The sequence below is a fragment of the Oceanicola sp. D3 genome (assembly GCF_006351965.1).
Classification (GTDB): Bacteria; Pseudomonadota; Alphaproteobacteria; order Rhodobacterales; family Rhodobacteraceae; genus Vannielia.
The window spans coordinates 553,422-610,071 of the sequence record NZ_CP040932.1 but is presented as its reverse complement, the minus strand read 5'-3'; the positions used below and the strand labels follow the sequence as shown (position 1 = coordinate 610,071).

Sequence of the window (56,650 nt, the reverse complement as noted above, 5' to 3'; positions counted from 1 at the left end):
ATGTCGAAAGGCGGATCCTGCCGGAGCCAGATCACATCCATTTCTGACAGGTCGATTTCCTGCGGCTCGCCAAGGGTAAAATGGTCCCCCTGCACCCGGCGCACCTCCAGTGGCCAGCCTTGGCCCACAACCCGGCCCTCTTTCCAACTCAGCTTGTCGGGGGTGTAAAAGAAAAGCTCCCACCCCCTCGTCTGTGCCTCTTCGGCAAGGCGAAAGCTACTGTCGGCGTTGATATCAACGCCACCGATCGGGTCCATCTGAAAGGCGACCTTCATGGCGCGTCCCCCTTTTTCTCAGCTCCCCTCTCATGGCGGAGCAGGCAGGGAGTTGCAACGGCTCAGGTGCAGAGCGCGCCTTCAAGAATGCGCACCTCGCCATGCCCGTTGACGAGGGCAAGATCAAAACGCATGGGCGTGGAGAGCGCGGTGGGATACCGGCCGACATACTCGGAAGCCGCAGCCATTATGCGAGCTACCTGGCGCGGCGTTATGGCTTCAGCGGCCTGATCGAACGTGCGGCTTTGCTTTACCTCTACGAACACCACGGTATCGGGCTCTTCGACAACAAGATCAATCTCGCCGCCTTCACCGCGCCATCGCTTCTCAGCAACCACGCTTCCGCCATCAGAATAAACGCGGGCAACGCTCTCTTCGGCCATAGCGCCGGCATGATAGTTGCGGCGACCGCGCTGGCGGCGGGCGGGGTTTGGCGCAAGGTCAAAGGGCATCAGCCATCTCCATCGTCGCGCGCCAACTCAAGGGCGCGCTGATACATCTCTCTCTTTGGCCGCCCGTAAGCGGCTGCCACCTCGGCGGCGGCCTCCTTGACCCTAAGTCGCCCGAGCGCAGCGCTCAGCGCGGCATCAATGTCCTCGGGCGCGGCCTCCAAGCGCTCAGCGCGCCCGAGGACAAGAACGATCTCGCCCCGCGGCGGGTCATCGGCAACCGAGTCACAGAGCTCGGCCAATGTGCCCCGGCGGACCTCCTCGAACTTTTTGGTGAGTTCGCGAGCGAGCGCGGCGGGGCGGGTTTCTCCGGCAGTGTCACGCAAAAGGGTTAGCAAAGTGTTTATGCGCTTGGGCGATTCGAAGAGGATGACTGTGGACTGTAACGCGGCGATCTCTTCGACAAATCGTTTGCGAGCGCCGCCGGTGGAAGGCGGGAAGCCTGCGAAGGTAAATCTGTCGGAGGGCAGCCCGGAGAGGGTAAGCGCCGCGATTGCGGCGGAGGGGCCGGGTGCGGTGGTTGTCGCAATCCCCTGCTCCGCTGCCGCACGCCCCAGCGCAAAGCCGGGATCGGCGACCAAGGGCGACCCGGCCTCGCTGACATAGGCAACAGAGGCGCCTTCGGCGGCGAGTTTCAGCACGCCATCACGGGCAGCCGGCGAGGAATGATCATGGTAGGCAATCACCCGACGGCCCTCCAAGGGGACGCCGTGAAGCTCTAAAAGCTTGCGCGCGGTGCGGGTATCTTCGGCTGCGATTACATCTGCCGAGGCCAGCACATCGAGCGCTCTGAGCGTGATATCCCGGGCCGATCCGATCGGGGTGGCGACAAAATAAAGCCCGGCAGCCAGCGGCGTCTTGCGCCAAGGGCTTCCTCGCGGAGGCTCAGACATTTACTTGGCTCCTGCAGATGTTAGAATTGTCCGGACCCGGCCGTTGACACCGAGGCCCCGAGGCCCTGAAGGAGTATCCCATGTTTGCCGCGCTGACGACACCCCGCCGTATGGCGGCCAAGCTGTTTGCCGCAGGGGCCATCGCCCTGCTCGCCGCCTGTGACCCTTCCGCTCTTGGCGGGGTCGGCGGCAATTCCGGCCCCAAGATCGATGCCAGCCGCGCCGTTCCGGTGGCCCTGCTCGTGCCCGGTGGCTCCGGACGCAGCGGCGATGATGTATTGGCCAAGGCGCTGGAGAACGCCGCCAGGTTGGCAATGGCCGATCTTGAGGGCGTTCAGATCGACCTGCGCGTTTACAACACTGCCGGGAGCGCCGCCAACGCCGCACGGCAGGCGCAGGCCGCTGTGGATGCTGGTGCTAAGATCATCCTCGGCCCGGTGTACTCCGAAGCCGCAAACGCGGCCGGCGTTGCTGTGGCCGACGAAGGCGTGAACGTGCTGGCCTTCTCAAACAACCCAGACATCGCTGGCGGCAACGTCTTTGTGCTCGGACCGACCTTCGAGAACACCGCCAACCGGCTGGTGAGCTATGCGCGCCGCCAGGGCAAAGGAAGCATCTTCACCGTCCACGCCCGCTCGGTTGCCGAGGAGATTGGCCGGGATGCCATCGCCAATGCGATTCGCGCGAACGGGGCCAGCAACGCCGGCTCGGTGTCTTTCGAGCTCAGTCAGCAGGGCCTCGTGAGTGCAGTGCCGACAATCGTTTCGCAGGCGAAGGCCTCGGGCGCACAGTCGGTGTTCTTTACGTCAACCAACGACGGGGCCATGCCTTTCCTCGCGCAGCTGCTGCCCGAAGCGGGCCTCTCGCCATCCGCCACGCAATACATCGGGCTTGGACGCCTCGACATCCCCGCTGAGGCGCTCACCCAGCCGGGCCTCCAAGGCGCATGGTTCGCGCTGCCCGACAACAATCTCTACAGCAGCTTCCAGCGCCGCTACGGTGCCCGCTACGGTGGCAGCCCGCACCCGATTGCGGGCCTCGCCTTCGACGGGATCGCCGCCATCGGCGCCCTTGTCGAGCGCCGTGGCTCCGACGCGCTTACCCGCAGCGCCCTGACCCAAGGGTCCGGCTTCGTCGGCACCGGTGGGATCTTCCGTCTGCGCGGTGACGGCACCAACCAGCGTGGCCTCGCCATCGCACAAATCCGCAATAATCAGGTCGTTGTCATTGACCCAGCCCCCAGAAGCTTTGGTGGCGCCGGTTTCTGACCAGCTCCCCACCGACACCACCCTGCCAGGTCCGATTACCCCCTCCGGCGCGATGCTATGTGCGCCGGAGGAGATCGTGGACCCTATTGCGCTCGCGCAAGCCCTTGAGGCCGACTGCGCCGAAGCGGGCAGCGATGCCATGGCGCTGCGCGGCCTGATCACGTCCCGGCTTAACGCGGCGGCAAAAGCGGGCCGGTCCATCATTGGTGCCGCCTTTGAGGAACACCCGCTGCGCGCCCGCGAGATGGTGCATGCCTATGCCTATCTGACCGATGGCCTCGTGGTGACGGCCTTTTGGGCCGCCCGGCGCTTCTTGCACCCGTTGCACAACCCCACCACCGCCGAACAGCTCGCGCTCTGCGCCGTTGGCGGCTACGGGCGCGCCGAGATGAGCCCGCAGTCGGACGTCGACCTGCTGTTCCTCACGCCCTACAAGATCACCCCCTGGGCGGAGAGCGTGATTGAAACCACGCTCTACATTCTGTGGGATTTGCACCTCAAGGTGGGCCACGCCAGCCGAACGGTGAAGGATTGCCTGCGCCTCGGAAAACAAGATTACACCATCCGCACCGCGCTGATCGAACTGCGCTTTCTCGCCGGAGACAAGGGACTTGAGGAAGAGCTGCACGACAAGCTGCAGCAAAACCTCTTTGCGGGCACCGGCAAGGAATTTATCGAAGCCAAGCTGGAAGAGCGCAGTGAGCGCCACAAGAAGCAGGGGGGCCAGCGCTACATGCTGGAGCCCAACGTCAAGGAGGGCAAAGGCGGCCTCCGTGACCTGCAGAGCCTGTTCTGGATTGCCAAGTACATTCACCACGTCGACAAGATCGAAGAACTGGTGCCGCTTGGAGTGTTCACCGCCGAGGAGTACTGGGCCTTCGAACAGGCCGAAAATTTTCTCTGGGCTGTCCGCGCCCACCTTCACCTGATCGCGGGCCGACCGGCCGACCAATTGACCTTTGATATGCAAATCGAAGTGGCCGAACGGATGGGCTACACCGACAGCCCGGGGCGTCGGGGCGTGGAGCTCTTCATGCAGGATTACTTTCGCCACGCCACGATGGTGGGCGAGCTAACCCGCATTTTCCTTACCGCGCTGGAGGCCGATCACGCCAAGCGGCTGCCAAATCTGGTGGGAATGCTGCGCCGCCGCAAGGTGAAAGCCGGCTACGAAGTTCGGCAAAACCGGCTGGATGTGAAAGATGAAGAGACGTTTCTCGCCAACAAGCTAAACCTGCTGCGCATCTTCGAAGAAGCGCTGCGCACCGGCCTGCTCATTCACCCCGACGCCATGCGCCTTGTGACCGCAAATCTCGACCTGATCGACGACGATATGCGCAACGACAAGGAAGCAGCCCGCATTTTCCTTGATCTGCTGGTGAAGCACGGCAACCCCGAGCGCGCGTTGCGCCGCATGAACGAGCTCGGCGTGCTCTCGGCCTTCATCCCCGAGTTCGCCCCTATTGTGGCGATGATGCAGTTTAACATCTACCACAGCTACACGGTGGACGAGCACACCATTCAATGCATCTCCCAGCTTGCCCAGATTGAGCGCGAGGAACTTCTGGAAGACCTTCCAGTGGCCTCCCGCATCCTCAAGAAAGGCGTGAACCGCAAGGTTCTCTACCTTGCGTTGTTGCTTCACGATATTGGCAAGGGCCGCAAAGAAGACCATTCCGTGCTGGGCGCCAAGATCGCCCGCGCCGTGCTGCCGCGCTTTCACCTCAAGCCGCGTGAGGCGGAGGATGTGGAGTGGCTGGTGCGCTATCACCTGCTGATGTCGGACATGGCGCAAAAACGCGACCTCTCGGACCCGCGCACCATCCGCAGCTTTGCCCGTGCCGTCAAAACCAAGAAACGGCTCGACCTTTTGACCGTGCTCACTGTCTGCGACATTCGCGGCGTCGGTCCGAGCACTTGGAACAACTGGAAGGCACAGCTGCTGCGTAACCTCTACCGGCAAACCGCTGACGGGCTTGAGAACGGGCTGGAAGACCTCAACCGCGACAAGCAGTCCGCCGAGGCGCGCCGCCAACTGCGCGAAGCGCTCGCAGGGTGGGACAAAGCCGCCGTTCGCACGGAGCTTGCCCGCCACTACGACCCTTACCTGCAGGGCCTTTCGACGGCCACACAGGTTATCATGGCCGAGTTGCTTCAGGGCATCGGCACGGATGAAATTCGGATCGACCTGACGCCGGACGACGACCGCGATGCAACGCGCGCCGCCTTCGCCCTCTCCGATCACCCGGGCATCTTCGCCCGCGTTGCCGGGGCGCTGGCCCTGGTGGGGGCCAACGTGGTGGATGCGCGGACCTATACCACCAAGGACGGCTATGCGACCTGCGTGTTCTGGATACAGGACGCTGATGGCAACCCCTACTCGATGAACAAACTCGACCGTCTCCGCGCAATGATTTCTCGCACGCTGAAGGGCGAGGTGCTGGCCCGCGCGGAGCTGACCAAGAAGGATAAGTTCAAGAAGCGCGAACGGAGCTTCCGCTTTCCCACCACGGTCAGCTTCGACAACGAGGGCTCGGAGATTTACACCATCATCGAGGTCGACACGCGTGACAGGCCCGGCCTGCTTTATGACCTTGCTCGCACGCTGTCAGAGCGCAACCTGCAGATCGCATCAGCGGTGATCGCCACCTATGGCGCACAGGCGGTGGACAGCTTTTATGTGAAAGACATGTTCGGGCTGAAAATCCACTCCGAGAGCAAGCAGAAGTCGATTGAAGCCAAGCTGACGGAAGCGGTGCAGGCGGGAACGGACAGGGCGAACGGGTAGGCGCGCACCTGAAGAAAGTCGGCCGGTTCAAGCCTCCCCACCGGCAGGATACGAAAGACCGCCGCCTAAACAAGACGCCGTGCGCGCGCCCCCACAACTGCATTTCCTCCATTCTCGCCTGCCTGTATGGTCGCCACAAAACAAGCGAGCAGCGCCATGCAACCCATCCGCCTGATAAAAGGCTTTCTGACCGTCGGCCTCTGGACGCTGATGAGCCGCGTCATGGGGTTTGCCCGTGACATCCTGATCGCGGCGCGGCTGGGCGACGGGCCGGTGGCGGAGGCTTTCGTGGTCGCCTTCACCCTGCCCAACATGTTCCGTCGCTTCTTCGCCGAAGGGGCCTTTAACCTCGCCTTCATTCCGCTGTTCTCCAAGAAGCTGGAGAACGACGATGACGCGCTCGGCTTTGCCCGCGATGCGTTCGCCGGGCTTGCGGGCGTTCTCATTCTCTTCACCCTGCTCGCTCAACTTGTCATGCCTTGGCTGGTGCTGGCGATGGCAAGCGGCTTTGCAGAGGACGGGCGCTTTGACCTTGCCACCACCTTCGGGCGGATCTGTTTTCCTTACATCCTGTTCATCTCCCTAGCTGCACTGCTTTCCGGTGTGCTCAATGCCACAGGTCGCTTTGCCGCTGCCGCAGCCGCTCCAGTGCTGCTGAACTTGATCCTTGTTGGCACGATGCTGCTGGCCACGGCACAGGGCTGGGACTTTGGCCTCGCGCTTTCATGGGCGGTGCCCGTGGCGGGGGTGGTGCAGATGGCGTTGGTTTGGGTTGCGGCCTCACGCGCAGGCTTTCGGCTGGTGCCTCGGATGCCGCGGATGACGCCAGAACTGAAGCGGCTCGCGGTCATTGCCGCCCCTGCGGCGTTAGCGGGCGGCGTGCTGCAGGTGAACCTGCTGGTCAGCCGACAGGTGGCGAGCTTCTATGACGGGGCAATCCAGTATCTCAACCTCGCGGACCGGCTCTATCAACTGCCGCTGGGTGTGGTGGCCATAGCCATTGGCGTTGTGCTTCTGCCGGAACTCTCTCGTCGCCTCGCGGCTGGCGATGAACAGGCCGGGCAGGATGGTTTCAACCGGGCCACCGAGTTTGCGCTTGTTCTCACCGTGCCCGCCGCCGTCGCGCTGGTGCTGGTGGCCGGCCCTATCTGCTCGGTGCTGTACCAACGTGGAGCGTTCGATGCAGACGCAGCCTCCGCTACCGCGCTGGCCACAGCGGCCTATGGGCTGGGCCTGCCGGCCTTCGTGCTGCAAAAGGTGCTGCAACCGCTCTACTACGCCCGCCACGACACGCGCCGCCCGATGAACTATGCGCTCGTTGCCATGGTCGTGAACGCCGTGGCCGCCGTTGGCCTTGCACTGGCCTTCGGTTTCGTCGGCGCAGCTCTCGGCACCACCGTGGCGGGATGGGTCATGGTGCTGCTGCTCTGGCAGGGCTCCCGCAAGATGGGCAGCGCGGCGCAACTGGACGCGCGCCTGCTGGCTCGCCTGCCCCGCATTGCCATTTCGGCGGCGCTGATGGGCGCTGTGCTGCTCTCTGCCGAATGGGCCTTGGGCGAGGCGCTTTATACCGCCGGCGTGCGCTATTGGGCCCTTCTCGCGCTGGTCGCCAGCGGCATCGTGAGCTACTTCGCCATCGCTCATGTCACCGGAGCGCTACGGCTGGCCGAACTGAAATCTGCTATGCGGCGGAAGCGCGGGTAAAGGCACCGTCAGGCTAACGCCACTTCGACGTTTTTCTGCCCCAACCTTCCACAGCATCTTGGGCGCACCGCTTCAATCAAGCACGCGGATTGAAGCGCGTGCCGTGCGCCCGGTTGCGTCGATAACCGTCAACTGGAGGTAACCGTGGGCTTCCCAATCAAACTGCGCCTCTCGGCTGCGCAAGCCGGTGGCGAGGGGGGCACCGTTTGCCAGAAGGGTGAACGGCGGGTTTCCGTCGCGGAGCTTCACCACCAAGGCACCGCCAGTTTCCAGCTCGGCACCATCGGGCGGATAGGCAAGCTTGGGCGCGTCGGGCTGTGTGGAGGAAAGGGCCGCAGAGCGCGAGGCAAAGTGGCGGAGCGGCTGGGGCAATTCGGGGTTGGTCACCATCAACACCGACGGGGGCGGCGGCGCGAAGGCCTCACGCCTGTCCTTCAGCCGATCGAAGGCGGAAAACAGCAATGGCCCGGCTATGTCTGCGCCGAATGCGCCGGGAACGGAGGTGCCATCGGGGCGACCGATCCAAACTCCAACCACATGGCGCGCGTCATAGCCCACCGCCCAAGCATCTCGGTGGCCGTAGCTCGTGCCGGTCTTCCAGGCCATTGGCCCGTGCGAGGCGCGTGGCGGTGGGGCGAGCCCTGCGAGGATATGTGTCACCTGCCAAGCGGCCTCAGGCGAGAGCACCTGTCGGGTCACGGGCCGCGCAGGGCTCCGCATTGCCGAAAGCTCAATGCTCTCCCCGCCGCGGGCGATGCCGGCATAGAGCTGGGTAAGGTCGGTGAGCGTTACGCCCACCCCGCCTAGCGCCACCGCTAGGCCGGGGCGGCCGCGCGGAAGCTTGGGCTCCATCCCGGCACGGCGCATATGAACGAGCAAGCGCTCGGGTGTCAGCGCTTCGGTGAGTTGCACCACGGGGATGTTGAGCGATTGGCGCAGCGCTTCCGACAGGCGGATGGTGCCCCTGTAGCGATTGTCGAAGTTTTGCGGCGCGTAGCTGCCGAAGGCCATTGGTCGGTCTTCGATGAGCGTTTCGGGGTGGGCCAGCCCTTGGTCGAAGGCGAGGCCGTACACCAGAGGCTTCAGCGTGGAGCCGGGCGAGCGCAGGGCACGGGTCATGTCGATCCAGCCTGCGCGCGTGTCGTCAAGGTAGCCTGCGGAGCCAACGGTGGCGAGGATTTCACCGGTCTGGTGGTCGGCGACAACGATTGCGACAGAGACGCTCTTGTCAATTTCGCGGGCGGCCTGTCTGGCCAGTGGCTCAAGCGCCGATTGCAGCCGCTTGTCGATCGTCGTCGCGTGGCGCGTGCCGATCGGGTTTTCAGACAGCAAGTAATCAGAAAGGTGGGGCGCAAGCGCGGGAAAGTCGCGGCGGCGCGCAGGCACAGGGTCGCGCCGGGCCGCTCGGGCTTCTGCCTCGGTGATCAGGGCCTTGCCTACCATCCTGTCAAGCACCCGGCCCCTCGCGGCGGTTGCCGCATCATTCTGCCGGTCGGGGCGGCGGCGTTCGGGTGATTGCGGCAAGGCCACCAGAAGCGCGGCCTCCGCCGGGGTCAGGCGGCGAGGCTCTTTGCCGAAATAGGCAAGCGAAGCTGCGCGCACACCTTCGAGGTTGCCTCCGAAGGGCGCTCGGTTGAGGTAGAGTTCAAGAATCGCCTCCTTCCCCAATCGCCGCTCCATGGCCAGTGCCACGCGCACCTGCCGAACCTTGCCCTCCCATTGCCCGGTTGGGCCATCTTCGAGAATGCGAGCCACTTGCATCGACAACGTAGAGCCGCCGGAGATGACACGCCCATTCCAAACCGCCTGCCCTACAGCGCGGAGCGTCGCGCGCCAATCCACTCCGGGGTGACTGCGGAAACGCTTGTCTTCATAGGCCAACAGCATGTCTACATAGCGCGCATCGACTTCGGCCAACGTAGTGTGAAGCCGCCAGCGACCATCCGAAACGGTATAGGCCCGCAGCAGGCTGCCATCGCGGGCCAACACCTCGGGCGAGGTTTCGGCCACTAAGGGCGGCAACACCGTTGCAGAGACCCAATCGTCGAGTTTGTCGCGCCCCAGTGCGAAGGCGAAGAGGGCGATGGCGGTGATAACCGCAATGCGGGCGATGAGCCGCTCACGCAACATCGACGGATCCCTCCCAGAGGCCGGGGTAGTGGGTCACAAAGCCCGTCGGATGCACCTGAAGCTCGGCTTCAAACCCCGGGGAGGCATAGGTGAACCGCCCCGCGCCCTTTTGCGTGTAGCGCTGGGCAAGGCGTTCCAGCGTGGCCTCCTCGCCCTCCCGAAACCAGGCAGCCGCCACCTCTTCCGTGCCTTCAAATGCCAGCCTGCGGAGCGGCAGAAGATTGGTGGCCGGGGTAAAGGCAAGGTCAATGTCCGTACAATCATCAAGCGTCGCCGGGCCATCGCCAAGGTGCCAGCCCAACGGACCGCGCACCACGCGCCAAGCCACCTCTTGCCCGCCGATCACGCCTGTTACATCCGCTGAGCGGGTTTCCCACGCAGCGTTACAGCGCACGACGTAATCCAACGCGGTGCGCTGACCGCCTTGGTCATAACGAGCGTGGCCGCAAAGCATCCACCCGCCGGGCTCCTCGATCAGCCTACAGCTGTCATCGCCCAGCCGGTCGAGGCGGCGCCAATAGGCGGTGGCATGGGGTTTGCCATGTTTCACGGATACCCCGCCTGCCAGTGCATCACTCCACCACCGTCACCCGGCCAGCATCAGTGCGGGCACGGAAGGCGGGGCGGTACATATCCTCAACCGATGCCGCCGGGTGGTGATAGTGGCCCGGCGAGATCGCGCGGACGATATAGGCCAGCTTGAAGGGCTTGTCGCTGCGCCAGTCCACCGCCGAGAGGAATCGCTCCTGCCGAAACTCGGAGTGCCGCGCCGAAACCGTCTTGAGCCAGCTCAGCTCGCGGATATCACCGGAGCGGATCAGAGAGGGGTTGTCGATCTCAAAACCGGCAGGCAGGGCATCATCCACCATCAGGCGCGCGTCGCGCCGCCCGAAGGGTGTGACGGTGAGCACCACCACCATGCGCTCGCCCGAGGGCACGGCGCCGAGGTCCACCCCCATGCCGTCCATGGTGTAATACTCGCGCTCGATTGCGTAACCGTTGCCGCCTGCGGGCTCAGGCTCTGTCGGCACGCCAAAGGTGGTGAGGGTGAGCGTGGTGGTCTGCCCGCTGTCGTTGCGGATGTCCACCGGCTGGCTTGCCGTTTCGTCGGCCAGCACCTCCACCAGTGGGCCGTTCACCGGCTGTCCGTTACGGGTGAAACCATCGCGCGGTGCAGCGGAAATTAGCGCCTTCGCGGCCATCAACGTCCAAACCTTCTCTTGCGTTGAGCGATAGCCGGTTTGGCCCGTCACCCGAACTGAAAGCGCTTCGCGGTTGATGACCTGCGTGCCCGCTTCTGCCGCAAGCGCCAGCACCGCAGCCGCATCGCGCAGCTTGGTGCCGTAGTCGTCACGCCAATAGCTTGCAGGTTCTGTGCCGGTATCGGCCACCATCTGCGCAGCGGCACGGGTGAACATTGAATCCGCGCGCGTCGGGTCTCCATAGAGCGAAAGCGCAGTGGCCAATTGGGCCGCCCCGAGTGGCGTGGTGAAGGCTTCGGCCTTCACATCGGCATAGTAGCGCAGATCCCCCATCGAGGCCGCGCCCTCGCGGGCCAGCACCATCAGCGCATAGGCAATGCTCTCGCCGCCCTCGTCGAAGTCTGGTGCGTAGTTGACCTTGTTGCGCAGGTTGTCGAGCGCATTGCGGAAGGCGATTGCGGGCACATCGTAGCCCTGCGCCCGTGCGCGACTGAGGAAATCGGTGACGTAGGCGTCGAGCCAGAAGTCGCCATCGCCCGCGTACCACAGGCCGAAGCTTCCCGAGGCCGCCTGCCGCGCGAGGATACGGGTGATCGCCCCTTCCACCCGCTGGCGGGTGTCGCCGCGTTCTTCCAAGCCCATCGCGCGAGACACCTCGTCGAAATAAAGCAGCGGCATGGCGCGCGAGGTTGTTTGCTCGGTGCAGCCGTAGGGGTAACGGTCGAGCGAAGCCAGCAGGCCGGGCACGTCGAACCGGCCAAGCGGCCCGAGGGCCAGAGTGGCCTTGCCGGTGCCGGTTTGAAGCCCGGTAAAGACATCGCGCGAGAAGGTGAAACTCTGGCCCGAGGCAAGCTCGAAGCGCGATGTCCGCGAGATTTCGGGGTCGTTCACCTGGATTGGCAGGTTCAGCGGCTTGCTGAGCACCTTGCCTGAGGGCGTGGTGAGCGCGATGTCGATCGTCGCCAGCCCCGGGTTGCCCGCCACCACGGTGAGCGGAAGGCGGATGGTCTGCCCCTCCGCGAGTTCCATCGTGGAGGTCGCGCCGGTGGGCAAGGTCACACCACTGCCGGTGATGGAAAGGCCGATTTGGCCTGTTTCGCCGGAAGCGTGGGTGATTTCGAGCAGCATCCGCCCCTCGTCGCCCGGCGCCATGAAACGCGGCAGGGAGGCTTGCAGCACCACCGGATCACGCACAAGCACATCGGCAGAGGCTTCGCCAACGCCGGTCTTTGACCATGCGACGGCCATCAGCTTAACGGTGCCGTTGAAGGAGGGCATATCGAAGGAGGTGCGGGCGTAGCCATCTGGGCCGACTTCGAGCGGGCCGGAGAAATAGGCAACCAGTTCCTCGGTCGGAGGCGGAGATTGCATGCGAGCGTTGGCCGCCGCGTCACCGCCGGAGCGGATCTCGCCCATGGCGCCATTCATCCCGTCGATAAGCCGCCCGTAGATGTCGCGCATCCCCATACCGAGGCGGCGCTGACCGAAGTAATGGCCGGACGGGTCCGGCGGGGTGAAACCTGTGAGGTTGAGGATGCCCTGATCCACGGCGGCGATGGTGACGTGGGCGGTGTCGCCCGGGGCCACGCCCTCAACCTTCAGCGCCACCTCAAGCGGGCTGCGGGGTTGGGATTCGGCGGGCACGTCGAAGGCCACGGAAAGCGCCTTGTCACCCGGATCGACCGAGGCGTGAGACAAGCCCAGCGCCCGAGCGGGGCCGCGCTTGTCGGCCACATCCATCGGGCGGATCACGGTGGCGGTTACATAGGCACCCGCGCCCCAGTCGTCAGTGACGGGGAGTTGCACCAGTGTATCGGTCTCGGCATCCACCTCAACCGTCTTCATGTCGATCAAGCGGTTGGAGACAACCGTGACCAGCGCCTTGCCTGAGTAGCGCGGCACGATCCGTAGTGTGGCCGTGTCGCCGGGCTTGTAGCTTTCGGCGTCGAGCGACACCTCCAGCGTATCCGGGGTGGAGGACACATCCACCGGCGCATACCAGCCGGCATAAAACTCATAGGAGGCAGAGATAAATTCGCCATCCAGCCGCTCGACGACCAGTTCGTAGGTGCCCCAGTCAACCGAGCCAGACACCTCCAGCGGTGCCTCGCCCAACCTTCCCTCGCCCACGGCGATACGTGTGCGGCGGGTGATCGGCTCCCAGTTCCATGCTCCATAAGAGGAGTACCACTGGTAGCGGCGCGAGATGCGGTTTAGCGTCCATTTCACCTGCATCTCGGTTGGCTCAAGGTCGGCCCCCAACGCGATGACAGAGAAAGCGGCCTCGCTGCCTTCAGGCACCACGCCTTCGCTGGCGGGCTTGATACCGATCATCGGTTTGCCGGGGCCCGTGACGATTGCCTCGCGGCGCTCCACGGGACGGCCAGAACCTTCCGCCACGCGAACGGTGAGGCGCGCTTCGATGGGGCCGTCGAAGCCATCCATGTCATCGGGCATGGTCAATGCCAGCGTCGCCTTGCCATCCTCGCCCGTGGTGGTGCCGTTCAGATAGCTGGTTTGCGGGCCGGTGCCATTGTTCTCGGTACCGAAGTACACATTTGGGAAACCCGCAATCTGACGACGTGGCGCAATGCGCAGCTCGCCCTCGACGGGCAGGTTGGCACCGGGCGCGCCAAAGAGATAGCGCACGTCCACATCCGCCACGGCTTCGCCTTCGGTCAGCCCTTCGATGGGCAGCTCCAGCGAGAAGTCGATACGTTCCGGCAGGAAATCCTCAACCAAGACAGTTTGCGTCGCGATCGGCGGCGCTTTCGGGTCGCTGTGAAGGGCGATTTTCCATGCGCCGCGCGGGGCGACGCCCGAGGTCGGCATAGAGAACACATGGCCGCCATTCACACCCCCGGGAGAGAAGTGGCGGGCGTATTCCACGCCATCGGGGCGGGTGAGGATAGCCGTCAGCGGCAACCCGTCGATGGCGGTGGCCGTGGCATCGCGCAGGAGCGCGGTGGCATAGATGGTTTCCCCCGCGCGGTAAGCCCCTCGATCCGTTGTTAGGAAGGCATCGACCGCCCCCGCCGGCTCGCGGCCTTCAACGCCCCGGTCGGACAGGTCAAAAGAAGGATCGGTCAGCGACAGGAAGCCCATGTCGTCCTCGCCGTTCTTCACCAGCACCATCGCAGGCGCTGCGCCGCCGCGGCCCAGCGTGAGGCCCGGCTCAAACATGGCATACCCCTGTGCGTCAGTCGTGGCCGTTCCCAATTCGCGGTTGGAGCGCGACAGAAGGGTGACGGTGAGGCCAGCGAGCGGGTCTGCCGAGGTGAGCGAACGGGTGAAGATGTGCAGCCCGTCCGCACCAGACATGGAGGCAAGGCCGATGTCGGAGATCACGAACCACTGAGTGGCCGCCGGGTTGTCGTAGGGATCGGAGCCACGGATGGCGGCCTTCAGGGCGTAGACGCCGGGGGGCAGATCGGCGATGGCCTCGGCCATGGGCAGGCGCGTTGTGACATCCTCGTTCAAGCGGCGTTCCATATGGCCGGTGCCCGTCCACACGGTCTCGGCAATGTTGCCGTCGAAGTAGTCTTCTTCCCACTCGTTCAACGGGCGGCCAAAGTAACTTTCCTGGATCACGCGCAGGAGGTTCCGGTCGGAGACACGGTTGAGAGTAAGGTCTACCTCTTCAGCGTTAACCGTGACGATGGGAATGCCTGCATCTGCGGTCTTTGGCAGAACATACGCCCGACCGGGGAAGCGCACCTGCGGATCGCGGTCGCGGACGTAAAAGGAAAGCTCAACATCCTTGGCCATCCGCTCGCCCGAAGCCGAGGGGAGGCCAGCGCGAAGCACCACGCGATAGCGCTCACCATGGGTCAGCCCTTCGATGCAAAGTTGATTGCCAGAAGGCTCAGCGGTGAAGGAGGTGCCGTGGAGCTGCACATAGGGCGCATAATCGGTGCCGCTTTCAGCCAATCGCTCGGAAAAGGTTGCGCAGACGCGAGGCACTTCGGGGTTCGGGTCCACCTGATGCTCAGTGACACGGAAGCCATATTTGCCAAGTGCATTGTCCAATGCGGCCTGTGTACCCGGGCTGGGCAACACCGACTGTGCGAGCCGCAGGGTCGGGATCATATCGCGGCCACGGCGCGCGCGCTCCAATGCGGAGGCGAGGATGGTGAGCGCGGCGGATTGATCTACCGGAGTGTCTGCACGCAGGTAGCCGTTAATGGCTGCATCCAGAGCCCGGCGCTCATACTGGCGCTTGCGAGAACTGGTATTGTTCTCGGCTTTTGCGTCGAGCGCGTAGCCTGCGTAGTCAATCCACTGGTCGTCACGGTCGGCCAACACGATGGCCGGGCCCATCCACACCATGGCCTCGCGCAGATTGCCGCTGCGGGCAGCCTCCAGCGCCCCCGTCTCAAGCCTGTCGATGGTCCACCCGGCAGGCGAATGGAGGCTGGCCATACCAGCGGCGAAACTGCGGGCGCTCGGGATATCGCCAGACCGGAGAAAATCCAGCTCATCTGCCCGGGTGCGGGCCAGCGCCACGCGGCCGTCTGGCTCGGTGATGACCGTGGCCGATTGGGCGCCCTCATAGGGCTCGCGCCGCTCTACCGCCCGCTTTGGAAAACAGGAATTCGAGCGGGCGTTGAAGGTAAAGGCCGTGCAGGCGGCATCGGCCATGCAGGCGGTGCGGCAGGCGTCATAGGTGGTGTCGAAGAGTGCGCGCAGATCGGCCCCATAGAAGTCTACGTCCTTCTCGGGCACCAGCCTGCGCTCGGGGATCGGCGCGGGAGATGTTGGCCCCTGCTGCGCGGCGGCGGGCAAAGCGGTGGTGGCAATAGCGAGAAGGCAGAGGAAGGGCGCAAGTATGCGACGCATGGGAAATGACCTCGGATCTGAAATGCGGATAATCCAACGTGATGGTGACATGCGCCCCGCGTTCGAGTCCAGTGGCGGCGCGCGGATGTGAACGGTCTTTCTGACGTTAAGACAGTTTAAACTGTATCCGGGCAGAACCTTTGTGAGGCGTGTCTTAACCATGATTCCCAAGGCCGCCTGAGCGATGGGGAGCGTGTGATGTCATTGACAGACAAGCTAGCGAGAGAAAGGCGCGGCCGCCTTGCCGCCGAGCGGATGCTTGAGTTGAAGAGCCGGGAGCTGATGGCAGCAAACCGGAAGCTCTCGGATCACGCTCTCAAACTTTCCGATACCATCATCGCACAGCGCGAAGTTGTGGCCACCACCCGGGCACAGGCCCACGCGCTGAAGGAAGAAGCCGAAACCATGAAGGGCGTGGCGCAGGAAACCCGCGCCAACCTCGTGAAGGCCGAAAAGGCGGTGACGATTGCTGAGCGGCGGCTGTGGGATTCTGTCGAAACGATCACTGACAACTTCGCCGTATTTGACGCGGAAGACAGGCTGGTCGCCGCAAATGCCGCCTGGCTGAACCTGTTTGACGGCCTTGAAGATGCGCGCCCGGGCCTGACCTACATGGATATGTTGCGCCTGATGATGGAGGAGGGGCTGGTGGACCCGGGCGAAAAGCCGCCCGGCGACTGGATCATCGAGATGCTTGATCGCTGGGACACACCCGAGATTCCCGACATTACAATTCGCACATGGGACGGGCGGCACATGCGCCTGCATGACCGCCGCAGCGCCAATGGCGACATGGTCTGCCTTGGTATCGACGTCACGGGCGAAATGCGGCGCCAGAAGGAACTGCGAGAGGCCCGCGACGCTGCAGAAGCCGCGACCCGGGCAAAGTCTGCCTTCTTGGCAAAGATGAGCCACGAGTTGCGCACCCCGATGAACGGTGTTGTCGGCATGGCTGATCTTCTTCTGGATACGGATGTGGATGAAGAGCAGGCGCTGTTCATCCGCACCATCCGCAACTCAGGCGAGGCGCTGTTGGAAATTATCAACGATGTGCTGGATTTCTCCCGCGCCGAGGCCGAGAAGATGGAACTGTTCCCCGAGTCGTTCGACCTTGAAGGGATGCTATGCGAGGTGATCACCCTGTCGCTTCCCGTCGCAAGAGACCGGGGGCTGGATCTGCTGCTCGACTACGCACCTGACGCGCCGGTGATAGTTACGGCAGACCCAAAACGGCTGCGGCAGGTCGTGGTGAACCTGCTGGGCAATGCAATCAAGTTTACTGAAAAAGGCTATGTGCGCATTGGCGTGCGGGCGGCACCTCCAAGGCAGGACGGCCAGCACTGGGGCTTGCAGATTGCGGTGGAAGACACCGGCATTGGTATTCCCGAAGACATGCGCAGCCACATCTTTGGCCAATTCAATCAAGTCCAGGACGAGAAGAACCGCCGTTTTGAGGGCACCGGGCTTGGGCTGGCCATTACCCGTCAGCTGGTAGAGCTGATGGGCGGGCAGATTGGCCTCGTCACCGAAACGGGCCGCGGCACAACATTTACTGTCGATCTCTCGCTCGAAGCCGAAGCGCCAGCTTTCGGGTTAACGCCGTGGCCGGCAGACGCAGGCCCACGCATCGTGGTCGCCACCGCCTCCCGGGCCGGCGTTCGCATGGCTAAGAACAGATCGGCCATGACCGGGATGGAGATCGAGGTGGCACGATCGCCCGATGTGTTGCGCAGCATTCTGGCAGAGGGTGCCGAACCAGATATGGTTGCAATCGACAGTGACTTTTGTGACAGCGACCCGGCCGCCCTTGTGCGGGAAATGCGCGGGATGTGCCCTCGCAGCCAGTTTCTTTGCGTGGTCCGGCAGGGTCAACAAGGCGTGCGGACAGCGCTTGCGGGCAGCGGTGTCGATCACGTGCTGCACTATCCCTATCGCAATGCCGAAATCGCCGAAATCTATGCCGCCCTAAGCGAACCACCGCTCCGTTTCGCGCCTGAGGCGCCGCCGGAAGAAGAGAACGCCAATGCGCCGTGCAGCAGTGATCCAACGCCCCCCCGTGCGCCTGCGAAGGTGATGCGAATTCTGGCCGCGGAAGACAATAAGACCAACCGGTTCGTCTTCTCCAAAATGCTGAAGAGTCTTTCGGTAGATCTGATCTTCGCGGAAAATGGGCGGCAAGCGGTAGAGCTTTATAAATCAGAGCGTCCCGACCTTGTTTTCATGGATATCTCGATGCCCGAGATGGACGGGAAGGCCGCCACCCGGGCGATCCGAGACTTGGAAGATGCGCAGGGCTGGCATCGTGTTCCAGTTGTAGCAATGACGGCCCACGCCCTTGCAGGGGATAGCGACGATATCTTGGCCGCGGGCCTTGATCACTATCTCACAAAACCTCTGAAGAAGCAGCTGATCCACGAGCAAATTGCCATCCATGCGCCCGCTGGCGTTGAGCCGTTTGACCCTCCACTGACCGCTAGCGAAGCGGTTGAGGGTGCCATGGCCGGCTAAAGTCCAGGAGGTGAAACGCTGCGACAGGTTGGGGTCAGGCCGTCGTATCGGGTCGCGAGAAGGTGGGGGCACCCGGCTCGGACAGGTCGGGGCGGAAGCGATAGCCGCCGGTATCAAACCCCTCAAGCGCAGAGGGATCCATCAGACGATGACGAATGACAAAACGAGCCATGGCACCGCGCGCCTGCTTGGCAAAGAAGCTCACTTGTTTGGGGCCGCCCGGCTTTTCTTCAAGAAACCGCGGGGTGACAACGCGAAGCCCGTTTAGTGCCGAGGCGTCCACCGCGCCGAAGTATTCCTGACTGGCGCAGTTGACCAACGTATCGGTGCCAAGCGCGCTGGCCTGAGCCGACAGCTGCTGCGCGAGGCGATCACCCCAATAGTCATAGAGGTTGGCCGACCGGCCGACTTTCAGCTTGGATCCCATTTCCAGCCGGTAGGGTTGAATCCCGTCAAGTGGGCGCAGCAGGCCATAGAGGCCGGAGAGTATGCGCAGGTGCTCCTGCGCCCAATCCATCTCATCAGGATCTAGCGATGCGGCCTCAAGCCCGGTGTAGGTGTCGCCCGCAAAAGCCAGCGCTGCAGGCCGGGTCGCTTCCGCCTCGGGTTCCGGCGCATAGGCCCGGAACCGCTCTTGGGTCAACTTGGCGAGATCGGGCGAGAGACCCATCAATTTTTGCAGATCAGCACGCGACAGTTTCGCCCCGGCCCGAGCCAGCTTTGCGGCATCGTCAGGGAAGGCCAGAGAGGACTGGGCTAGATCGCGCGGCTGCCAGTCGAGCCGCTTGGCGGGGGATATGACAAAAAGCATGAGAGGGCTTTTAGCGGCTGGTGCGAAGGAGGGAAACAGGCGGTAACACTGCGGACCCGTTGTGATCCGCCCAGCACCTGCGATGCAGTCGAAGAGCAGCTACTCTGAAGCCATCACAGCCAGAAACGCCCGGCCAAATCGCTCGACGTGACGCTCGGTCATGCCCTGCACCCGCGCGATTTGTTCAATCCCGGCAGGCTGCGCCTTGACGATGCGCCGAAGCAGCGCCGTATCACAGGACAGTGGCTTCTCGGTGCCATCCTCGCCCCGATACAATTGCTGAGCCGCCGCTTGGAGTCGATCAAACGCATCACCCTGCCCACGCGCCGCCAGCTCGCGCCGGGCCGGGTGCATCTGCGGCGCATCCTGCCCCGTCAGCACAGCAAGGAAGTCGGCGCCGTAGCGCTCCAGCTTCTTGGCCCCGATGCCGCTCACCTGCGCCATCTGGTCAAGCGTTTCAGGCCGCTTCTCGACCATTTCAATCAGCGTCCGATCAGGAAACACCACATAGGCGGGCACGCGCTGCGCCTCGGCCAATGCTCGGCGCTTGGCCTTAAGGGCGGAGAGCAGCGGCGCGTCCTCCTCGCTCACCAGCGCCTTCACCGCCGGGCGGCGCGACGTGTCGGCCCGAGTCAGCGAGTCGCGACGCAGTGTGATTGTGGCCTCGCCCCGCAAGATTGGTCGTGCCGATTCTGTCATCCGCAGCGCACCGTGGCGCTCGGGGTCCGGGCGCATCAGGTCGAGCCCCATCATCTGCCGAAACACCGCCTGCCAGACCTTGCGATTGTGCTTGGTGCCGACGCCAAAGGTGGGGAGGTCCGCGTGGCCGCGTTGACGAACCTTGTCGGTTTCGATGCCCAGCAGAATGTCGATCAGGTGCCCAGCGCCAAACCATTCGCCGGTACGCAGGGCGGCAGAGAGCGCCATGCGGACGGCTTCGGTGCCATCAAACACCTCCGGCGGCTTTTCGCAAAGGTCGCAATTCCCGCAATCGCCGCTCTCTTCGCCGAAGTATCCTAGCAGCAGCTTGCGGCGGCATCCCTGCGCCTCTGCCAGCCCCAGAAGCGCGTTGAGCCTGCCATGGTCCGCCACGCGGCGCTCCGGGGGAGCGAGGGATTCATCCACCTGAGACCGGCGCAGGCGGATATCATCGGGGCCATATAGTGTGAGCGTATCGGCGGGCAGGCCATCGCGCCCGGCGCGACCAATTTCCTGATAATAGCTTTCGATCGACTTGGGCAGGTCCGCGTGGAGCACCCAGCGGATATCCGGCTTATCTACCCCCATGCCAAAAGCGACCGTGGCCACCACAATCAGCCCATCCTCGGCCTGAAAGCGGCGCTCGACCTCGCGGCGCGGCTCAGCCTCCATCCCGGCATGATAGGCCACGGCCGTGTGACCCTCCGCGGCCAGGGCGGCGGCGATGCTCTCGGTGCGCGCACGCGTGCCACAATAAATTATGCCTGCCTGACCGCGCCGAGCGGCGGCGAAGGCGAGCATCTGGTTGCGCGGCTTGTCCTTGGCTTCGAAGGCGAGGCGGATGTTGGGCCGATCGAAGCCACGCAGGAAGGCGCGGGGGGCTTTGCCTCCGAAGAGCCGGGTGACGATCTCTTCCTGCGTTTCAGCATCCGCCGTGGCGGTGAAGGCGGCGAGCGGCACGCCCATGCGAGCGCAAAGCGGGCCAATTTCGAGGTAGTCAGGGCGAAAATCGTGGCCCCACTGGCTGACGCAGTGAGCCTCGTCGACGGCGATCAGCTGCACGCCCGCCCGGCGCAGCAAGCGTTCGGTGCCCGAAGAGCGCAGCCGTTCTGGCGCCATGTAAAGTATCTTGAGGCTGCCCGCGTCGATGGCGGCAAACACCGCATCTGTCTCTTCTTCGGTGTTGGCCGAGCAAAGCGCACCGGCCTCCACCCCGAGGCCACGCAACGCCGCCACCTGATCGCGCATCAGGGCGATCAGCGGTGACACAACCAGCGTCGCCCCCTCGCGGCACAGCGCGGGAAGCTGGTAGCAGAGCGATTTGCCACCGCCGGTGGGCATAATCGCGAGGGTTGGCTCCCCAGCGAGCACCGCGCTGACGATCTCCTCCTGCCCAGGCCGAAACTCGGGGAACCCGAAGACAGAGTGCAGAAGATCTGAAGGGGAGGCAGAGGGCATGGCGTCCCATACCCTTGTCACCGCACGGGACTCAAGCGGCCAGTCAGACCAACTGCTGAAACACGCCCGGCAGGATGATGTTGCGAAGCGCGATTACGATGATGAAGGCAATCAGCGGCGCAAGGTCTAGTGCGCCTGTGTCGGGCAGCACCCGGCGGATTGGGCGGTATACTGGCTCAAGCAGCCGGTTGAGACCATCCCAGAGCTGATACACCAACGGCTGACGCAGGTTGAGGATCTGGAAGGAAATCAGCCAGCTCATGATGACGTGGGCCAACATGATGAAAAAGACGACCCCGAGGATCAGGTCGAGCACTTGATAGAGCATCAGCATGGGCGGGTTCCTCTTTATGGGCCGCGACAGAGGTATTCATGGGCGCGCAAGGTTGCAACCGGGTTAAACGTGCCGTGACGTCGCGGTTGACGCTGGCGTTCGGCAGCGCAGTTTGCGCGGCATGTATCCATTTGTCCGTATGGCCAAGGAGCTTTGGCTCGCAGGCCGCCAGCCCGCCCTGCCCCTGACCGGCACCCACATCAGCCACCATCGCTGCTGGCCGTGGGATCTGGATTTCTGGATGGAGTTGAACAACGGGCGCACCCTTACGCTTTATGACCTTGGCCGCATCCCTTTGGCGCGGCGCACCGGGCTGGTGACTGTGCTGCGCAAAAAGCGCTGGGGCCTGACCATCGCCGGGTCGGTGGTGCGCTACCGCAAACGGATCACCGCGTTTCAACGGTTTGCCACCCACAGCCGGATGATCGGGTGGGACCATCGCTTTGTTTATATCGAGCAGAGTATGTGGCGCGGCGACACGTGCTGCGGCCAAGCGGTATTTCGCGGTGCGGTCACCGGGCCAAAGGGCATCGTGCCGCCGCAGGAAATACTGGCGGAATTGGACGTGGCAGCAGTGCCTGAAATGGCTCTCCCCGATTGGGTAAAGGCCTGGATCGCGGCAGAAGATGCCCGGCCATGGCCACCGGAGCGCACTGCGTGACGCATAGGATAGTGGGCAAGTTGCCCACCCCATGCTCAGTCTGCCTTGCCCGCCGCCTCCCTTGCCACCGCATCGGCGGGCTGTGACGGGTCTTCATCTTCCAGCATCCGCACTTCGCGCTGGGGGAAGGGGATGGAAATGTTGTGTTCCTTAAAGCCATCCCAGAGCGCCAGATAGACATTGCCCCGGATGTTGGTCAGTCCGCCTGTCGGGTCTTCGATCCAGAAGCGTAGGATGTAGTCCACCGAACTGTCCCCGAAGCCGACGATATGGCACACGGGCGGGCGCCAGCTGAGCACGCGGTCCACCGATTTCGCGGCCTCGATGGCAATGCGGCGGACCTCGTGCGGATCATCGTGATATGCGGTGCCAAAAAAGATATCGAGCCTTACAAAATCGTTGGAATGCGACCAGTTCACCACCTGTTGGGTGATCAGGTCTTCATTCGGGATCAGATATTCCTTGCCATTGCGCGTGGTAATCGAAACGTAGCGCGCGCCCAGCGAATTGATCCAACCGAAGGTTTCACCCACGGTAATCACGTCACCCGGCTTGATTGACTTGTCGAGCAAGATGATGACGCCCGACACGAGGTTGGAGACCACCTTTTGCAGGCCGAAACCAAGGCCGATACCAATGGCGCCCGAAAGCACGGCAAAGCCGGTGAGGTCGAAGCCTACGGCCTTGAGACCGAGGAAAAAGGCAGCCCCAAAAAGAACGATTTGCAAGACCTTGATGATCAGTTCCTGCATCGAGGGCGAGATGTCTTTGTTCGTGCGGATCTTGCCCTGCGCGGCCTTCAGGATGATGCGGGCGAAGAAGAACAGCAGCCCGGTGATGATGAGCGCCTGCAACAGGCCAAGGATGGACAGGCGGAACTCGCCCACCTCGAAGGCGACGCTGTCGAGCACCGTTTCAGTGCTCGACCAGAGGCCTAGGAAATAGAGCGTCACCCAGATCCAAGCGCCCCAACGCACCAGCCTTTGCAAGAAGGTGTTGCGGATGAAACGTGTCGTAAGGCTGATGAGCAGCCAAGCGGTGGCGATTGTGGCAGCGATGCTGACGATGTAGCTGCGCGATGGCCATGTGACCTGCTGCATCACTGCCACCGTGCCCCAAGTCGCAAGGACGAAGAAGATCAACGTCAACCGGTTGTGAATGATCAGAAGCAGCCGCAGCTGCCACTTGGGCCGGCCTTCCAGCGAGCGCATCCAGGCTTTCATGCGGGGCGAGAGCCAGACCCGCAGGAGGAAGGCCAAGACGACGAGAGCAACGATGATGCCGAGTTGGTAGAGCCGCCACGGCTGGAGCATCGTCGTCAACAGCGCCTCGGCCCGCCCCAGCAGGCCGGTCACTTCGCTGTGCAGTTGCCCCAGTTGCAGCGACTGTTGTTCGGGATCCATTGTGCTCCGCCCTTCGTTGCCATGGTTGCATGGCGTCCGTCGATCGGGCAAGTGCCCGCGATCCCCGGGCTTTTCACTTCAGCGTGGCTTGGGCGGTGCAGTGGTGCAGGGCCCGATGGCGGTGCCGGTGCCTGCTGCTTTTGCGAGGTCAGCCACCGTCAGCCCGCGGATCAGCGGCAAGAAGCTCGCGCCGCCGTCGAGGCTAACGTCGGCAGAGATGGGGGCCTCCGGATCTGGGCCAGACCTTGCCCCGGTGCTCCTGCTGCATCCGGTGAGGCTGAGCGACAATGCGCCAGAGGACTGGTCAGGCGCCTCTCGCTTCCAACGAGCTGCCCGGTCCTGGGCCTCGCGCATGGTTGCGATATCCGGTTCGGACAGGCGCCACAGGGTGCCGCTCGGCTCCAACTCAAAGGTTTCGGCCAAACGTTCGCCGGTGTCTTTGCGAATGGCGGAGATGGACAACACCGCCCCGCCCGGCTGGATCGCAAGCCCCTCCGGCAGGCGCAGCCGCGCCGCAATGGCCGCAGGGTCGGCGGTGAGCGGATCGAGCCGTGAGAGGCGCGCGGCGGTGACGGGGTTAAGGGTGGTGCAAGCCGCGAGGGACGCGGCGAGGCAGATCACAGTGAGAAGGCGCTTCATCTGGATTCTCCTTGATTCGAGATATTTTTAATGTATTACGATAAACATTAGATGTGAAAAGGGGTATTTTCAGGTGAGCAACACTCTCTCTGTTAGCCGTTGGGCCGCTGTGCTCCGCGTTCTGACATTCATCGCGATGGGCATCCTGATAGCCGCGCTCGTCTTCGCCATTGTATGGGCTGCATTGCCTGCCGAGCTGCGCCGCGCAGCGGGGATTGAGCCGGGAGTGGAGCTTTCGCCGCTGCACAGGGCGAGCGTGGCAGCGCTCGGCGCCCTACCTTCCCTCGCCCTGCTCTACGTCCTGCGTGAGATGGCGCGGCTGTTCGGGCGCTACGCGCAGGGTGAAACGCTAACCCACCACTGTGCTGCTCATATCCTGCGGATCGGCACCGGCCTGCTGGTGGCAGTGGCGTTAGAGCTTCTGGCCCGCCCACTTCAAACCACGCTGGCCAGCCTCGCCAACCCACCGGGCGAACGGGTGCTGGCCATCTCGCTGGAGGGCGCCGATCTTGGGCAGGTGCTTGCCGGCGGGCTGATGGTGGTGATCGGCTGGGCCATGCGCGAGGCTGCCGTGGTGGCGGAAGAGAACAGGGGCTTCATCTGATGGAAATCGTAGTGCGGCTCGACGTGATGTTGGCCCTGCGCAAAATGAAGAGCCGGGAACTGGCCGAGCGGGTTGGCATCACCGAGCAAAACATCAGCCTGCTGAAATCGGGCAAGGTAAAAGGCATCCGCTTCGAAACGCTCGCGCGCATCTGTGAGGTGCTCGACTGCCAGCCGGGCGACTTGCTGGAGGCGGTCGCAACACCGTGAGTCCTCTTGCCGCAGGGCGCGGGCAGGTGTATCTCCCGGCCCATGACGCAGGTTTTCGATATGGACGACCGGGCCCGCCTGCCGTGGCGGTTCTTTGGCGCGACCCTGACGATTCTCGCCTCGCTATGAGGCGTGGCGCCCTCTGTGCGCCCTCCACAGTCGAACCCCCACGCACATCAAGGGAGAGGACCAATGTCCCCCAAGACACTCTATGACAAGATATGGGATGCCCATCTGGCCCATGAGGCCGAGGATGGCACCTGCCTGCTCTACATCGACCGGCACCTGGTGCACGAGGTCACCAGCCCGCAGGCCTTTGAAGGGCTTCGCATGGCTGGCCGCAAGGTGCACGCGCCCGACAAGACCATCGCCGTGCCCGATCACAACGTGCCAACCACCGAAGGCCGCGATGACCCCGCGCAGATGACCGAGGACAGCCGCATTCAGGTGGATGCGCTCGACAAGAACGCCAAGGAGTTTGGCGTACACTACTACCCCGTCAGCGACGTGCGGCAGGGTATCGTGCATATCGTCGGCCCCGAGCAGGGCTGGACCCTTCCGGGGATGACGGTGGTTTGTGGTGACAGCCACACGGCGACCCACGGCGCCTTCGGGGCGCTGGCCCACGGGATCGGCACCTCCGAGGTGGAGCATGTTCTGGCCACGCAGACGCTGATCCAGAAGAAATCCAAGAACATGAAGGTGGAGATCACCGGCAAGCTGCGCCCCGGCGTGACCGCCAAGGACATCACCCTGTCGGTGATCGGCGAGACCGGCACCGCCGGCGGCACCGGCTACGTGATCGAATACTGCGGCGAGGCGATCCGCGACCTTTCGATGGAAGGCCGCATGACGGTTTGCAACATGGCGATCGAGGGCGGCGCGCGCGCCGGCTTGATCGCGCCCGACGAGACCACCTACGAATACGTCAAAGGCCGCCCGCATGCGCCGAAGGGTGCCCAATGGGCGGCCGCGCTGGACTGGTGGAAGACCCTCTATTCCGATGATGACGCGGCATGGGACAAGGTGATCACCATCAAGGGCGAAGACATCGCCCCGGTCGTCACATGGGGTACCTCGCCCGAAGACGTTCTGCCAATCACAGAGGTCGTGCCAGACCCGTCCAGCTTTTCTGGCGGCAAGGTCGAGGCAGCAAAGCGCTCGATCGAATACATGGGCCTCACGCCCGGCCAGAAGCTGAGCGATATCGAGATCGACACCGTTTTCATCGGCTCCTGCACCAACGGGCGGATCGAAGACCTGCGGGCAGCAGCTGCCATCCTCAAGGGCAAGAAGATCAAGGACGGGATGCGTGCCATGATCGTGCCCGGCTCGGGCCTTGTGCGCGCACAGGCCGAGGAAGAGGGGCTGGCGGAAATCTTCAAGGAGGCCGGGTTTGAGTGGCGCCTTGCGGGCTGCTCGATGTGCCTCGCGATGAACCCCGACCAACTGGCCGAGGGCGAGCGCTGTGCTTCCACCTCGAACCGTAACTTCGAGGGGCGGCAGGGCTACAAGGGCCGCACCCATCTGGTGAGCCCGGCCATGGCGGCCGCGGCGGCGGTCACCGGAAAGCTGACTGACGTGCGGGAGATGATGTAATGGAAAAATTCGACAAGCTCACCGGCATCGCGGCGCCCATGCCGCTGGTGAATATCGACACCGACATGATCATCCCCAAGGTCTTCCTGAAGACGATCAAGCGGTCGGGCCTCGGGGTAAACCTCTTCGACGAGATGCGCTATGACCGACAGGGCAACGAGATCGAAGATTTCGTGCTGAACAAGCCGGCCTACCGCGACGCCAAGATCATCGTGGCGGGCGACAACTTCGGCTGTGGCTCGTCGCGCGAGCACGCCCCCTGGGCGCTGGCCGACTTTGGCATTCGCTGCGTGATCTCCACCAGCTTTGCCGACATCTTCTATAACAACTGCTTCAAGAACGGGATCTTGCCCATCGTTCTGCCACAGGAAGACGTCGACAAGCTGATGGACGACGCCGAGCGCGGGGCCAATGCGGTAGTGACGGTTGACCTTGAGAAGCAGGAGATCACCGGACCGGATGGCGGCACGGTGACCTTCGAATTGGATGCCTTCAAGAAGCATTGCCTGCTGAACGGGCTGGATGACATCGGCCTGACGCTTGAGAAGGCAGCAAGCATCGAAAGCTTCGAAGAGAAGGCCGCACAGGCGCGGCCCTGGGTCTGACGAGCCGGCACAGATACGAGAAAGGGGGCCTTTTGGGCCCCCTTTCTTTTTGTCTTGCGGCTCGGGTCAGGCGACCAGTGCAACCGGGGTCTTCTCGCCACCGAAGTGCTTGGCATTGAGCTTGAGCACGAGGGCGATGGTGGCGACCTGCAGGATCAACGCCGGTACGGTGGCCGCCCAATAGACGGCCGAGAACTTTTCGATCACGCCCGAGCCGACGAGGCCCTTGTTCACGAAGAATTGGAGCATCACCGAGAGCGCGACGCCGGGACAAACCAGCGCGTAGCTAACGGGCGAGCGCTCGGGGCCAGAAACGAAGCGGCCGAAATAGCCGTGCCCTTTGAGCACGACCCAGCCAAAGAGCGCGGTGATGAGTTGCAGCGCCAGCAGGGGCAGCAGCAGAAGGAAGCTGGAAGCCGGGCCGCTGTGCACATCGAAGTGGACGTGCAGACCATGGGCCTGCCGCAACCAGGCAATGGCGATGACCGTCAGCAGCGGGATGGCGACCCAGAGAGTGGGCGCGGCCTCGGCGTTGGTGCCATGCTCCATCATCGCGCGCATGCCGAGCAGGAACGTGACCGCAGCGATGACGATGGCTAAGAGGATAAAGAAGCTCGACAGCATCAGCGAAATCGCAACCGTGGCCTTGACCGCGCTCATCGCAGCGGGGGCGGCGAGCCCGACGCCGATCATGGCGAAGGCGAAGCCCGGAAGCTTCTGTGCAAAGCTGTTGTTGGCGGCGCAATCGAAGCCGCCCTTGGTCAGCCTTTCGGAAAGGAAGGCGCCGTAGAGCTTGAGCCCGTAGATGCCGATGGCCAAGAAGGCCAGCATGGCGAGCGGGAAGAGATATTCAACCACCGACCAGAGACCAGGCACAAATACCAGGCCGAGGATGAAGCTGCCGTTCACTGCCATGGCCAGCGCCAGAGGCACCGCCATGAGTTGGGTTCCCGCGTTGGAGTGCAGCAACTTGGAATAGGCCTCTGTGCGGCGGAATTGGGCGAGGGTGCGCAGGTTCCAGATCAGCAGTTTGAACATTTGGAACGCGAAGATGGCGATTCCCACCCACGCGGTGACGATCATCGCCTGCTCAATCGGAGTGCCTGTGGCGAAGGCCGCCATGATATCTTCGAACACCGGCACCGACTGGCCGGGGTGCGGCACCCAAAACATGAGGTAGAGGAAGAAGGTTACGGTTAGGCCGCCAGCGCCGAGAGCGGCAAGGAAATAGAGGGGCACATAGCCCGTGCGGGACTGGGTTTGCATGTCGGGTCTCCTTAAACGAGTTTCCCGATTTATACATTCATATTCATGAATGTGATTTGATCCATGTCAACCCGCCTTGCACCGCGGGGCAAGGGTCATCGGCTCGACCATGGCGATGGGCTATCCTGGAGGCGCAACCAATTCTGGCAAACAGAGGCATTCCAACAGGGCGCTTGCGTTGGATTATGCAGCATCCACAACATCTTGCGATCTCGCCTCGGGTGGCCACCTTTCTGCCCGCAATTTGATGCAAAGCCGCACCAGTTGGCCCGCGAAACCGCCCCATTGGTTTCGTTAACCTTAACCGAAGCTTGTAGCGCGGAATGAAAGACGGCAAAAATTGGGCAAGTTTGAGGCATACCGTCACAATCGGCGGAACTCCGCGGAAACGGGCCATCGGCAATGTATCGAGGCTGGCCGTCGGGAAGGGATTGAGCAGTGATCACACGGATCACAGGCGCCTTGGTGCGCGCAGGACTGGTCGCGTTGCTGATTGCAACGCCCTCTCTGCTTGTGCCCCGCGTCGGGCCTGATGCGGCGCAGGTCACAGCCCTTCTAGCGCTGTTTGCTGCTGGCCTTACAATCTTTGAATACGCGTCAAACTACCCCAGCCTCGTGGAGTTCCGCGATGCACCACCGTTCAACCGGCTGCGTTTTGGCTCCCTGTTCATCACCGTGTTCCTGCTGACCATGCTTTGTCGTGGTCAGGTGGACGAAAACGGGCTGACGATTTTCACTGAAGCGGTGGGGCGGCTGATCGGTGGCATCATCGATTTCCCCTACAGCCCGGTGCAACTGGTGATCTTAAGCTTGCCGCCGTCAGTAAGCCCAGAACATGTGGAGTTGGTCCGCTCCGCCGCGGGCATCGCATACCTGACCTCCCTGATCTCTCTGGCGATCTTCGTCATCTACATCCGCGCCGGTGGCTGGCCCACCCGCTCGGGTGCCTTCAATGTCTGGGTAAATCTCCCAACCTTCGACCCGACAACGGGCGGTGACGTGGTGGATCGTCTCAACCGCGACGCACGGCTCAACATTGGCCTCGGTTTTCTGCTACCCTTCATCGCACCAGCGGTGGCCAAGATGGCGGCAGTGGTGTTCAGCCCGCTTGCCATGGAAGCTCCGCAAACCCTGATCTGGACGATGGCGGCATGGGCTTTCCTTCCTTCCTCGCTCTTCATGCGTGGTATCGCCATGGGGCGCATCGCTTCGATGATCGAGCAAAAGCGCCGCCGCACCAGCGAAGCAAAACAGGCCGCTTCCGGCGTTTCCGACACACTGGCCGCCGCCTGACAGTCGCCGCAGTCGCGGCTCTCCTGACTTGTCCCGCCGGGGCGGAAACGCTCCGGATCGCCACTTTCTCCCCTGAGCTGACACGCAAAGGGCCGGGCTTGCTCCTGCGTGATATCCTGCGCGGCGATGATCAGGTTGACGCGGTGGTGGAGGTGATCCGCGCTGCAAGCGCTGATGTGCTGCTACTGACCGGCATGGACATGGACAGGGAGGGTGCCACACTTGCGGCGCTCACCGACCGCTTGTCAGAGTCAGGCATCGCTTACCCTCACAGCTTCACGACCATGGGCAACACCGGCCTGCGCACTGGCGTCGATCTTGATGGCGATGGCAGGCTGGAAGAACCCGAAGATGCACAGGGCTTCGGCCGCTTTCCGGGTGAGGGCAGCATGGCAGTGCTCAGCCGCTACCCGCTAGCACCGGTGCAAGAGCTGACCGATCTCCTTTGGCGCGATCTGCCGGGCGGCGATCCTTGGTTTGCCTCTGATGAGGCCGCAGCGGTGCAGCGGCTTTCCAGCGTCGCACATTGGGACGTGCGGGTGGAGGCGCCCGGCGGCCCGCTTCACCTACTCGCCTTCTCCGCCACGCCCCCGGTGTTCGACGGGGAGGAAGACCGAAATGGCCGCCGGGCGGAGGATGAGTTGAGGGTTTGGCAGGTGTATCTCGATGGAGGTTTGAGCGGCCCACCTGACGGGCCTGCAGTGATCGCTGGGCGGATCAACGTGGATCCGGTGGATGGCGAGGGCCGTCGCACGGTGCTGCGCGCAATGCGCAGCGGGCCATTGCAAGACCCGGCCCCCGAAGGGCCCGGCGGAATGGCCGAGGCAGACGCCCGCCACAATGGCCCCCCGGGGCAGGATACCGTCGATTGGGATGGCCCCGGCAACCTCCGGGTGGACTATGTGCTTCCGCAAGCCGGGTTGGAGGTGGCGGGGGCGGGCGTGCTCTGGCCAGTGGAGGGGCAGCCGCTAAACGGGCTGAGCCTTGCCACAGCGCGAGCGGCCTCGCGCCACCGGCTCGTCTGGGTCGATCTGGTGCTCGACCGCTGACGCAAGAGCTTCAACAAGCGGCGTGGGCTCGAACTCTGGCAGAACCTCGGCCAACGGTGCCGGGTCGAGCCGGTGCGGCTGCTTCCAGAGATAGGACATTTCCACCAAGTGGCGCGCCATCGGCCAAATCGGTGCAAGCGAGCGCAGCGGCCACCATTGCATCCGACGCAACGAAAGGCGACGTCCCGTTGCTCGCTCCAGCGCTGCATGCAGTTCGGCGCCCGTGAGCGTGTAGCCCGCAAAGGGCACGTCAGCGAACCTTGGCAACCTGTCACGCTTCTCCAGCAGCGCCACGGCGGCACGCGCCAAATCGGGCAAATAGGCCCAGGCGTGCGCGCGGTCGGTTGGCCCCGGGTATGTGAAGCGGGCTCTTGCGAGTTGCGACACCATGATCTTGTCAAACCAGTTGCCCGACGGCTCGGTGTCGAGAAAGTCCCCTGCCCGCAGGAGAATGGTGCGCACATCCGACGCGGCATATTCGGCCTCCATCTGCGAGCGCAGCCATCCGAGCGTGTTGGTCGCCTCATGGGGTGTGGAGGGTGAAAGGAGGGACGGCGCCGCATACCCATAGGGATAAACGTTGCCCGGGATCAGAACGGTGGCTCGCGTGGCTTGGGCGACCTCGATGATCTGAGCGGTCTGCGCCGGAAGATCCCGAGACCAATGCTGGTAGGGCGGGTTCCAACCATTCACAATGACATCCGCGCCCCATGCCGCTTCCCACAGGTCATCACGTGCCCGGTCGAACAAGCGCACGCGCCACCCGGCCTCGCAAAAGGCCATATGCACGTTGCGCCCAAAGCGGCCATTGGCACCAAGTATGAGGGCAGTCTGGGACATCTGCTTTCTCCGTGTCAGCGGTTGACGCGAGGACATTCTGCTATTCACAGGCAAATGTGAATTGTATAAACATGAAGGTCATGTATTCATATTTGAATGGCAAGCTCCCTTTCCTCCCTTGATTGGTCCCGCGTTCAGGCTTTTCTCGCAGTGGTCGAAACGGGCTCACTCTCGGGGGCAGCGCGGCAGCTCGGCACCAGCCAACCCACGCTGGGGCGGCAGGTCAAAGCGCTGGAAGACGAGTTGGCCACCCGGCTCTTCAAGCGCGCAGCCAAGGGGCTGTCCCTCACCGAGGCGGGCGAGGCACTGGTGGAGCCCGCGCGTGCCATGCAGGAAGCAGCAATGCGGCTTCAACTCACTGCCGCCGGGCGTGAGGAAGAGCTGGCGGGCACCGTCAGGATCACCGCGCCGGTTGCCGTCACCCATTGGATGTTGCCCCCGATCGTCGCCCGCATCCGCGCCGCCGAACCCGAGATCCAAATCGAGCTGGTGCCGAATGACGCCAGCGATAACCTGCTCTTCCGCGAGGCCGACATCGCTGTGCGCATGTATCGCCCGACCCAGCTTGATCTCGTATCCCGACAGCTCGGGGAAATGAAAATGGGGCTCTATGCCGCCGAGAGCTATCTCGCGGGCCGGGAATTGCCCACCAGCCTCGAAGGCCTGTTGCAAATGGACCTCGTCGGCAACGACCGGGAGGAGCGCATTATCCTCGGCCTTCGGCAACAGGGCATCGCCGCCGACAGGCACAGCTTCGCGACCCGGGTCGATGACCAGACGGTCTATTGGGCGCTTGTCTGCGCAGGCTGCGGGCTGGGCTTTGGCCCTTGCATTGTGGGCGATGCCGAACCGGGCGTGGTTGCGCTGCTGCGCGGCCCGCCGGTGCCGCCCCTGCCGATGTGGCTGGCCGCCCATGAGGAGGTGCGCCGCGTGCCGCGCGTGGCCCGGGTGTGGGACATGCTGGCCGAGGCGCTACCGCCGCTGCTTGACCCTTTGACCGGGAGCGCGTAGGCCCTCGCGCGACCGTATTCTGCGAGGAGACCGCGATGAGCACCCCTTCCCTTCTGATCTTGCCCGGTGACGGCATTGGCCCCGAAGTCATGGCCGAGGTCCGCAAGGTGATCGATTGGTATGGCGCCAAGCGTGATCTCAAGTTCGACGTGTCAGAAGATCTCGTAGGCGGCTGCGCCTATGACAAGCACGGCACCCCGCTGCACGATGACACCATGGCAAAGGCCCAGGAGGTAGACGCAGTGCTGCTCGGTGCCGTGGGCGGCCCGAAGTACGACACCCTCGACTTCTCGGTGAAGCCCGAGCGCGGGTTGCTGCGGCTGCGCAAGGAGATGGACCTGTTCTCCAACCTCCGCCCGGCCCAGTGCTTCGACGCCCTTGCCGATTTCTCCTCGCTGAAGAAGGACGTGGTGGCCGGCCTCGACATCATGATCATCCGTGAGCTCACCTCCGGCGTCTACTTCGGTGAGCCGCGCGGCATCATCAAGGAAGGCAACGAGCGCGTGGGCATCAACACCCAGCGCTACACCGAGAGCGAAATCGCCCGCGTAGCGCGCTCGGCCTTCGAACTGGCCCGCAAGCGGGGCAACAAGGTCTGCTCGATGGAGAAGGCCAATGTGATGGAAAGCGGCATCCTCTGGCGCGACGTGGTGCAGGAGATCCATGACGCTGAGTATCCGGACGTGGAACTGAGCCACATGTACGCCGACGCGGGCGCGATGCAGTTGACCCGCTGGCCCAAGCAGTTTGACGTGATCGTCACCGATAACCTCTTTGGCGACCTCCTGTCGGACCTCGCGGCCATGCTTACCGGATCGCTGGGCATGCTGCCCTCCGCCTCGCTCGGCCTGCCGATGGCCAACGGCCGCCCGAAGGCGCTCTACGAGCCGGTCCACGGCTCCGCGCCTGACATCGCGGGCACCGGCAAGGCCAACCCGATCGCCTGTATCCTCAGCTTTGCCATGGCGCTGCGTTATTCGTTCGACGAAGGCGAAGAGGCGACCCGGCTGGAAGAGGCAGTGAACGCGGTGCTGGCCAAGGGCCTGCGCACGGCGGACCTGCTGGGCGAAGAGGGCAAACAGCCCGTGAGCACCGCCGAGATGGGCGATGCGATTGTCGCCGCTTTGGATGAGTCGCTCTAAGGCTGGCGTCGGAGTGGGGGCGCTGCCCCCACACCCCCGGGAGTACTTTCAGCAAGAAAATGCAGGCTGGGCGCGGAAAATTTTAGTCAAATCTTTCGGGATCAAACCGGAAAGGCGCTTTCGAATTCGGAGGCGCCTTTTTTGCTGAAGGTCAGAAGGCGGGAGCCTTCTGTGCGGGTCGCCCAGCCATGGTTGGTGGCGTAGGTGAGGATGACCGCGCCAAGGCTACCGGCCACATGCGTACGCCGCTCTGACCAGTAGAGACAAGCGCGGCAAAGCCGGCATTCTTCAAGCTGGCATCTAAACCATATGGGAGGTCGCGATGATTGCCGTCCTATTCGAGGTAGAACCGGCCGAAGGTCGCAAGGCAGAGTATCTGGAACGTGCGGCTGCGCTACGCGACAGCCTGGAGGGGCACCCGGGGTTCATTTCAGTCGAGCGCTTTGAGAGCCTGACCACGCCAGGCAAGATGCTCTCGCTCAGCTTCTTCGAGAATGAAGCGGCGGTGGAGGCATGGCGCAATCGTGCCGGGCACCGAAAGCAACAAGCTGCAGGGCGCGGCGGCGTCTTTGCCGATTACCGCCTTCGAGTGGCTGCGGTGCTGCGTGACTATGGCATGACAGACCGCGACGAGGCCCCGGCAGACAGTCGCGCCGCCCACGATTGACGCCGCGCTGCAGCTTGGTAGTTTCCTGCAACTGTTAGCGCCAACGCTACCCCCCTGACGACCGGCCCGGACCATGCCCGACACGACCACCAACAACACCAAGGGGGCGCTTCTCGCTCTGCTCGGCTACGCGATCTTCTCAACGCACGACGTGGTGGTGAAATACCTCGGCGAAAGCTACAGCCCCTTCCAGATCGTCTTCTTCTCAACGCTCATTGGCTTTCCGCTGGCGATCTTCATGCTGATGCGAGACGCGACCGACGGCAACCTGCGCCCGCGCCACCCGTGGTGGGTGGCCCTGCGGACTGCCGCCACGGTGGTGACAGGGATCACGGTGTTCTATGCCTTCTCGGTCCTGCCGATGGCGCAAACCTACGCAATCCTCTTCGCCTCGCCGCTCCTGATCACCATCCTCGCAATCCCGGTGTTGGGCGAGAGAGTGCGCTTGCGGCGCTGGGCAGCGGTCGTCGTCGGCCTCGCGGGCGTGCTTGTGGTGTTGCGGCCCGGCAGTACGGAGCTTGGGCTGGGGCACCTCGCGGCGATCGTGGGGGCGACCTTTCACGCGCTAGGCTCGATCGTGGTGCGCAAGATCGGTCGGGACGAGCGTAACGTGGTGATCATGCTCTATCCGATGATGGCAAATTTCATCGTCATGGCACTGGCTATGCCCTTTTTCTACGAGCCCATGCCGGCGCTGGACCTCGGCGCGCTCGGCGTAATTGCGGCCTTTGCCTTTGTTGCAACGGGCATCATGATCGTCGCCTACAAGGTGGGCGAGGCGGTGATCGTCGCACCGATGCATTACAGCCAGATCATCTGGGCGGTCATCTTCGGGTACTTCCTGTTTGACGAAACGATCGACCTTTGGACCTCGGTCGGCGCCGCCATCATCATCGCCTCGGGCCTCTATATCGTGCTGCGCGAAGGCCGCTCGACCGCATCGGAAAACACCCCCGTGCTACGCACCCGCATCCGCCCCGACACGGGCACCACCCTTCGGGTTGGTCCACTGCTGCGGCGGACCCGAAAGGCGGCAGAATTTTCCGCTTCGCTGCGCTGATCGGGCCTTGCCAAACAACGCCGTCTTGCTGTAACCCGCAGCCTCACGGTCGGAGTGTAGCTCAGCCTGGTAGAGCACTGTCTTCGGGAGGCAGGGGTCGGAGGTTCGAATCCTCTCACTCCGACCAGTTTTCACAACAGATATGACGGGCCATCAGCCCATACCGAGCAGCCGGAGCATGAGCGGTATCGTTGCTACAGCGGCAAGGGTTTGAGCCGTTACAAGGCCGGCCATGAGCGTGGCATCACCGCCAAGTTGGCGTGTCAACACATAGGCCGTGGGGGCCACCGGTATGGCAGAGAAGGTCACCAGAACCAGTGCCTCGGTCCCCTGAAGCCCCATGACGCGGGCAATGAGCGCTGCGAAGAGCGGCATAGCAATCAGGCGCACTGCGCTGATGCTGACCAGCTGGGTCAGGTCTTGGCGCAGGGCACCGGGTCGCAAGGCTGCACCGACGCAGAGCAACCCGAGCGGCAGGCTGGCGCGCCCCATGAGGTCAAGAAACCGGTCAAGGCCATAGGGCAGCCCGGTGCCGAGCATTGCGAGCAGGATACCGACGATGCACGCGAGTATCAGTGGGTTCGCAAGAATGCTGCGGGCCATGGCGGGTGCTGCCCGCAGCCCCGTGCTCTTTGATAGCGCCATGATCGACAGCACATTCACAAATGGCACCGCAACGGCGAGATAGACCGCCGCCTGCCCCAGCCCGGTCGTTCCCGTCAGCCCCGCAGTGACCGCGAGCCCTATATAGGTGTTGAACCGCACCACGCCCTGAAACGCCGGACCGAAGCGCGCAGGCGTGGCAGGCAGAAAGGTACGCCGAATGCCCCACATGGCGAGCGCCGCGAGCGCGATCGTGACGAGTGCCGCGCCTCCCATCTGCAGGATTGCCGGGTCGGACAATGGCGCATTTGCAAGGCTCGAAACCAGCAAAGCCGGGAACAGCAGAAAGTAATTCAGCTTCTCCGCCGCAGGCCAAAAGCCCGGGTCCGGCCATCCCCTGCGCGCCAACAGGAAGCCGAGGCAAATCAATGCGAAAAGCGGCCAGATCGTGAGGATGAGCATGATTGGTGTCCCGGTGCCGGTCTGTCCGGGTTACGGGGCCGTGCCCTTGGGTGCAAGCGGGCTGCTGCTGCGGTTTCGAACCACCGTCAAAACGAAGGCAGCGATAAAGCAGAGTGTCATGGCCAGCACGATGGTTGGGGCCGGAGCACTGTCGATCCAGAAGCTGGCGTAGGTGCCGGCCAGAGCGCAAAACAGAGCTAGGGCCACCGAGACGGCCAGCATGGCATGAAAGCGCCGGGTCAGCAGAAATGCCGTTGCCCCGGGCGCAATGAGCAGCGCGATGGCAAGGATGATACCCACAGCCTTGAGTGCGGCAACCACGGTAAGCGAGAGTGCAACGAGCAGCCCATAGTGCAGCCAGCCGACAGGCAGGCCAGACGCCTTGGCCTGTGTCGGATCGAAGGCATGGAGGAGCAAGTCCTTCCACTTTGAAACAAGCGCCAATGTCACCACCGCGCCGATAATTCCCGCCTCCCAAAGGTCTGCGCCGTCGATGCCAAGGATGTCGCCAAACAGGATGTGGTCGAGGTGAACATCTGTAGAGATGGCCGTGTAGATCACCAGTCCGAGGGCGAACATGCCCGAGAAGACGACGCCCATCACCGTGTCCTGCTTGATGCGTGAGTTTTCTTGCAGGTATCCCGTGGCCAAGGCGCACCCCATCCCGGCGACGAAGGCTCCGATGCCCAGCGGAATTCCGATCAGATAAGCGAGTACAACGCCGGGCAGGACGGCATGAGAAACAGCATCCCCCATCAGCGACCAGCCCTTGAGAACGAGAAAGCATGACAGCAGCGCCGCAGGCACAGAGATCAGAGCAGCCACCGCAAGGGCGTTCTGCATGAACGGCAATTGTAGCGGGAGGAGAAGCTCTTCCATCATGCGTCCAGCGCCTCCCGCGCACGCCGACGGGCGGCCAACAGCCCGTGGGTTGGAGCGAGGAAGAAGGCGATCAAAAACAGGCCAACTTGCAGCAGAACGATCACCCCACCCGTCGCCCCGTTGAGGAAATAGCTGATGTAAGCGCCGAAAAAGCCGGTGCCTGCCCCAATGCCCACGGAAAGCCAGATGAGTCGATGAAAGCGGTCGGTCAGCAGGTAGGCCGTGGCACCGGGGGTGACGACCATCGAGATAACAAGGAAGGCCCCCACGGTTTGCAGCGCGGCGACAGTGGAGGCCGCCAGCAGGGTGAAGAACAGGATGCGCAAGCCATTCGTGTTGAGCCCGATAGAGCGGGCATGGCTTTCGTCGAAGAAGGTCACCATCAGGTCGCGCCACTTGGCGGTAAGGATCGCCAGCGTCACCACCCCGATGATGACGAGTTGCAGTGTGTCTCCCGGCGTGATGGCAAGAATGTTGCCCAGTGTGATGGTCTGGATATCCACCGGCACCGGCGAGATCGACACCATGAAAAGGCCGAGGCCGAAGAAGCTGGTAAAGATCAGCCCGATGATCGCGTCTTCCTTCAGCCCGGTTCGCTGGTTGAGAAACAGCATTGCCCCAGCTGCCAGCCCACCCGATAGAAACGCGCCTAGCGCAAAAGGCAGCCCCAGCATGTAGGCCCCGGCCACCCCCGGCACGATCGCATGGGAGAGCGCGTCACCAATCAGCGACCAGCCCTTGAGCATGAGGAAGGCCGAGAGGAAGGCGCAGACACAGCCCACCAAAGCCGAAACCCACATCGCGTTGGTCATATAGGCGTAGGAAAAGGGCTCCAGCCAGCTCATTCCCAATCCTCGTCTTCCGCGGGCCCGACTTCGTCCTCCTTATGCTCCTGATACATGACGAAGGGGCGCTCATCATCGGTGATGACGGTAACGCGGCGGGTGTCTTCGTCGTCGTGCAGGTCAGCGCCGCCGAGCACGAAGTGGCGCAGCACACCGCCAAAGGCTTCTTCGAGGTTCTCGGTGGTAAAGACCTCGGAAGTCGGCCCGTAGGCCAGCACGGTGCTTTTCACCAGCACGGTTCGGTCACAAAACTCAGGCACCGAGCCAAGGTTGTGGGTGGAAACCAGCATCACCCGTCCTTCGTCACGCAACTCGCGCAGCAGTTTGATGATCTCTTCCTCTGTCGTCACATCAACGCCGGTGAAGGGCTCGTCGAGCAGAATGACTTGCCCCTCCTGCGCCAGAGCCCGGGCGAGGAACACCCGCTTGCGCTGCCCACCAGAAAGCTCGCCAATCTGCCGCTGGCGAAACTCCGACATCCCGACGCGGGCGAGCGCATCCGTAACCGCTTCGCGGTCGGCGGCGCGGGGTCGGCGCAGAAAGCCCATGTGCCCATAGCGGCCCATCATCACCACGTCTTCGACCAGCACGGGAAAGGCCCAATCCACCTCTTCGGCCTGCGGCACATAGGCGACGAGGTTCTTTTTCAGCGCGTCGCGTACCGGAAGGCCAAGCACGCTGATGTTGCCCGCAGCGAGGCCCAAGAAGCCCATGATCGCCTTGAAGAGCGTAGACTTCCCTGCCCCGTTGACGCCAACAAGCGCCGTGATCGTCCCTTTCGGGATTTCGAAGCTGGCAGAGCGCAGGGCCGTGTGCCCGTTACGATAGGTGACTGTGATGTCATCCACCCGAAGCCCGGCACCCGCTTCTGCGGTGCCGGGCTCAAAAACCTCTGGCGGCTCGGTGGCAAGGCTCATGATCGCCCGTCCTCCAACCCATCGAGAATGGTCTGCGAGGTTACGCGGAGCAGATCGAGGTAAGTTGGCACTGGCCCGTCCTCTTCTGTCAGGCTGTCGACGTAAAGCACGCCCCCGTAATGCGCACCCGTCTCCCGGGCCACCTGCCGGGCGGGCTTGTCGGAAATGGTGCTTTCCGAGAAAACCACCGCAATCTCATTCTCTCGGATCGCGTCTATCACCTGCCGCACCTGCTGCGGCGTGCCCTGCTGGTCGGCATTGATCGGCCAGAGGTAAAGCTCCCGCAGCCCATAGTCGCGCGCAAGATACGAAAACGCGCCCTCGGAGGTAACAAGCCAGCGCTCCTCCTCGGTCAGAGCTAGAATAGCCTCGCGGATGGGAGCGATCGTGGCCGCAATCTCTGCCTTGTAGGCTTCAGCGTTGGCCGCATAGGTCGCCGCGTTTTCCGGGTCATGCTCAGACATCGCGGCCGCGATATTGTCTACATAGATTTCGGCAGAAGTGAGGGCCATCCACGCGTGTGGGTTCGGCTTGCCGTCGTAGGGACCGGAAGAGATAGACATGGGCTCCACCCCGTCACTGACCACGGCGGAAGGAATACCTCCGAGATTGCGGAAGAATTTCTCAAACCAGAGTTCGAGGTTGAGGCCATTCCACAAAATCAAGTCGGCATCCCGTGCATCCAGAATGTCGCGAGGGCTCGGGGAGTAGTTGTGAATTTCTGCGCCCGGCGGCGTGACAGACACAACCTCTGCCGCGTCGCCCGCCACATTGCGCGCCATGTCTGCGATCACCGTGAAGGTGGTGGCGACCTTGAATTTTTCGGCCCCCGCCGTCCCGGGCACGAAGCTGAGGGCGAAAAGAGCGAGAGCTGCGATGAAGCGCATGGGAGCCTTCCTGCTTTGCTGTTCGAGTGGAGGATATGGCGCGCTTGGCGCGAGTCAATGCAAATGAGAATGATTTGCAATTTAAAGTGCAGATGCAGCATTCGCCCCGCCGTCAGAAAAACCTTCACATCAAGGATTGCCTGCTTCTAGGATGATCCCGATCTGCGGCCTTACGATGGAACCAAGTTCCGCGACGCGAAAGAGCCGCCGACAACAGGGAGAGAAACATGCATATGATGACGAAGGTGGCCGTGGCCGCCCTGATAACAGGCGGTATCGCCAGCGAAGCCGCCGCAACCGAGTGGAACGTGTCCGTCTGGGGCAAGCGCCGCGCCTTCACCGAACACGTCGAGAAGATGGCCGAGCTGGTCAGCGAAAAGACCGGCGGCGAGTTCACCATGAACATCAGCTACGGTGGCCTCTCGAAGAACACCGAAAACCTCGACGGTATCGAGATAGGCGCCTTCGAGATGGCGCAAATCTGCGCGGGCTACCACCCCGACAAAAACCCCTCGCTCACCGTGCTCGAGCTGCCCTTCCTCGGCGTCGATAGTCTCGACAAGGAAGTCGAAGTCAGCTTCGCGCTCTACGAGCATCCGGCGGTGAAAGAAGACCTCGCCCGCTGGAACGCCACCCTGCTGATGCCATCGCCAATGCCCCAGTATAATATTGCCGGGGTAGGTGACGCGCCCAAAACGCTAGAGGACTATTCGGGCCTCACCGTGCGGGCGACCGGCGGCATTGGCCGGGCGATGGAAACCGTTGGTGCCGTGCCCACATCGGTCACATCCTCCGAAGCCCGTCAGGCGCTCGACAGTGGCGTTGTGAAGGGCGTTGCCTTCGCCCCGCACGCGCACATGAGCTTCGGCACCATCGAGGGCGCCAACTGGTGGACGACCAACCTCAACCCCGGCACCGTGCAATGCCCGATCGTGGTGAACACCGACGCGCTCAACGCGCTCTCGGACTCCGAGCGCGAGGCGCTGATGGGCTCGGTGGATGAGGCGATTGCCCACTACGTCGAAAACTATAACGGTGCCACCATGTCCAAGTGGGGGCCGCTGCTGGAGGAAAAGGGCATCGAGCAAGTGACCTACTCCGACGAGGCGCTGCAAGCCTTCCGCGATCAGGCCGCCGGCCCGATTGCCGAGGCCTGGGTTGAAGAGAATGCCGCCAAGGGCCTCCCGGCACAGGAGCTTCTGGACCTTGTTCAAGGCGTGATCGGCGGCGACAGCTGATCCCGGAGGGACTGTAAAACCAAAGCGGCGGGCCGGGGCACACCCTGGCCCGCCGCTCTGCAAGAGGGGCAAGGCATGGCAGGCGCATCAAACGTCATTGAAGATGGCAGCACGCTCAGTCGCATCGACAGGGCGCTGTTCCGAGTGGAAACGCTTTTGGCGCTGATCGGCGGCATCGTCGTGTTCTCACTGATGCTCCTCGCGGTCGGATCAGTCGGCGGGCGCAAGCTCTTCAACCAGCCCCTGCCGGGATATGTCGACTGGATCCAGTTCCTGATGCCGTTCATCGCCATCCTCGGCGTGAGCTACTGCCACCGGCTCGGCGGGCACATCCGGATGGATATTCTGGTGGGCCGCCTCAAGGGCCGGGCGCTTTGGCTCTTCGAGCTGCTCTCCACCCTTCTGGTGCTGTTGCTGATGGTGCTGCTCGTCTGGGGCAGCTGGTCACATTTCGACCGTTCCTTCGACCTTGGCCGCCCGCTCTGGTCCTCTGACAGTTCTATCGACATCGGCCTGCCGCTTTGGCCCGCCAAGCTGGTGGTCCCGGTCGCCTTCGGGGTTCTTTGCTTGCGGCTCTCATTGCACGTCTATGCCTACGCCAAGGCGCTCATTGAGGGCGCCGAGCACCCGGTGGCCGTGCCGCTCATCGAAGACGCGGCCACCCAGGCCGCCCATGAGGCCGAAACCGTTTCGGGCTTCGAGGAGGACGCGCGATGACCTCAATCGAAATCGGCCTCTGGGTCACTGCTGGCCTGCTTGTGATGGTGCTGATCGGCACCCGCGTCGCCTTTGCCGCCGCCATCGCGGGCCTCGTGGGCTTGCTTTGGATCTTCTGGTCGAAGAAGGGCTATGACCCCGAGCAGTTTGGCTGGGCACTTGGCGTTGCAGTAAAAACCGCCGGACAGGTGCCACATTCCAAGGTGTCGAGCCACGCGCTCTCACTGATCCCCACCTTCATCCTGATCGGCTACCTCGCCTATTACGCCGGGCTCACCAAGGCGCTCTTCACCGCTGCCAAACGCTGGGTCGGCTGGCTGCCGGGGGGCTTGGGCGTCTCCACCGTCTTCGCCACCGCGGGCTTCGCCGCCGTTTCGGGGGCTTCCGTGGCCACCTCCGCCGTCTTTGCCCGCATCGCCATCCCCGAGATGCTCGCCGTTGGCTATGACAAGCGCTTTGCAGCCGGCGTGGTTGCTGCCGCTGGCACGCTGGCCTCGCTGATCCCGCCCTCCGCGATCCTCGTGATCTACGCCATCATCGTGGAGCAAGACGTAGGCGCGCTGCTGCTGGCAGGCTTCATCCCCGGCGCCTTCTCGGCGCTGATCTACGGCTCCATGGTCGTAGGCATGGCGATAGTATGGAAAAAGCTCGGCCCGCCCGTGACCGGCTTCACATGGGGCCAGCGCTTTGCCTCCCTGCCCGGCGCGCTGCCGATCTTCTTCGTCGTGCTCATCATAATCTTCTTCATCTATAACCCCTTCGGTGGCGATGCTTGGGGCACGCCCACCGAGGGCGGGGCGCTGGGGGCCTTCGTGGTGTTCCTGATCGCGCTCTATCGGGGCATGCGCTGGCCAGAGTTGAAGAACGCGCTGCTGGAAACCGCCAAACTCTCGGTGATGATCTTCACCATCATCTGGGGCGTGCTGATCTACGTGCGCTTCCTCGGCTTTGCCGACCTGCCCGGCGCCTTCTCCGATTGGATCAGCACGCTCGAACAATCGCCCATGATCACCCTGCTGATGATCCTCGCCGCCTACGCGGTGCTCGGCATGTTCATGGATGCTATCGGCATGCTGCTGCTGACGCTTCCCATCGTCTATCCAGCGGTGATCGCGCTTAACGGCGGCGATGCGGTAACGGCGGCGGATTCAGCTTTCGGGATGAACGCCACGGGCTGCGCGATCTGGTTCGGCATTATCGTCGTCAAGATGGCCGAACTATGCCTGATCACCCCGCCCATCGGGCTGAATTGCTTCGTCGTCGCAGGCGTGCGGCCCGAACTCTCCGTGCAGGATGTGTTCCGGGGCGCTGCGCCCTTCTTCGTCGCGGACGCGCTCACCATTGCCGGGCTGGTCGCCTTTCCCGCCATTGTGCTCTACCTGCCGGGACTCCTGCTAGGGTTGTAGCGTGACGCGGGGTCATCCAGAGCCGGTGTGGACAAAATCAGCAGGCAGGCTTGCAATCCTGTAATGCGGCGGCGCGGCATAGTGGCGCTGCATCCGAGTCGCCCCTGTATTCACTCCGGGTCAAGCGCCAGAACCGCCGGTTTTCAGTTATTTTATTGCGCCCGCAATCTGGGCACCTGCTCAACCGGCGGCTGTGGAATGGGGCGATTATCCCCGTGACGCCGAGGTAAACCTGTGGATAACTTCGTGGAAACTCAGGCCACGTCGTCCAGGCCGCGTCCCTTCAAGAGCGCCTCCACCCCCGGAAGGCGTCCGCGGAACGCCGTATAGAGCGCCTCCGGCTCCTCGCTTCCTCCGGCGGAGAGGATGTGCCGCTCAAGGCTCTTGGCCATGTCCGGATCGAACGGGCCACCGGCCTCCTCAAAGGCGGCGAAGGCATCGGCATCCATCACCTCCGACCACATGTAGCTGTAATAGGCCGAGGCATAGCCACCCGAGAAGATATGGGCGAAATGAGGCGTGGCATGGCGCATCCGTATGGCGCGGGGCATGCCGATCTCCTCAAGCACCTGCGCCTGCCTTTGCATCGGATCGGCAGGTGGCGGCCCTGCGTGGAATTCCAGATCTACCAGCGCCGAGCCGATAAACTCGCAGGTCTGGTAACCCATATCGTAGGTGGCCGCGTTCAGCACACGTTCCAGCAGGTCTTCGGGCATCGCTTTGCCGGTTTCAGCGTGGGTGGCAAACTCCTGCAGCACCTCGGGCACCTCCAACCAGTGCTCATAAAGCTGCGAGGGCAGCTCCACAAAATCGCGGGCAACCGAAGTGCCGGAAATGCTGGAATAGGTCACATCCGAAAGCATCTGATGCAGCGCATGGCCGAACTCGTGGAACAGCGTGCGCGCATCGTCATAACTCAGCAACGCTGGCTGGCCGGCAGGCGGCTTGGCGAAGTTGCAGACGTTGATCACATGAGGCCGCAGATCACCCGCCAGCTTTTGCTGGCTGCGCAGGGCCGAGCACCACGCGCCAGAGCGCTTGCCGCCGCGCGCAAAATAGTCGGCAATGAAAACGGCGATATGTTCTCCGCCACGCGTCACCTCCCATGCACGGGCGTCCGGGTGATGGAGCGGCAGGCTAAGGGGGGAAAACTCCAGCCCGAAAAGCCGGTGAGCGCAGGAAAAGGCGGCCTCGATCATCCGATCCAACTGGAAGAAAGGCTTCAGCTCGGCCTCATCAAGCGCGTGCTCCTCGCGGCGGCGGGCCTCGGAGTAATAGTGCCAATCCCAAGGCTCGAGCGGTCCGTCAAAACCATCAGCATGGAGGCGGCGCTCCAGCACCTTCGCGTCGGCCTCAGCCTTGGCGCGGGCAGGAGACCAGACGGCTTGCAGCAGCCCGCGTACGGCAACGGGAGTTTTGGCCATTTCGGTTTCCAGCCGGTAGTCGGCAAAGCTGTCATATCCCAGCAGCGCCGCACGCTCGGCCCTCAGCGCCAGCATCTCGGCCGCCAGTGCCCGGTTGTCGGTCTCGCCACCGTTCGCACCACGCGAGGTCCAGGCCTCATAGGCGGTGCGGCGATAATCCCGGTTGGGGCAGAACTGCAGGAAAGGCACAACGAGCGACCGCGAAAGGGTGACGACCGGCTCGGCGCTTTCCTTTTCTTCGGCGGCGGACTTCATGGCACTGACAAGGAAATCAGGCAGGCCGGTTAGATCTGCCACAGGCATGAACCAGTCGCGCTCATCGGCCAGCAGGTTGAGGCCAAAGGACGTGGATTTTTCCGAAAGCGCCGTGTTGATCTCCTTCAGCCGCGCTCGGCCAGCGTCATCCAGCCCGGCGCCAGAGCGCCGGAAGGCACGGTGATGAAGGTAGAGCACACGCTCCTGCTCATCGGTCAGCTCAAGTGTCTCCCGCTGATCCCAAAGCGTGTTCACCCTCTCGTAGAGCCGCGCATCGAGCATGATGTCTGAGTGGAGGGCGGAGAGGCGCGGCGAAAAGCTGCGCTGGAGCTTCTCCCGCGCTGGAGTGGAGGCGACAGCGGCAAGCAGAAAGAACGGGCCCATCACCTCTTGCAGTGGCATGTCTGCCTCTTCCAGCGCCTCGATCGTGTTGGCAAAAGTGGGCGCCTCGGAGGCACTGGCAATCTCTTCGATCATCGCGCGCGTTTCGGTCTCGGCGGCGTCGAGGGCGGGGGCAAAGTGATCGTCGTTGATGGCTGCGAAATCGGGCAGGTCAAAGGGCAGATCTGAGGGGGTGAGCAGCGGGTTTGTCATATGTCGCGGTCTCCTTTGGGAGGGAAGATAGGGGCGGAGAGGACGAAGGCGAAGAGGGGTGCGCTCATCCGTCCTTCGAGACGTCTTCGCGCGGGCCACAGGTTGCGCAATCCTCGCGCCGCTTGAGCGAGATCTTGCGGGTTTCGCTCCAAAGCGCATCGTAGATCAGCATTTCCCCGCGCAGCGGGCTGCCTGCTCCGGTGATGAGCTTCACCGTCTCCGCCGCCATCATGGCGCCCACCACGCCCGGCAGCGGCCCCATCACCCCCGCCTCTGCGCAGGAGGGCGCAAGACCCTCTGCCGGCGGCTCGGGAAAGATGCAGCGATAGCAGGGTGCCCCGCTGGCCGGGTCAAAGACCGAAAGCTGCCCTTCCCATTGCGAGAGGGCACCGGAAATCAGCGGAATCCGCGCGGCAACCGCAAGTTCATTGGCAAGGTAGCGCGTGGCAAAATTGTCGGTTCCATCAAGGATCATATCGACCGGGGCCACCAGTTCGGGGCCATTCTCATGTGTCAGCCTTGTGGTAAGGGCCGTTACCTTCACATGCGGATTGAGAGCGACCATTGCCTGCGCCGCGCTCTGCGCCTTGCCCCGGCCCTGTCCATCGGTGCGGTGGATTACCTGCCGCTGCAGGTTAGAAACCTCAACCGTGTCATCGTCCACCACCGTCACACGCCCCACACCGGCGGCGGCCAGATAAAGCAGCGCGGGCGAGCCAAGCCCTCCGGCCCCGATCACCAGAACATGGGCCGCCTTCAGCTTCTTCTGCCCCGGCCCGCCGATCTCGCGCAGCACGATGTGACGGGCATAACGATTGAGTTCGTCAGGGGTGAGGCGGCTGGTGTCTGCCTGCTCCTCCTTCGACACGGCCTCGGGCTCGGAAGACTCGGATGGCACCGCGCGGCGCGCATTGAACCGGGCGGCCTGCGCCGCGCGCTCGGCATCGCGCTTTTCCTGCGCCACCTCGATAACCACCGCCTCGCGCCGGAGGAACTTGAGAAGGTAGCCGTAGCCCACCGCGACAACCCCGAAGAGCAGGACGATGAACCACAGTTCCCAGTGCTTGCCGGTGATCTCGCGCAGCCCGTTGCCCTCAGGGAGCAGGCGGTTGATCGCAATCGCCGCGCCCACCACGGCGCCCACGCCGAGCTGGCGCTGCCAGAGCCGCGCGCCCAGCGCCGCGCCGCCCCACCAGACCAGCGCCATGAGGGCAAGGACAAGGAGCATCAGCGGCGGCCCGTAGAGCCAAAGCCGCCCGTGCCCCGCGCTGTGTCGGAGATCACATCGGCTTTCGTGAAGGCGGCCTGCACAACGGGGGCGACAACCAACTGCGCAATCCGGTCGCCATGGGCAACGGTGAAAGGCTCGTCCCCAAGGTTGATCATGAGGATTCCAAGCGGCCCGCGATAATCGCTGTCAATCGTGCCCGGCGTATTGACCAAAGTAACACCGTGCTTGGCCGCGAGGCCCGAGCGCGGGCGAACCTGAACTTCGAACCCCTCAGGGATCTCCACCCGCAGTCCCGAGGGCACGATGGCGCGGGCACCCGGGGCCAAGGTCAGGCCACTAGCGCGCTGCTCTTCGGGAAAGTTCGCGCGCACATCCGCCCCGGCAGCACCGTGCGTTTCATAGCTGGGCAGAGGCACCGCAGGGTCGGCTCCATCATCGCGGAAGCAACGGACTTCAGGCCTCACGTCAGCGCCTCGCAAATTCGGGCGGCAAGCTGCTGGGCAACTTGGTCCTTGCTCATGCGCGGCAGGGCTTTCGCCTCCTTCGCGGTGAGGATGGTCACGGCGTTCTCTGTACCCCCCATAATGCCTGTTTCCGGCGACACATCGTTGGCGATGATCCAGTCACACCCCTTGCGCTTCAGCTTGGCCTCGGCGTGCACGAGAAGATCATCCGTTTCGGCAGCAAAACCGATAACGAGACCGGGGCGTTGCTCGGATTTCGAGACTTCCGCGAGGATGTCAGGGTTTTCGGTAAACTCCAGCGGCGCAATCTTGCCGCTACCGTCTTTCTTGATCTTCGAGGCACTCTCCGAGGTGACGCGCCAATCCGCGACTGCAGCGGCAAGAATGGCGGCATCGGCGGGGAGGGCGGCAAAGACGGCCTCGTGCATCTGCGCGGCGGTTTCCACCTGCACCACCTTGGCTCCCTGCGGCGGTGGCACCGTGGCCGGGCCTGTGACGAAGGTAACAGATGCGCCAAGGCCCATGAGCGAGCGGGCCAGCGCCGTGCCTTGTGCGCCCGAGGAGCGATTGGCGATGTAACGCACCGGATCAATTGGCTCATGGGTAGGGCCGGAGGTGACGACGATATGCTTGCCTTTCAGCGGGCCGTCGGCAAGGGCCTCGGTGATGGCAGCGACGATCTCGGGCACTTCCGACATTCGCCCCGGCCCATACTCCCCGCAGGCCATCTCGCCCTCTGTTGGTCCGGAAAAGCGCACACCATCGGCCCGCAGCGTGGCAACATTGCGTTGATTGGCGGGGTGCAGCCACATGCGCACATTCATCGCAGGCGCGCACAGCACCGGCTTGTCGGTGGCCATCAGGAGCGTAGAGGCAAGGTCATTAGCGTGGCCATTCGCCATCTTCGCCAACAGGTCAGCGGTTGCGGGCGCGACGACCACCAGATCAGCGGCGCGCGACAGCTCAATATGACCCATCTCGCGTTCGTCAGTCAGATCAAAGAGATCCCGATAAACCTTCTCCGCTGCCAGCGCAGACACCGAAAGCGGTGTTACAAACTCTTCTGCCGCCTTGGTCAGCACCGGGGTCACATGCGCGCCCTGCTCGCGCAACCGCCGGATCAGGTCGAGCGACTTGAAGGCAGCAATGCCCCCAGCGATGACGAGTAGGATTTTCTTGCCTGCCAGCATGGGTTTGGCCCTCCGCGTAGCCCTGTTGTAGGGCGCGGCGGGCCGGGCGGCAACTGTTGGCGGTGGGGTTTCAGAACCCGGGCAGAGCGCGAGGAAAGGGCCGCGTGTTACCGCGGCCCCAATATCCTCTGGATAAGGCTTATAGCCTCAGGAGATCAGCGCCAGCACTTCGTCAGACTGCTGCTCCAGCGAGCGGCGCATCTTCTGGAAGGCCGCCGCCTCAAGCTGGCGCACCCTCTCCTTGGACAGCCCGAGTTCCTCCCCAAGGCTCTCAAGCGTGCGCTTCTCCTTGGCCAAACGGCGCTCTCGGATGATGAACTGCTCACGATCGTTCAGCGCGTCCATGGCCTCGGCCAGCCAGTCACGGAGCTGGGCCTTGTCGTGTTCCACCTCAACCTGTTCGGCGGCCTGCGGGCCGTCATCTTCCAGCGCGTCAATCCACTGGCGGCCATCGTCCTCGGAGGACTGGGTGACATTGAGCGAGAAGTCAGAGCCCGAGAGCCTGCCTTCCATCATCTCCACATCAGCCAGCGGCACCCCGACTTCCACGGCGATCTTCTGACGCAGCTGTTGACTGTCGAGGCTTTCGCCCGCCGCAGCCGCCTCCCGCTCCAGCTGCGCCTGCACACGGCGCATGTTGAAGAAGAGCGACTTCTGCGAAGAGGTCGAGCCGGTGCGCACCATCGACCAGTTGCGCATCACGAATTCCTGTACGGAGGCCTTGATCCACCACATCGCATAGGTCGAGAATCGCACGCCGCGTTCGGGGTCGAACTTGTCGGCAGCTTTCATCAGGCCCAGCGATGCCTCCTGAATGAGGTCATTCATCGGGGCACCGTAGCGCTTGTATTTCGCGGCCATGGAGATCGCGAGGCGCATGTAGGCCGAGATCAGGCGGTGCAGCGCCTGCTCGTCGCGGTGGTCGCGCCAAGCGCGGGCCAATTGCTGTTCAGTCTCTGCATCAAGCAGTTCTGCCTGACGCGCGTGGCGGGACATGGAGGTATCAATATCGCCGTCCAAAGGCATGGGGGAGCTCCTTTTCGCGGGCAAGGAGGCCGAGCGCCGACCGTCCTTGTCTTATGCTAAACGAAGATTAGGAGCGATCGGTTCAAAAGAAAGTGTGAAAAATACATATAAGCCGAACCATCACGATTCTTGATGGACTTCTGCGCAATTTTGCGTTGGTCACACCCCGATGTCTGTGCGTAGCGTCACAGTTATGAAAAATACTCTCTACATTGGCGATCCCGCCTACTCTTCGTGGTCCCTCCGGGGCTGGCTTCTGTTCGAAAGATTCGGGCTGGAGCGCAGCACCAAGTGGATCGACTTTGCCGATCAAAACGTGGCTGAACAACTGGCCGATATTGCGCCGGCCAAAACCGTGCCAGCAGTGGTTTTCGATGATGGCGCGGTGCTGGGCGAGAGCCTGGCCATTGCCGAGGAACTGGCGAGCCGTTTTCCCTCAGCCGGGATCTGGCCGGATGACAGCCGGGCACGAGCAACCGCGCGTGCGCTGGCCGCCGAGATGCACTCAGGCTTCGGTGCGCTCCGGGCGGACTGTCCAATGGCGCTGCGCGTCGCTTACGAGGGCTTCGACCCCTCTGATGACGTCTTGGCTGATCTGTCGCGGTTGGAGGTTATCTGGGAGCACGCTCGGCGCACGGTCGGAGGAGAAGGGCCTTGGCTCTGCGGTGAATATTCCGCCGCAGATGCCTTCTTCGCCCCGGTCGCCGCAAGAATAGCCACCTATGGGCTGCCCTTATCGGAAGCCTCCACAACCTATGTCGCCGCTCACCTCGCCGACCCGGCCTTCCGGCGCTGGCGCGGAATGGGCTTTGCCAGAGGCGAGAATCTGCCTTGGTATGCAAAGGATCTGCCAACGCGCGAGTGGCCCGGCCCCACCCCGCTACCGGCACGCCCGGTAGAGTCCGGCCCGTCCGAAAACGAGACCTGTCCCTACTCCGGCAAGCCCGTGACCCACTTCATGGAGGCTGGTGGCAAGGTCTGGGGCTTCTGCAACGCCTTCTGCCGCGACAAGACAGTGCCAGATCCATTGGCATGGCCCAAATTCGCTGCGCTCTACGAGGCGCGTTAACCATTCACTAACCATCCACGGATAGCGTTAACCAAGGTGCTGTAGCCGGGGTGCGTGTGCTATGCTGGATGGAAGCGGAGGAATGCTGGCGGCGGCCTATACCGTGGCCTTTGATGGCATCGAGGCGCGTCCTGTCGAAGTGCAATGCGCCGTCTCTCCCGGCATGCCCGCCTTTTCCATTGTCGGCCTGCCCGACAAAGCCGTGAGCGAGGCGCGAGAGCGGGTGCGGGCGGCGCTGGGAGCCATGGCCATTGCACTGCCGTCGAAAAAGATCACCGTAAACCTCTCTCCTGCCGACCTCCCCAAAGAAGGCTCCCATTTCGATCTGCCGATTGCACTGGCGCTGCTGGCAGCGCTGGAAATTCTCCCGCGCGAGGAAATTGCTCAGGTGGTCGCGCTCGGCGAGCTCTCGCTCGACGGCAAACTGGTGGCCGTGAATGGCGCGTTGCCCGCAGCGATGGCTGCGGCGGAGCAGGAGCGACGGCTGCTTTGCCCGCGCGCCAGCGGGGCAGAGGCGGCCTGGGTCGGTGCGGCGGAGGTGATCGCAGCCGCAAGCCTTGGCGCAGTGGTGCGGCATTACACCGGCGATGCGCCGATTGAGCCTTCGCAGCCGGGCGAGGTGCAAGACCGCGCAGCTGGCAAAGACCTGCGTGATGTGAAGGGCCAAGAGCGAGCAAAACGAGCGCTGGAAGTGGCGGCGGCAGGGCGGCACCATCTGCTGATGGTTGGCCCGCCCGGCTCGGGAAAGTCGATGCTGGCCGCCCGCCTTCCCGGCATCCTGCCTCCGCTCACCCCACGCGAGGCCCTCTCCACCTCAACGGTGCATTCCCTCGCTGGCTTGCTTCAAGAGGGCGGAATCAGCCGCGCGGCCCCCTATCGTGCGCCTCATCACACCGCCTCTATGGCCGCAGTGGTCGGCGGTGGGCGGCAGGCAAAGCCCGGGGAAGTTTCACTGGCGCATAATGGCGTGCTCTTCATGGATGAATTTCCCGAGTTCCCACGCACGGTGCTGGAAACCCTGCGCCAACCGATCGAGACCGGCGAAATCATGGTCAGCCGCGCCAATGCCCACGTGGCCTACCCCTGCCGCTTCATGCTGGTGGCCGCCGCTAACCCCTGCAAATGCGGCCACCTAACAGACCCCGGGCGCGCCTGCTCGCGTGCATCCAATTGCGGCGAGGATTACCTTGGCCGCATCTCCGGCCCCCTGCTCGACCGGTTCGATCTGAGGCTCGAAGTGCCGCCCGTAGCCTATACCGATCTCGACCTGCCGCCCGCCAAGGAAGGCTCGGCAGAGATCGCGGCGCGCGTCGCCGAAGCGCGGGGCATCCAGCGCGCACGCTTCGAGGCGCTTGGCGTTGACGCAACCACCAATGCCGATATCGAGGGCGAGTTGCTCGACGAGGTGGCACGTCCCGACGAGGCCGGGATGGAACTGCTGCAAAAGGTTGCGCAGCGCTTCGGCCTCTCGGCGCGCGGCTATCACCGGGTCATGCGAGTGGCCCGCACCATCGCCGATCTGGATGGCAGTGACGGAGTGGGAAAGCCCCATGTCGCCGAGGCGGTCGGTTACCGCCTGATCAAAAGCGCCTGAGGCGTGCCGGGTTCGTTAAGCCGTTTTGGAGGGCCGGTTCTCAACCTGAACCGCGAAATCGCCCATGCGCCGACGAAGCTGCTGAGTCAGGCTTGCACGCCGCAGCCTGAGCGATTGCACCAAAACGCGCGACGTGATGGTGCGCGGTTTCAGCTCGATATCGAGGTTCATCCGGGTGCGCATTTTCGACAGCTCGATCAGGTCAATTTTCACCACGGTATCGAGCCCACCGATGGTGATATCGAGCGCCACGTGCTCCGGCGCTTCGTAAGAAGAAACCTTCGCCGTCAAATCGCGCATTTGCCCCCGGATCGGAAAGCGCATTTTCCACGCCATGCCGACACCGGGTTCAGCGAGCGTATCGGTGCGCGCAACCTCGTATCCGCGCCGCATCACCTGCTTCTCAAATCCGTCATGGTCCGTCACCGCGGCGAAGACCTCGCCGATGGGCTTTTCGATATCTTCCTTACCGGTGAAGTTCATTCAGCCGCTGCCCTTTTCGTCCGCTCGCCCCGGATGAAGTCTTACGCGTCAATCCAGCCTGTCCGCAAGCCAGTTGGCGAGCAGAAATTGCGCAATGGCCCCGCGCCGGGCAGGCTTCATTGCCGGGTTTCGGCCCGCAAATGTGTCGAGCATATCTTCGCGGCTGACCCAGCAGGCGTCTTCCAACTCCTTCGGGTCCAAGGTGATGTCAGTGGCCGTGGCCTCGCCGTGGCAGCCAATCATCAGCGAGGCGGGAAAGGGCCACGGCTGAGACGACAGGTAGCGCACCGGGCCAACGGGCACGCCGGCTTCCTCGGCCACCTCGCGCCGAACCGCCGCCTCAATCGTCTCTCCCGGCTCCATGAAGCCCGCAAGCAACGAATACATGCCCTCCGGCCAGCCGGGCGAGCGCCCCATCAAAACCGAATTGCCATGGGTAATGAGCATGATGACAACGGGATCGGTGCGCGGAAAGTGATGCGCGGCGCAGGCCGGGCAATGCCTCTCCCACCCGGCGCAGGCAACATCGCTCTTCGCGCCGCATTTGGCGCAATAGCCGTGGCTCGCATGCCACCCGATGATCGCCCGCGCCGTGGCTGCAATCTCCGCATCGAGCGGCACTATCCGAGACATTGCCGCTCGAAGCTCAACAAATCGGGCATCATCAATGCCGGGATAAAACTGTTCGGACCGGTCGAGAAAGCTATCCGGCGCTTCGAGTATCTCGTCTGGCTCCCAAGCCGAGATATCATGCGCGAACCACATCTTGCCGTCGGGCGCCTCGCCGAGAAACACCCGCATTCCCGCTTCGGCCAGCACCGCAGCGCCTGCGGGCTGTGGCGCCAGCGTCGGGGCATCCTCCGGCCCTTGCATAAGCACCTTGCCCCTCCAGATCGGCAAGTGGCACGCCAAGGGGCCGCGCGCCAGATTTTCCAGCGCCGTCGCATCCCCACGCAGTTCGGCCCGCCGGTTCAGCCCGCCCCCGCCAAACGTCACCTCTTCCGCGTGCCGCATCCGCTCTTCTCCCTAGCCCTCGGGCCGTTCTGACATGGCAGCGGTTGTGGCGCAATTTTCCGATGCACAATGCAATTCTAAGCTGCGCAATAACTCGACCTTCCCGCCCCAAGTGCGCGCCCCGTGCCTCCGCACCCGGCAGCACGGCCACCTCCGCTCATGACACGCCCCGAAGACAAGCTCGAAGCGCCCCACCCGGCGGCCCGGCTGCACCTGCGCCTCGCAGCCACGTCAGACTTGCATATGAACCTGCTGGGCTACGACTATCTGAGCGACGCACCTTCCCCCGGCGTGGGCCTGGCCCGGGTCGCCACCCGAATTGCCGAGGCGCGCGCCGAGGTGCCCGGCATGGTGCTGCTCGACAATGGCGATTTTCTGCAGGGCACCCCAATGGGCGATTTCGCGGTGCATGAACGGAAGACGGAGGCACAGCCACACCCGATGATCGCGGCGATGAACCTGCTGAGGTACGATGCCGTCGGCCTCGGAAACCATGAGTTTGACTATGGGCTGGAGGCGCTGGAACATGCTTTGAAAGGCGCAGATTTTCCGGTGCTCTCCGCCAATGCGCTGCGGCAGCGTGGGGCCGATCCGTCGCAGGATGCACCGCTCGTCCGCCCATGGGTGCTGATCGACCGCAAACTGCCGGACGAGAGCGGAAAGCTTCATTCCATCCGCATCGGTGTCATCAGCGTGCTGCCCCCTCAGGTGCTGAAGTGGGACAAAGAGCGCTTGGAGGGCCGGATGGAAGTGCGATGCATGATCGAAGCCACCCGCGCCCATGTGCCCGCCATCCGTGCGGCAGGGGCCGATGTGGTGGTGGCACTCGCCCATTGCGGCCCGTCTCACCGGCCCGAAACGGCTGGCATGGAAAATGCCTTGGTACCCATCGCCCGTATCGAGGGAGTCGACGCGCTGGTTGCCGGTCATGTGCACAGGCTCATCCCCGGGCCATTCTACGCCGGGCTGCCGGGGTTAGAGGCAGAAGCCGGATTGGCAGGCGGCAAGCCCGTTGTCATGCCCGGCATTGCCGGCAGCCACCTGGGCTTGATTGACCTCGCGCTGGAGAGTGCCGGGGCGGGCTGGCAGGTGGCCGAGGTACAGTCATCGCTCCGCCCCATCGCCCGTCGCAGCGCGAAAGGGCCCGTTGCACTGGTGGCGGAAGCCCCTGAAGTTCAGCGCGCCATGGCAAAGGATCATGCGGCGACGCTTGCCTTTATCCGCCGCCCCATAGGCCACACGGAAATTGCGCTTCAAAGCTACACAAGCCTCGCTGGCCCCTGCCCGGTCATCCACACGATCAACGCCGCCCAGCGCTGGTACGTGCGCCGCGCCCTGCCCGATATCAACCTTCCCGTGCTCTCCGCTGCCGCGCCGTTCAAGGCTGGCGGGCCAGCGGGGCCGGAGAACTTCACCGATATTCCTCCCGGCCCGCTGACGGTCAAAAACCTCGCCGCCCTCTACCCCTTCCCCAACACCATCCGCGCCATCCGCGTCACAGGAGCCGACCTGCGCGACTGGCTGGAACGCGCAGCCGGTGCCTTCAACCAGCAAATGCCCGGCGGCGATGAACAGGCGCTGCTCAACCCCGAATTTCCAAGCTACGACTTTGACGTGATCGCAGGGCTGACCTGGCAAATTGATCTCTCCCGTCTCGCCCGTTTCAGCCATGACGGGCAGGAGGCCGCCACTGGTGCAGGGCGTGTCAGGCAGCTGAGCTACAAGGGCGAGCCAGTGCGCGCGGAGCAAGAATTTGTTGTGGCCACAAACAGCCATCGGATTGGCGGCGGCGGTCTCTATGCGCCGCTGGCCAATGCCGAGGTGGTGCTGGCAGAGCAAATCAGCAGCCGAGACGTGCTGATGCGCTACATCGCCGACTGTGGCAGCCTGCGGGAGCCGGCCAAACCCTGCTGGCGGTTCGGCCCGCTCGGCGGGGGCAGCGCCCTGCTGGAAACCGGTAGGGGCGTGGAGGCGCACCTTGGGTGTATCGCTCAAAGCGGTGCCAGCAAGGTGCGATTGGGCGAGGTCAACGACACCGGATTCCAAAGCGTGCATATCACGATTTGAGGCGCTGGCATTGGCTCGCGCGGCGGGATAGGTAGAGCCCGCAACAGCAAGGGAGGCGCATTGATGCGCAAGATCGTCTGGCTCATCGCCATCCTCGCCATCGCGGCGCTGGCCGCAGCCTTCACCAAGCCGGGTCAGGCCGATGTTGAGGCCGAGTTGAAGGCCCAATTCCTTCAGCGGCTTGCCAACACCAACCCCAGCGCCCAGCAAAACGGCGGCGATTTCGCCCTGACGCTGATGTGCAAGGCCGACCATGACGCCTGCTACGAGCTTATCCGCAGCGGCCTTGATGTCACCTACGATGACCGCACGCTCTATGCTGCCGTCGACGTGGAGGGCTTTGGCGAAGCCATCCGATGCTATGGTGCCTTCACCCGGTTCTTCTGCAACGGCGACATCCCGGTCAAAGACGGCTGACCTTGCGAATCTCGCGGCACCACCCTACATAGCGCCTTGAGAGGTTGGCGCGGGCGAGCGCCTCGCCAACCCGGTCAGATCCGGAAGGAAGCAGCCGTAACGAGCCCCGCTTGGGTCGTTGTCCAGCCTCTCACCTAAGTATGTGTGCGCAGCGCACATGCGAAGCGCGGCAGGCGTGTTTCAAAGAAACACGCCGAGAGCAGCCCCCAAAAAATAGCCGAGCGAAGCGAGGCTACGACCAGCCTCGCCTAGAGGTTCTCCTCCACCCGCTCAGGATGCGCCTCGGCATATTCCGCCAGTATCCCCGCAATCTCCTCACTGCCGGTAAACACCAGATACCCCCGATACAGCGGCAAGCCCGCATCCAGCGCCAGCCGCACGCATCCAAGGTGGTCCCGCGTTTCACGGTCCGGCGCATTGGCCGCGCCGTGCAGTATGGTGCCGAGCAAGTCGCCGCCG

General features: G+C 63.4%; 49 protein-coding genes, 1 tRNA gene and 1 other RNA gene (2 of these 51 only partly in view). 24 read left to right on the top strand and 27 right to left on the bottom strand.

The features are described from left to right. The 3 genes from gshB to rsmI all read right to left on the bottom strand — a co-directional run. Positions 1-275, bottom strand: partial view of a glutathione synthase gene (gshB, locus tag FHY55_RS03160; protein WP_140012803.1) — the beginning only. Its footprint begins 670 nt before the window's first position; only the first 275 of its 945 coding nucleotides appear in the window; its start codon is at positions 273-275; its stop codon lies off the left edge, out of view. Positions 276-337: 62 nt separating this feature from the next. Continuing rightward, entirely contained in the window at positions 338-727 is a 390-nt protein-coding gene (locus FHY55_RS03155) for a YraN family protein (RefSeq protein WP_140012802.1), read from the bottom strand. Further along, positions 727-1,617, bottom strand: a complete 891-nt coding sequence (gene rsmI, locus FHY55_RS03150) for a 16S rRNA (cytidine(1402)-2'-O)-methyltransferase (protein ID WP_140012801.1) — start codon at positions 1,615-1,617, stop codon at positions 727-729. The genes FHY55_RS03155 and rsmI overlap by 1 nt, the downstream gene beginning before the upstream one ends. 80 nt (positions 1,618-1,697) lie before the next feature. On the opposite strand from rsmI, the gene FHY55_RS03145 reads away from it, so the two are divergent. The 3 genes from FHY55_RS03145 (at position 1,698) to murJ (ending at position 7,377) form a co-directional block, all read left to right on the top strand. Next, a complete protein-coding gene (locus FHY55_RS03145; RefSeq protein WP_140012800.1) occupies positions 1,698-2,885 on the top strand; it encodes a penicillin-binding protein activator in 1,188 nt (395 codons plus the stop codon). Continuing rightward, positions 2,869-5,673 carry a [protein-PII] uridylyltransferase gene (locus FHY55_RS03140; RefSeq protein ID WP_371707256.1) on the top strand — a complete coding sequence of 935 codons (2,805 nt, stop codon included), beginning with the start codon at positions 2,869-2,871 and terminating at the stop codon, positions 5,671-5,673. Before FHY55_RS03145 ends, FHY55_RS03140 begins: the two co-directional genes overlap by 17 nt. A 156-nt stretch (positions 5,674-5,829) precedes the next feature. Then, complete coding sequence (gene murJ / locus FHY55_RS03135; protein ID WP_140012799.1) at positions 5,830-7,377, top strand: murein biosynthesis integral membrane protein MurJ; 1,548 nt, start codon at positions 5,830-5,832, stop codon at positions 7,375-7,377. Between the two features lie 72 nt (positions 7,378-7,449). Here the strand turns inward: murJ and pbpC are convergent, their stop codons facing one another. The 3 genes from pbpC to FHY55_RS03120 are packed head-to-tail and all read right to left on the bottom strand — an operon-like array spanning position 7,450 to position 15,548. Further along, a complete protein-coding gene (gene pbpC, locus FHY55_RS03130; RefSeq protein WP_140012798.1) occupies positions 7,450-9,507 on the bottom strand; it encodes a penicillin-binding protein 1C in 2,058 nt (685 codons plus the stop codon). Further along, entirely contained in the window at positions 9,497-10,057 is a 561-nt protein-coding gene (locus FHY55_RS03125) for a putative glycolipid-binding domain-containing protein (RefSeq protein WP_140012797.1), read from the bottom strand. Before FHY55_RS03125 ends, pbpC begins: the two co-directional genes overlap by 11 nt. A gap of 22 nt (positions 10,058-10,079) precedes the next feature. After that, positions 10,080-15,548, bottom strand: coding sequence for an alpha-2-macroglobulin family protein (locus FHY55_RS03120; RefSeq protein WP_140012796.1), 5,469 nt, complete (start codon positions 15,546-15,548; stop codon positions 10,080-10,082). 198 nt (positions 15,549-15,746) lie between these two features. Between FHY55_RS03120 and FHY55_RS03115 the strand changes: the two genes are divergently transcribed. Then, positions 15,747-18,056, top strand: coding sequence for an ATP-binding protein (locus FHY55_RS03115; protein ID WP_140012795.1), 2,310 nt, complete (start codon positions 15,747-15,749; stop codon positions 18,054-18,056). Positions 18,057-18,090: 34 nt separating this feature from the next. On the opposite strand, the gene yaaA is transcribed toward FHY55_RS03115, so the two are convergent. The 3 genes from yaaA to FHY55_RS03100 all read right to left on the bottom strand — a co-directional run bounded on the left by yaaA (position 18,091) and on the right by FHY55_RS03100 (position 21,358). Further along, on the bottom strand, positions 18,091-18,867 hold the full coding sequence (yaaA, locus tag FHY55_RS03110; protein WP_140012794.1) for a peroxide stress protein YaaA: 777 nt from the start codon (positions 18,865-18,867) through the stop codon (positions 18,091-18,093). A gap of 99 nt (positions 18,868-18,966) precedes the next feature. Continuing rightward, on the bottom strand, positions 18,967-21,024 hold the full coding sequence (gene recQ, locus FHY55_RS03105; protein ID WP_140012793.1) for a DNA helicase RecQ: 2,058 nt from the start codon (positions 21,022-21,024) through the stop codon (positions 18,967-18,969). Between the two features lie 43 nt (positions 21,025-21,067). Next, entirely contained in the window at positions 21,068-21,358 is a 291-nt protein-coding gene (locus FHY55_RS03100; RefSeq protein ID WP_140012792.1) for a YggT family protein, read from the bottom strand. A gap of 121 nt (positions 21,359-21,479) precedes the next feature. Between FHY55_RS03100 and FHY55_RS03095 the strand changes: the two genes are divergently transcribed. Beyond that, positions 21,480-22,019, top strand: coding sequence for an acyl-CoA thioesterase (locus FHY55_RS03095; RefSeq protein ID WP_140012791.1), 540 nt, complete (start codon positions 21,480-21,482; stop codon positions 22,017-22,019). A gap of 35 nt (positions 22,020-22,054) precedes the next feature. Here FHY55_RS03095 and FHY55_RS03090 read toward each other — a convergent pair whose 3' ends face one another. Both FHY55_RS03090 and FHY55_RS03085 read right to left on the bottom strand, forming a co-directional pair. Continuing rightward, a complete protein-coding gene (locus FHY55_RS03090) occupies positions 22,055-23,422 on the bottom strand; it encodes a mechanosensitive ion channel family protein (protein ID WP_140012790.1) in 1,368 nt (455 codons plus the stop codon). Positions 23,423-23,500: 78 nt separating this feature from the next. Next, the gene (locus tag FHY55_RS03085) at positions 23,501-24,061 is read right to left on the bottom strand and encodes a hypothetical protein (protein ID WP_140012789.1); all 561 of its coding nucleotides are present in this window, start codon (positions 24,059-24,061) and stop codon (positions 23,501-23,503) included. Positions 24,062-24,134: 73 nt separating this feature from the next. On the opposite strand from FHY55_RS03085, the gene FHY55_RS03080 reads away from it, so the two are divergent. The 4 genes from FHY55_RS03080 (at position 24,135) to leuD (ending at position 27,078) form a co-directional block, all read left to right on the top strand. After that, positions 24,135-24,665 (top strand): DUF2975 domain-containing protein, encoded by a 531-nt coding sequence (locus tag FHY55_RS03080; protein ID WP_140012788.1) that lies wholly within the window; start codon positions 24,135-24,137, stop codon positions 24,663-24,665. Continuing rightward, positions 24,665-24,874 (top strand): helix-turn-helix transcriptional regulator, encoded by a 210-nt coding sequence (locus FHY55_RS03075; RefSeq protein WP_140012787.1) that lies wholly within the window; start codon positions 24,665-24,667, stop codon positions 24,872-24,874. Before FHY55_RS03080 ends, FHY55_RS03075 begins: the two co-directional genes overlap by 1 nt. 192 nt (positions 24,875-25,066) lie before the next feature. Beyond that, positions 25,067-26,473 carry a 3-isopropylmalate dehydratase large subunit gene (gene leuC, locus FHY55_RS03065; protein WP_140012786.1) on the top strand — a complete coding sequence of 469 codons (1,407 nt, stop codon included), beginning with the start codon at positions 25,067-25,069 and terminating at the stop codon, positions 26,471-26,473. Next, complete coding sequence (leuD, locus tag FHY55_RS03060; protein ID WP_140012785.1) at positions 26,473-27,078, top strand: 3-isopropylmalate dehydratase small subunit; 606 nt, start codon at positions 26,473-26,475, stop codon at positions 27,076-27,078. The genes leuC and leuD overlap by 1 nt, the downstream gene beginning before the upstream one ends. A gap of 66 nt (positions 27,079-27,144) precedes the next feature. Here leuD and FHY55_RS03055 read toward each other — a convergent pair whose 3' ends face one another. Beyond that, entirely contained in the window at positions 27,145-28,344 is a 1,200-nt protein-coding gene (locus FHY55_RS03055; RefSeq protein WP_140012784.1) for a hypothetical protein, read from the bottom strand. Positions 28,345-28,782: 438 nt separating this feature from the next. On the opposite strand from FHY55_RS03055, the gene FHY55_RS03050 reads away from it, so the two are divergent. Beyond that, on the top strand, positions 28,783-29,637 hold the full coding sequence (locus tag FHY55_RS03050; protein WP_140012783.1) for a hypothetical protein: 855 nt from the start codon (positions 28,783-28,785) through the stop codon (positions 29,635-29,637). Between the two features lie 98 nt (positions 29,638-29,735). Beyond that, positions 29,736-30,686 (top strand): endonuclease/exonuclease/phosphatase family protein, encoded by a 951-nt coding sequence (locus tag FHY55_RS03045; RefSeq protein ID WP_168222896.1) that lies wholly within the window; start codon positions 29,736-29,738, stop codon positions 30,684-30,686. Here the strand turns inward: FHY55_RS03045 and FHY55_RS03040 are convergent. Continuing rightward, positions 30,606-31,526 (bottom strand): epimerase, encoded by a 921-nt coding sequence (locus FHY55_RS03040; RefSeq protein WP_140012781.1) that lies wholly within the window; start codon positions 31,524-31,526, stop codon positions 30,606-30,608. The two genes, FHY55_RS03045 and FHY55_RS03040, sit on opposite strands and share 81 nt — an antisense overlap. A gap of 96 nt (positions 31,527-31,622) precedes the next feature. On the opposite strand from FHY55_RS03040, the gene FHY55_RS03035 reads away from it, so the two are divergent. Both FHY55_RS03035 and leuB read left to right on the top strand, forming a co-directional pair. Continuing rightward, a complete protein-coding gene (locus FHY55_RS03035) occupies positions 31,623-32,537 on the top strand; it encodes a LysR family transcriptional regulator (protein WP_140012780.1) in 915 nt (304 codons plus the stop codon). Between the two features lie 35 nt (positions 32,538-32,572). Next, positions 32,573-33,679 (top strand): 3-isopropylmalate dehydrogenase, encoded by a 1,107-nt coding sequence (gene leuB / locus FHY55_RS03030; protein ID WP_140012779.1) that lies wholly within the window; start codon positions 32,573-32,575, stop codon positions 33,677-33,679. 101 nt (positions 33,680-33,780) lie between these two features. On the opposite strand, the gene FHY55_RS20845 is transcribed toward leuB, so the two are convergent. After that, on the bottom strand, positions 33,781-33,915 hold the full coding sequence (locus FHY55_RS20845; RefSeq protein WP_256377572.1) for a hypothetical protein: 135 nt from the start codon (positions 33,913-33,915) through the stop codon (positions 33,781-33,783). 86 nt (positions 33,916-34,001) lie between these two features. Here FHY55_RS20845 and FHY55_RS03025 point away from each other — a divergent pair, with 86 nt between their 5' ends. The 3 genes from FHY55_RS03025 (at position 34,002) to FHY55_RS03015 (ending at position 35,533) form a co-directional block, all read left to right on the top strand. Continuing rightward, entirely contained in the window at positions 34,002-34,346 is a 345-nt protein-coding gene (locus tag FHY55_RS03025) for an antibiotic biosynthesis monooxygenase (protein ID WP_140012778.1), read from the top strand. A 73-nt stretch (positions 34,347-34,419) separates the two neighbouring features. Continuing rightward, on the top strand, positions 34,420-35,406 hold the full coding sequence (locus FHY55_RS03020) for a DMT family transporter (protein WP_140012777.1): 987 nt from the start codon (positions 34,420-34,422) through the stop codon (positions 35,404-35,406). Positions 35,407-35,456: 50 nt separating this feature from the next. Beyond that, positions 35,457-35,533 (top strand) — tRNA-Pro (locus tag FHY55_RS03015). A gap of 26 nt (positions 35,534-35,559) precedes the next feature. On the opposite strand, the gene FHY55_RS03010 is transcribed toward FHY55_RS03015, so the two are convergent. The 5 genes from FHY55_RS03010 to FHY55_RS02990 are packed head-to-tail and all read right to left on the bottom strand — an operon-like array spanning position 35,560 to position 40,002. Continuing rightward, positions 35,560-36,471: an AEC family transporter gene (locus FHY55_RS03010; RefSeq protein WP_140012776.1), complete on the bottom strand. Its 912-nt coding sequence runs from the start codon at positions 36,469-36,471 to the stop codon at positions 35,560-35,562. 30 nt (positions 36,472-36,501) lie between these two features. Beyond that, a complete protein-coding gene (locus tag FHY55_RS03005) occupies positions 36,502-37,353 on the bottom strand; it encodes a metal ABC transporter permease (protein WP_168222920.1) in 852 nt (283 codons plus the stop codon). Further along, positions 37,350-38,198 (bottom strand): metal ABC transporter permease, encoded by an 849-nt coding sequence (locus FHY55_RS03000; protein ID WP_140012774.1) that lies wholly within the window; start codon positions 38,196-38,198, stop codon positions 37,350-37,352. Before FHY55_RS03000 ends, FHY55_RS03005 begins: the two co-directional genes overlap by 4 nt. Then, entirely contained in the window at positions 38,195-39,115 is a 921-nt protein-coding gene (locus FHY55_RS02995; protein WP_140012773.1) for a manganese/iron ABC transporter ATP-binding protein, read from the bottom strand. The genes FHY55_RS03000 and FHY55_RS02995 overlap by 4 nt, the downstream gene beginning before the upstream one ends. Continuing rightward, entirely contained in the window at positions 39,112-40,002 is an 891-nt protein-coding gene (locus tag FHY55_RS02990) for a metal ABC transporter substrate-binding protein (RefSeq protein ID WP_140012772.1), read from the bottom strand. Before FHY55_RS02990 ends, FHY55_RS02995 begins: the two co-directional genes overlap by 4 nt. 227 nt (positions 40,003-40,229) lie before the next feature. On the opposite strand from FHY55_RS02990, the gene FHY55_RS02985 reads away from it, so the two are divergent. The 3 genes from FHY55_RS02985 to FHY55_RS02975 all read left to right on the top strand — a co-directional run bounded on the left by FHY55_RS02985 (position 40,230) and on the right by FHY55_RS02975 (position 43,363). Then, a complete protein-coding gene (locus tag FHY55_RS02985) occupies positions 40,230-41,240 on the top strand; it encodes a C4-dicarboxylate TRAP transporter substrate-binding protein (protein WP_140012771.1) in 1,011 nt (336 codons plus the stop codon). 75 nt (positions 41,241-41,315) lie between these two features. After that, a complete protein-coding gene (locus tag FHY55_RS02980) occupies positions 41,316-41,957 on the top strand; it encodes a TRAP transporter small permease subunit (protein WP_140012770.1) in 642 nt (213 codons plus the stop codon). Beyond that, positions 41,954-43,363 carry a TRAP transporter large permease gene (locus tag FHY55_RS02975; RefSeq protein ID WP_140012769.1) on the top strand — a complete coding sequence of 470 codons (1,410 nt, stop codon included), beginning with the start codon at positions 41,954-41,956 and terminating at the stop codon, positions 43,361-43,363. Before FHY55_RS02980 ends, FHY55_RS02975 begins: the two co-directional genes overlap by 4 nt. A 254-nt stretch (positions 43,364-43,617) precedes the next feature. Here the strand turns inward: FHY55_RS02975 and FHY55_RS02970 are convergent, their stop codons facing one another. The 5 genes from FHY55_RS02970 to FHY55_RS02950 all read right to left on the bottom strand — a co-directional run bounded on the left by FHY55_RS02970 (position 43,618) and on the right by FHY55_RS02950 (position 49,547). Then, positions 43,618-45,636: a M3 family metallopeptidase gene (locus FHY55_RS02970; RefSeq protein ID WP_140012768.1), complete on the bottom strand. Its 2,019-nt coding sequence runs from the start codon at positions 45,634-45,636 to the stop codon at positions 43,618-43,620. A gap of 64 nt (positions 45,637-45,700) precedes the next feature. After that, positions 45,701-46,864 (bottom strand): HesA/MoeB/ThiF family protein, encoded by a 1,164-nt coding sequence (locus FHY55_RS02965; RefSeq protein WP_140012767.1) that lies wholly within the window; start codon positions 46,862-46,864, stop codon positions 45,701-45,703. Next, the gene (gene dut / locus FHY55_RS02960) at positions 46,864-47,331 is read right to left on the bottom strand and encodes a dUTP diphosphatase (RefSeq protein WP_140012766.1); all 468 of its coding nucleotides are present in this window, start codon (positions 47,329-47,331) and stop codon (positions 46,864-46,866) included. The genes FHY55_RS02965 and dut overlap by 1 nt, the downstream gene beginning before the upstream one ends. Further along, positions 47,328-48,521 (bottom strand): bifunctional phosphopantothenoylcysteine decarboxylase/phosphopantothenate--cysteine ligase CoaBC, encoded by a 1,194-nt coding sequence (coaBC, locus tag FHY55_RS02955; RefSeq protein ID WP_140012765.1) that lies wholly within the window; start codon positions 48,519-48,521, stop codon positions 47,328-47,330. The genes dut and coaBC overlap by 4 nt, the downstream gene beginning before the upstream one ends. 147 nt (positions 48,522-48,668) lie before the next feature. Next, positions 48,669-49,547, bottom strand: a complete 879-nt coding sequence (locus tag FHY55_RS02950) for an RNA polymerase factor sigma-32 (RefSeq protein ID WP_140012764.1) — start codon at positions 49,545-49,547, stop codon at positions 48,669-48,671. Between the two features lie 193 nt (positions 49,548-49,740). On the opposite strand from FHY55_RS02950, the gene FHY55_RS02945 reads away from it, so the two are divergent. Then, on the top strand, positions 49,741-50,616 hold the full coding sequence (locus FHY55_RS02945) for a glutathione S-transferase (protein ID WP_140012763.1): 876 nt from the start codon (positions 49,741-49,743) through the stop codon (positions 50,614-50,616). 82 nt (positions 50,617-50,698) lie between these two features. Continuing rightward, a complete protein-coding gene (locus FHY55_RS02940; RefSeq protein WP_140015977.1) occupies positions 50,699-52,210 on the top strand; it encodes a YifB family Mg chelatase-like AAA ATPase in 1,512 nt (503 codons plus the stop codon). Between the two features lie 15 nt (positions 52,211-52,225). On the opposite strand, the gene FHY55_RS02935 is transcribed toward FHY55_RS02940, so the two are convergent. Both FHY55_RS02935 and nudC read right to left on the bottom strand, forming a co-directional pair. After that, on the bottom strand, positions 52,226-52,693 hold the full coding sequence (locus FHY55_RS02935) for an SRPBCC family protein (protein ID WP_140012762.1): 468 nt from the start codon (positions 52,691-52,693) through the stop codon (positions 52,226-52,228). A gap of 48 nt (positions 52,694-52,741) precedes the next feature. Continuing rightward, on the bottom strand, positions 52,742-53,707 hold the full coding sequence (gene nudC / locus FHY55_RS02930; protein WP_140012761.1) for an NAD(+) diphosphatase: 966 nt from the start codon (positions 53,705-53,707) through the stop codon (positions 52,742-52,744). A gap of 159 nt (positions 53,708-53,866) precedes the next feature. On the opposite strand from nudC, the gene FHY55_RS02925 reads away from it, so the two are divergent. The 3 genes from FHY55_RS02925 (at position 53,867) to ffs (ending at position 56,327) form a co-directional block, all read left to right on the top strand. After that, positions 53,867-55,774, top strand: coding sequence for a bifunctional 2',3'-cyclic-nucleotide 2'-phosphodiesterase/3'-nucleotidase (locus tag FHY55_RS02925; protein ID WP_140012760.1), 1,908 nt, complete (start codon positions 53,867-53,869; stop codon positions 55,772-55,774). A gap of 63 nt (positions 55,775-55,837) precedes the next feature. Beyond that, positions 55,838-56,191, top strand: a complete 354-nt coding sequence (locus FHY55_RS02920) for a hypothetical protein (RefSeq protein WP_140012759.1) — start codon at positions 55,838-55,840, stop codon at positions 56,189-56,191. A 37-nt stretch (positions 56,192-56,228) separates the two neighbouring features. Continuing rightward, an RNA gene (gene ffs / locus FHY55_RS02915) (signal recognition particle sRNA small type) lies at positions 56,229-56,327 on the top strand. Positions 56,328-56,439: 112 nt separating this feature from the next. Here the strand turns inward: ffs and FHY55_RS02910 are convergent. Continuing rightward, on the bottom strand, positions 56,440-56,650 hold the 3' end of the coding sequence (locus FHY55_RS02910; protein ID WP_140012758.1) for an ankyrin repeat domain-containing protein. It continues 1,319 nt past the right edge of the window; 211 of the gene's 1,530 nt are visible here — the last part of the coding sequence; the start codon falls outside the window, past its right edge; the stop codon is at positions 56,440-56,442.

Excerpts from the sequence above, each read along its gene's own strand:
- pbpC (WP_140012798.1), bottom strand. The coding sequence starts at position 9,507 with ATGTTGCGTGAGCGGCTCATCGCCCGCATTGCGGTTATCACCGCCATC.
- nudC (WP_140012761.1), bottom strand. The coding sequence starts at position 53,707 with ATGCGGCACGCGGAAGAGGTGACGTTTGGCGGGGGCGGGCTGAACCGG.
- rsmI (WP_140012801.1), bottom strand. The coding sequence starts at position 1,617 with ATGTCTGAGCCTCCGCGAGGAAGCCCTTGGCGCAAGACGCCGCTGGCT.
- FHY55_RS03115 (WP_140012795.1), top strand. The coding sequence starts at position 15,747 with ATGTCATTGACAGACAAGCTAGCGAGAGAAAGGCGCGGCCGCCTTGCC.
- FHY55_RS03025 (WP_140012778.1), top strand. The coding sequence starts at position 34,002 with ATGATTGCCGTCCTATTCGAGGTAGAACCGGCCGAAGGTCGCAAGGCA.
- FHY55_RS02940 (WP_140015977.1), top strand. The coding sequence starts at position 50,699 with ATGCTGGCGGCGGCCTATACCGTGGCCTTTGATGGCATCGAGGCGCGT.
- FHY55_RS03090 (WP_140012790.1), bottom strand. The coding sequence starts at position 23,422 with ATGGATCCCGAACAACAGTCGCTGCAACTGGGGCAACTGCACAGCGAA.
- leuD (WP_140012785.1), top strand. The coding sequence starts at position 26,473 with ATGGAAAAATTCGACAAGCTCACCGGCATCGCGGCGCCCATGCCGCTG.
- leuB (WP_140012779.1), top strand. The coding sequence starts at position 32,573 with ATGAGCACCCCTTCCCTTCTGATCTTGCCCGGTGACGGCATTGGCCCC.
- FHY55_RS02990 (WP_140012772.1), bottom strand. The coding sequence starts at position 40,002 with ATGCGCTTCATCGCAGCTCTCGCTCTTTTCGCCCTCAGCTTCGTGCCC.
- FHY55_RS03005 (WP_168222920.1), bottom strand. The coding sequence starts at position 37,353 with ATGATGGAAGAGCTTCTCCTCCCGCTACAATTGCCGTTCATGCAGAAC.
- FHY55_RS03085 (WP_140012789.1), bottom strand. The coding sequence starts at position 24,061 with ATGAAGCGCCTTCTCACTGTGATCTGCCTCGCCGCGTCCCTCGCGGCT.
- FHY55_RS02945 (WP_140012763.1), top strand. The coding sequence starts at position 49,741 with ATGAAAAATACTCTCTACATTGGCGATCCCGCCTACTCTTCGTGGTCC.
- FHY55_RS03075 (WP_140012787.1), top strand. The coding sequence starts at position 24,665 with ATGGAAATCGTAGTGCGGCTCGACGTGATGTTGGCCCTGCGCAAAATG.
- FHY55_RS03155 (WP_140012802.1), bottom strand. The coding sequence starts at position 727 with ATGCCCTTTGACCTTGCGCCAAACCCCGCCCGCCGCCAGCGCGGTCGC.
- FHY55_RS03100 (WP_140012792.1), bottom strand. The coding sequence starts at position 21,358 with ATGCTGATGCTCTATCAAGTGCTCGACCTGATCCTCGGGGTCGTCTTT.
- leuC (WP_140012786.1), top strand. The coding sequence starts at position 25,067 with ATGTCCCCCAAGACACTCTATGACAAGATATGGGATGCCCATCTGGCC.
- FHY55_RS02970 (WP_140012768.1), bottom strand. The coding sequence starts at position 45,636 with ATGACAAACCCGCTGCTCACCCCCTCAGATCTGCCCTTTGACCTGCCC.
- FHY55_RS03000 (WP_140012774.1), bottom strand. The coding sequence starts at position 38,198 with ATGAGCTGGCTGGAGCCCTTTTCCTACGCCTATATGACCAACGCGATG.
- FHY55_RS03010 (WP_140012776.1), bottom strand. The coding sequence starts at position 36,471 with ATGCTCATCCTCACGATCTGGCCGCTTTTCGCATTGATTTGCCTCGGC.
- FHY55_RS03145 (WP_140012800.1), top strand. The coding sequence starts at position 1,698 with ATGTTTGCCGCGCTGACGACACCCCGCCGTATGGCGGCCAAGCTGTTT.
- FHY55_RS02920 (WP_140012759.1), top strand. The coding sequence starts at position 55,838 with ATGCGCAAGATCGTCTGGCTCATCGCCATCCTCGCCATCGCGGCGCTG.
- recQ (WP_140012793.1), bottom strand. The coding sequence starts at position 21,024 with ATGCCCTCTGCCTCCCCTTCAGATCTTCTGCACTCTGTCTTCGGGTTC.
- FHY55_RS03055 (WP_140012784.1), bottom strand. The coding sequence starts at position 28,344 with ATGCAAACCCAGTCCCGCACGGGCTATGTGCCCCTCTATTTCCTTGCC.
- FHY55_RS02975 (WP_140012769.1), top strand. The coding sequence starts at position 41,954 with ATGACCTCAATCGAAATCGGCCTCTGGGTCACTGCTGGCCTGCTTGTG.
- FHY55_RS03020 (WP_140012777.1), top strand. The coding sequence starts at position 34,420 with ATGCCCGACACGACCACCAACAACACCAAGGGGGCGCTTCTCGCTCTG.
- FHY55_RS03095 (WP_140012791.1), top strand. The coding sequence starts at position 21,480 with ATGTATCCATTTGTCCGTATGGCCAAGGAGCTTTGGCTCGCAGGCCGC.
- FHY55_RS02950 (WP_140012764.1), bottom strand. The coding sequence starts at position 49,547 with ATGCCTTTGGACGGCGATATTGATACCTCCATGTCCCGCCACGCGCGT.
- FHY55_RS02995 (WP_140012773.1), bottom strand. The coding sequence starts at position 39,115 with ATGAGCCTTGCCACCGAGCCGCCAGAGGTTTTTGAGCCCGGCACCGCA.
- FHY55_RS03035 (WP_140012780.1), top strand. The coding sequence starts at position 31,623 with ATGGCAAGCTCCCTTTCCTCCCTTGATTGGTCCCGCGTTCAGGCTTTT.
- FHY55_RS02965 (WP_140012767.1), bottom strand. The coding sequence starts at position 46,864 with ATGCTCCTTGTCCTTGCCCTCATGGCGCTGGTCTGGTGGGGCGGCGCG.
- murJ (WP_140012799.1), top strand. The coding sequence starts at position 5,830 with ATGCAACCCATCCGCCTGATAAAAGGCTTTCTGACCGTCGGCCTCTGG.
- FHY55_RS02980 (WP_140012770.1), top strand. The coding sequence starts at position 41,316 with ATGGCAGGCGCATCAAACGTCATTGAAGATGGCAGCACGCTCAGTCGC.
- FHY55_RS03040 (WP_140012781.1), bottom strand. The coding sequence starts at position 31,526 with ATGTCCCAGACTGCCCTCATACTTGGTGCCAATGGCCGCTTTGGGCGC.
- FHY55_RS03120 (WP_140012796.1), bottom strand. The coding sequence starts at position 15,548 with ATGCGTCGCATACTTGCGCCCTTCCTCTGCCTTCTCGCTATTGCCACC.
- FHY55_RS02935 (WP_140012762.1), bottom strand. The coding sequence starts at position 52,693 with ATGAACTTCACCGGTAAGGAAGATATCGAAAAGCCCATCGGCGAGGTC.
- yaaA (WP_140012794.1), bottom strand. The coding sequence starts at position 18,867 with ATGCTTTTTGTCATATCCCCCGCCAAGCGGCTCGACTGGCAGCCGCGC.
- FHY55_RS02925 (WP_140012760.1), top strand. The coding sequence starts at position 53,867 with ATGACACGCCCCGAAGACAAGCTCGAAGCGCCCCACCCGGCGGCCCGG.
- FHY55_RS02985 (WP_140012771.1), top strand. The coding sequence starts at position 40,230 with ATGCATATGATGACGAAGGTGGCCGTGGCCGCCCTGATAACAGGCGGT.
- coaBC (WP_140012765.1), bottom strand. The coding sequence starts at position 48,521 with ATGCTGGCAGGCAAGAAAATCCTACTCGTCATCGCTGGGGGCATTGCT.